Source organism: Vibrio sp. qd031, from assembly GCF_002100145.1.
Lineage (GTDB): Bacteria > Pseudomonadota > Gammaproteobacteria > Enterobacterales > Vibrionaceae > Vibrio.
Window position 1 is genome coordinate 1 of the sequence record NZ_JXQD01000005.1, and the last position, 57,671, is coordinate 57,671.

Below are 57,671 nucleotides of genomic sequence, written 5' to 3' on the forward strand. Positions count from 1 at the left end.
CTCCCCGCTCCCCGCTCCCCGCTCCCCGCTCCCCGCAGCGTAGCGTCCTCGCTTCTCGCTTCTCGCTTCTCGCCCCCCGCCCCTAATCTCCCTAGTGTTACGAGATCTCCATCACCAAAAAATGAAATCTGACACATATGGAGTTGCACAAAACACCACATCATTCACAAATTCTTTTCCCTATACCGATCCTTGTCCGCGAGCCTGCTAGCGTTATTAACACCCATTTAACAACAGCTCATTGACAAGGAGAGTTCATGATCAGTCGCTTCTTTTGCATCGACAAGCAGTCCGCCAATTTCCACAACAAAGTCGTGCTCTTTAGCCAAGGCATTAATATTCCGGGTGTTGCCAAAAAATACATATCGATGTCGAGGGCGCTTAAAGAGACGGTGACCAAAGCGCGAGTGCTCGATATGGGGACGGCGTCTGATCAAGATAGGATTATTTCTCGGCATGAGATTAAACAGCAGGTTGCCCAAATGATGACGGCAGTATTAAACGCGCACAAAGAAGGGCAGTTTGATGAGGGGGAAACCCGTGAGCTTTGTACTCTGCTCATGCAAATTGATGGGATCGCAAATGAAGAAATTGACATGGTGCTCGACCCCGAAAAGTACGATATTTCAGAAGAAGCAAAAGTAGTGGCTAATCGTACATTTCGCTATAAAGAGAAAAACGCACGTTGAAGTTGTCTCACCAACTAACCTCAGAAATCAATGTGATACACCATGGTGCAAAGCATGGAGTGACAGGCTCTTGCCATCAGCTCAACTTGCCCGGTGGCTCGCTATTAGTCGATTGTGGACGATTTCAGGGCCATGAAACACGTGCACTGGATATTGATTTCGATGTAACCAAAATTAATGCACTTATCGTCACACACGCGCACATTGATCATGTTGGGCGCATCCCTTGGTTACTTGCCGCAGGTTATCGGGGGCCTATTTACTTAACTCATGCCAGTCAGCACTTGCTGCCACTCATGCTTGATGATGCGTTGCATATTGAAGGGTTGCCAGCCAACGTTCGGCGTAAGTTACTTGCGAAATTAACCACACAAATGCGACCTTGTGATTATCAGCGGTGGGTACCTATCGAATGCGGAACAGGTGTTAAGGTTCGCTTTCAACCAGCAGGTCATATACTGGGCTCGGCATTCGTTGAAATAGACAGCAATGACAAGTCCCGCATTGTATTTTCTGGTGACTTGGGGCCCAATCAAACACCGTTGCTGCCTGATCCTCAATCACCAAATAAAGTGGACTTTCTATTTTTAGAATCGACCTACGGCAATCGTAAACATCAGAGCATCATTGACCGAAAGGCCCGGTTAGCCAGCATACTGCATGACGCGATCGAGAACCAAGGCACTGTGATTATTCCCGCGTTCAGTGTTGGGCGCACACAAGAGCTGCTGTACGATATTGAACAGTTGATCCATAGTCATGATTTATCGAGCTCGCTGCCAATCATCGTGGATTCGCCAATGGCGATGAAAGTGACGGATTCTTATCGATTGTTTAAACGTCTGTGGGGCGACGAAGCCAAACATAGAGTGGCGTCTGGTCGACATCCACTGGCCTTTGATCAGTGCATTACCATAGACAGTCATGATCAGCATTTGGCGATCGTAAATCGGCTTGCCAGCACCGAGCAATCGGCCATCGTGGTTGCTGCATCAGGAATGTGTACCGGTGGGCGTGTGGTCAATTATTTAAAAGCGCTCCTTCCACTGGCAAGTACAGAAGTACTGTTTTGTGGCTATCAAGCGAAAGGGACATTGGGTAGCGAACTCGTCGAAGTTCCTAGCACGGTACAAATTGATGATCAGACAGTTCCAGTCGAAGCGTCAATTTACACAATGTCTGGGTATTCCGCGCATGCCGATCAGGCTGATTTGGTTAACTTTGTTAGAAACATTAAGTCGTCGATTCAGCAAGTTCATCTAATCCATGGTGAGACAAAGGCAAAAAAGGACTTAAAAGCACAGTTAGTGACGCTGGCGAACGTCCAGCAAGTGATTGAGTAGCGCTGACCCCACAACGATTCAGTGAGAACAGTCTCAATTTACACATCAAATTACGCTAAGCTAGATAAAGCAGTTGCCAAGCGTTCAATTCTGGCAATGATAGCCACTATGTAATGCATATGTGCATAGGTTTATCCTCAGGACTCACTATGAAAAAAGCCATCTACCCAGGCACTTTTGATCCGATCACGCTTGGCCACTTAGACCTGATCAAGCGCGCAGCAGAGATGTTTGACCATATTGTCATTGGCGTAGCCGCCAGCCCCAGTAAAAATACCTTGTTTAGCCTCGAGGAGCGAGTTGCGCTGATCAGCCAAGTCTGCGCCGAACTAGATAATGTCAGCGTACATGGTTTTAGCGGGCTGCTGGTCGATTTTGCCAAACAGCAACAAGCCAACTTGCTCATTCGTGGGCTAAGAACCACTATGGATTTTGAATATGAGTTTGGGTTAACAACCATGTACAGAAGACTGATGCCAGAGCTAGAAAGCATCTTTTTAACCCCAGCCGAAGAGTACGCGTTTTTGTCATCGACATTGGTACGCGAGGTCGCGATCCATGGTGGAGAAGTGGCGCAGTTTGTGCCAACAGTGGTAAATCAAGCGCTAGCCACCAAACTCAGTTAACTCTTTCGCAAGCTTGGCCGCTACATTTCAGAGCGCGAGCTTGCTATACTTCAGCTAAATTTCATTTTGGATAAGCAGTTATGATCATTGTCACAGGCGGCGCGGGTATGATTGGCAGCAATATTGTCAAAGCGCTAAACGAGCAAGGCATTCGCGATATTTTGGTCGTGGATAACTTAAAAAACGGTAAAAAGTTTAAAAACTTAGTCGACCTAGAGATCGCCGACTATATGGATCGTGACGATTTTCTTACTCAAATCATGGCTGGTGACGACTTCGGGCCAATCGATGCAGTATTCCACGAAGGTGCGTGTTCAGCCACGACAGAGTGGGATGGCAAGTACATGATGCTCAACAACTACGAGTACTCAAAAGAGCTGCTGCATTACTGTTTAGAGCGTGAAATTCCATTTTTGTACGCATCATCTGCAGCGACTTACGGCGACACTGACGTATTCAAAGAAGAAAAACAATACGAAGGTGCACTGAACGTCTACGGTTATTCCAAACAACAGTTCGACAACTACGTGCGTCGCATTTGGCAAGACGCTGAAGAGCACGGAGAGACGTTAAGTCAGATCACCGGATTCCGCTACTTCAATGTATACGGCCCACGAGAAGATCATAAAGGCTCTATGGCGTCAGTGGCATTTCATCTAAATAACCAAATGTTAGCCGGCGAAAATCCAAAACTGTTTGAAGGCAGTGGACACTTCAGACGTGACTTTGTGTACGTTGGCGATGTCGCAGCTGTAAACCTATGGTTTTTGCAAGCGGGCAAGTCAGGTATCTTCAACCTAGGTACCGGTAACGCAGAGTCCTTCGAAGAAGTCGCCAAAGCTGTGGTAGCTCATCATGGTAAAGGAACAGTAGAAACCATTCCGTTTCCGGACCACTTGAAAGGTGCCTATCAAGAATATACCCAAGCTGACTTAACTAATTTACGAGCAGCAGGTTGCGATCACCAGTTTAAAACGGTTGCCGCAGGTGTTGCAGAGTACCTATCTATTCAAAATGGGTAGTGCTTAGCCCCCTCAATACATAAAACACATGTGCTGCTGGGTAAGCCTAGTAGCACAGAGTGCTCAGTAGTCTCAAAAAAGAGCAAGTGAAAAAGGCGACAATGACACAGCGAAATGATTTCGATCCTAAAGCGTACAACCCCACTTTTCAGTGGCGTTTCTTAGCACCTAAGTACTGGGGAGTATGGCTTGCGCTGGTTATTGGGCTTCCCATAGCTTTGCTACCGCACAAATGGCATTTAAAAATCGCCACATTCATTGCAAATCGCTTTTATCAAAAGAAGACAGGCCCAGCCCATCGCGCCCGTGTTAACTTGCACCTCTGTTTTCCCGAGAAGCCCTTTGCACAACGTGAAGAGATCATCAGACAAACCTTCATAACTGCCATTACCTTTTTATTGTCTTTTCCTGCTGTTAGCCTTCGCAAAAGAGAATGGCTAGAAAAACGCTCGACAATTTCAGGACTCGAAAACATCACCCGCCACACCGATAACGGTGAAAATGTGATATTGCTGGTTCCGCATACATTCGCAATTGATATTCCAGCGATTTTGTTCGCTTCAAAAGGAATGCCAGTATCAGCAATGGCAAAGAAGCAAAAAAATGAAGTTGCTGACTGGCTAATGCATAAACAGCGCGTGCAATATGGTGGTCGTGTTTATGAAAGAAGCGGCGGGATTAAGCCCTTTATTAAGTCGGTAAAGGATGGGTACTTGGGGTATTACTTGCCGGACCAAGACCACGGGCCTGAGCACAGTATCTTTGTTCCTTTTTGCGCTGCGACCAAGGCAACTTTGCCGGGTTTAGGCAAGCTATCTAAGGTTAGTCGAGCTAAGATTGTGCCGATTTTTTCAAACTATAATGCGCAGACGAATCAGTTTGAGATCGATATACACCCAGCCTTTGAGCCGTACCCATTAGAGACAATAGAAAAAGACGCAATCTTAATGAATACCTTTATTGAGCAGCGCTTGCTGGAGCGTCCCGAGCAATATATGTGGATCCTTACTCTGTTAAGAACCCAGCCTGACGGCGAAAACTATTATCGAATTCTTAACCCACTCTACGACACTGAATGGAAGCTCAATGACCGCTAGTCCTAAAATTCTTGTTATTGGCCCCTCTTGGGTCGGTGATATGGTGATGTCTCAGGCGCTTTACATTAGCCTAAAACAACAACACCCCAGCGCCACTATTGATGTCCTCGCACCTGCGTGGTGTAAACCAATTTTGGACAGAATGCCTCAGGTAAATCATGCGATAGAAATGCCCATTGGTCATGGGGAGTTCAATTTCTCAGGGCGTGTTGAATTAGCACGGTCATTGCGTAACAAGGCATACACTCAAGCCATTGTTTGCCCTAACTCAGCTAAATCGGCTCTTATACCGTGGATGGCAAAAATCCCCAAACGAACTGGTTGGAAGGGGGAGTTTCGCTACGGGTTACTTAACGACATTCGAACTAATAAGAAGTCATTTCCGTTGATGGTTGAGCGTTACGTGGCGCTTGCTCACACTAAATCCTCCATGAGCAATGCGACGGTGTTAGGGGGCCTAGAAAACCTGCCTAAACCGTCTTTGTTTGTTGACCCTTCTATACAAGGCGAGACGCTAGACAAGTTTGGCTTAGATAAGCATACGCCTGCCGTGGGCTTGTGTCCGGGTGCTGAATTTGGTCCGGCAAAGCAATGGCCTGTAGAGCATTATGCAACAGTTGCGAAAGAGCTACTGAAGAGCGGCTATCAGGTTTGGTTATTTGGCTCTGCCAAAGACAGGCAAACTACTCAGGCAATTGCTGCGCAAGCAGACCAGCATAGTAAAGCTAAGATCGCGAATTTGGCCGGTGAAACCAGTTTGATTGAAGCGGTTGATTTGCTCGCGGCATGTCAAACTGTTGTGAGTAATGACTCTGGTCTTATGCACGTCGCTGGGGCTGTTGGTTGCCACGTAATAGGCGTTTACGGATCTACGTCATTTCAATACACACCTCCTCTAGCGAATCGAGTAGATACCGTGAGCACCAATATTGAATGTCGTCCGTGCTTTAAAAGAGAGTGTCCATTAGGCCATTTAAAATGCCTGAAAGAGTTATCACCATCTAGAGTTCTAGATTGTATTGATAGCCCTAAATTTTAGAGTATAAATTGAGTAAGTTGTATGTCATCAAAAGCCAGTAAGTTCTTTCTTTCTCATAATTATGGGTTGTTTATGTATTGTTGTTGCATAGCATATTGTGCAACAGCAATGCCTATGCTGGGGATTGCTAGTGATTTCAAAACGCTTATTTTACTCGGCGGTTTACCCGTAATTTTTATTAAATTCAGAAGAAATGAAATCGACAAAAAAATTGTCTATTTATTAGTGTTTTCAATAGTTATTCAAGTCATTAGTTGGATTAACTCTCTTTTTGTTATTCCAGATGAAGCAAAAAGTTATCCCGACATTAAATTGCTAACGACATTATTTCTATTTGCTGTAATGGCATTATGGATAAGTGGTGATAAAAAAAGGCAGCATTTATTGTATCTAACACTAATCGTTAGCTTTATAGCGACTGCTTTCTATGACAATGCGGTAAATGGTAGCTTTGCTACGGCGTTAAATGGTCGACGTATAGACTATGGAATGCATAATGCTCAATACACAACAATGGTTTCTGCAGTAGTAATCATGTTGTCGACGTATCTTTTTTATAGTATCAGCAAAGTAAATCGGAAGTTATGGCATAACGCTTTATTCTTATTTGTGATCGGATTTTCTGTATTTTCAATGATCGCAAGTCAAAGTCGACAAATTTGGTTAGCTATGGTCGTCCTCGGGGTGATATGCCCAATAGTTTATTCAATCAAATATAAAGTAAGAAAAAGAAAAGTCGTCTCAGTTTATGCTTTAATGGTGGTGGTAGTTTTGTCTCTTATTTCTAGTCAAAATATTAGGGATAGAGTAATGAAAGAATCTGACATCATACTAAAAATTGCAACGTTGCAGTGGGATGACATTCCTATGACTAGCGTTGGAATAAGGTTTAACTCATGGATAGAATCTATAGAATATATAGAAAGAAGCCCTTTAGTTGGAGCATCAAAAGAGTCGATTAAACTTGTTACACAACAATCAGAAAAGTTCCAGGCTTCTTCAAAAGCAAGAAATATAGGCCATCTTCATAATTATTACTTGGAGACTTTAGTGGCATTTGGCGTTGTTGGGTTGATTTTTATTGTAATATATTATAGGCATATTTATATTAGGGTTAAAAATAAAAACTCAGATGCAGAATTTTTATTGTTTTTAGTGTTCCTTATTTTCTGGTTGATCATTAATAATTTTGAATCATTTAACTCTAAGTTCTATGGTCTATATATTCAGAACATAGTTTTTGCAGGTCTATTTCGTATTTATCAGGAAGATAATACATCACAGCTGGGTGAGGAATATGTCGATTAAATCATTGATTAAAAAAAGGAAGATAGAACGTAGAAACCTTAGAAATATACAAGTTGATATGGATGGGCTCATCCGAAAGAATTTCTTCCTCCAAAATTCCATGCAGTCTACAAGTGCGCTGATATCAGAAAAAAATGATCGAGAAAACGAACTTATTGTTAGTTTAACTACCTATTCAAAACGTATTCACGAAGTGCATTTAGTTATCGAGTCAATTGGATTTCAAACCGTTTTAGCCGATAGAATTATTCTTTGGTTGGATGAGGAAGAGTTCACTGATGAGACAATTCCTCAAGTTCTAAAAAATCAAATAAAGCGTGGTTTGGAAGTGCGTTTTTGCAAAAACTACCGCTCGTATAAAAAGCTATTCCCTACATTAACAATCGCCCCAGCAGCAAATGTAGTTACCATTGACGATGATTTCTTGTATCCGCATGATTTTCTAGAGTCTTTATCCCGCGCGGCTAATCACCATCCAAATGCAATTATCGGAACTCGCGCGCATACTATGAAGGTCGATGGCGATCAATTGCTGCCTTATAAACAATGGGATTATGAAAGTAGCTTTAAAGCAAATGGCCACTTAACCTTCTTAACCACTGGAGCTGGTACTTATTTTCCTTCCGGTATCCTTAAAGGCGAAATTTGCGATCCCAGTTTGTTTATGGATCTCAGCCCATCGGCTGACGATGTATGGATCAATTTGATGTGCATGAAAGCTGGCATACCACGTTTAAAAATTAACGATGATCGAAACTTTAAACAGCGTTTTTTTGAGCTACAGCAAAATCAAGATATCGCGCTAAACGCGAGTAACGTGCATCAAGCGAATAATGATCGCCAAATCAAAAAAATAGTTGAGCATTTTAATCTAAATGTGACTGAGAAAAGTAACTAAAGGTAATACTAAAATTGATATTGTTCCTAATTTACAATGTAGTTTTATGGATAGTGATGCCTTTCTATTTGTTCAGACTATTAAAGAACAATAAAGATGCACCAGCTATTGGTGAGCGTTGGAAAGAGTATTTTGGATATACACCAGCACTCACTAGAGATGAGTCACCGCTTTGGGTGCATGCGGTCTCCGTAGGCGAGGTGATTGCCGTAGCACCATTAATTAAAGCGTTGCATCAATCTACAACTAAACCAATATTGGTTACAACCACAACAACAACGGGTGCGGAGCAAGTGAACAAGTTACTTGCAAACGAAGTCGAGCACCGCTTTATGCCACTAGATTCGCCCTGGGCGATTAAACGGTTTCTAAATACAGTAAAACCAGAAAAACTGCTCATAATGGAAACGGAGTTATGGCCTAACACTCTCCGGTTGGTTCATAAAGCAAATGTCCCCATATCCGTTGTTAATGCAAGGCTTTCCCAACGTTCTTACTCTAGATATCTGAAGGTTAGTTCGCTGTTCACGCTTATTTCAAAATACCTTACTCACGTAATTTGCCAAAATGAGTCTGACGCCAAGCGCTTTTCTCAACTTGGTGTGGACGACAAAAAAATCCACATCTCGGGCTCGATTAAGTTCGATATCCCCATTGATAGCTCGCGAAAAAAGAGTGGGGATGAGCTTAGAAACACGTTGGGTAGAGACAGGCAAGTGTGGGTAGCTGCCAGTACACATGCAGGGGAAGAACAACAAATCCTCGACGCTCATTCTAAAATCCTAGTCAATCACCCTAACTCTTTATTGCTGCTCGTGCCTCGTCACCCTCAACGATTTTCGGACGTTGAACGATTGTGCCGGGCATCTGGATTTGAAACCAGCAGACGCTCGCTCAACGAACAAGTGTCAGAAAAAACGACAGTTTACTTGTGCGATACGATGGGGGAGCTGCTCACATTAATCAGTGCGGCTGATCTCTGCTTTATGGGAGGGAGTTTAGTGGGTGACAAGGTCGGAGGACACAACGTCCTTGAACCAGTTTCGTTAGATGTAGCAACTATTATTGGTCCCAGTTACTTTAATTTTAAAGATATAGTAGAGTCCCTAGACGCTAGGCAAGGCATCCTTCTATGCCAAGAGAGCGAAAGCTTGTCGAATACAGTGAGTCTTTTGTTTGAGCAAGACAAACAGCGGCTCGAGCTAGCGCGAAATGCTTCTTTGGTGTTGTCAGAAGGGAGAGGCGCGATAAATAGAACTTTAGATATTGTCACTGCAGAATCAGCGACAAGTAACAACGGAATATGATTAATGAAAATTGCTTTGGTCCATCTTCGACATGCCTACAGTGGCGGTGTAGAGCTATATTTGAACAAGCTTGCGGCGTACATGGCTGAAAAAGGTGAAGATGTTACCATCATCTGTCGTTCTCACGATAAAAGGCCCCCTCATCCTAAGGTAAAGTTTGTAAAGCTAAAGGGCTTAAGCATTGGTAAGACACATAGACTTTGGCGTTTCGCTAAAGATGTAGAACAGCACGTCAAACACTCAGACTACGACTTAGTCTACGGCCTCGCTCATGCATGGACACATGATGTACTTCGTATTGGGGCAGGAACCAGCTTTCATCAATCCAAGGCGCTGGGACGTAAAATGCGTTTTAAGGATAAAGTGAATAATGCTATTGAGCGAAAAGCGATGACCCCAGGCGCTTATCAGCATGTGATCTGCAACTCCGAGAAAAGTGCAGGTGAGATTAAAGAGCTACATCATGTCCCTGATGACAAAATCACGGTTATCCACAATTTTGTTGATACTACTCACTTCGATAGTCAAAGAGTCAAAACTGAAGCTGAAGCATTAAAAAATGAGCTAATGCTAAACGATGACTTACCCATTTTTTTGTTTCTCGGCACGGGCTACGATCGCAAAGGACTCAAGCCTACTCTAGAAGCGTTCTCTAAGTTGGATTATGAGGCGCGTTTAATCGTTGTTGGTAGAGAATCCAGAGAGCAAGACTACATTAATTATGCAAAACAGCTTGGAATTGCAGACTCGTGCATGTTTTTGGGTGAGAGAAGACAACCTGAGCTATTTTTTAGTATCGCAGATTGTTACGTGCTCCCAACTAAGTATGAACCTTTTGGTTTCACAGTGATTGAGGCGCTGTCTTGCGGTATTCCCGTTATTACAACGCAACAATGTGGTGCCAAAGAGGTTTTAACAGCTGACGTTTCAACGATAGTCTCTAGTCATGAGGATATTAGTGGGTTAGTAGAGGCCATGACTTATTGGGCATCGAAGTTCAAGGACAGCACACTGAAATCGACGTGTCGCGAGGTGGCCCTAAGAAATGAAATATCGACGGTTCTCGAGAAAAACTACCAGAAGCTGTTGGACGTTTATGACGCTAAATTCAAGCATGTTTAAACCCTTCCCAAATAAGCGCCTACGACCTAACGGCCAATCTGTACAGAAAAATTAGGACATACCGTTGAATCCAAAAGTCTCAGTAATTCTTCCCGCATTCAACGCCGCAGCAACTCTCCATGCTGCGGTAGAGAGCATTCTACGACAAACCTACACTAATATAGAGTTAATATGCATAGACGATGGCTCTAAAGATTCAACTCTAGAGGTGCTAAACACGTTTAAGGATGACTCACGAGTTAACATCATCTCTAGGGAAAACCGTGGCCTTATTGCCAGCTTAAATGAAGGCATAGACGCCTCTACAGGTAAGTACATCGCAAGAATGGATGCGGATGATATCTCTTTAGAAGATAGAATCGAAAAGCAAGTGAACTTCCTTGAAGCTCACTCTTCGGTGGTTGCGTTAGGAGGGGCGATTCATGAGTTTGACGAAACAGGGTATATCAAAGTAAAAACGAACCCTACTCACAATGAAGAGCTGCAGTTCCACTCACTGCATAAAATCCCTATCTGGCATCCGACCGCTATGTTTAGAGCCGATATTGTTAAGACATTTGGCGTCCGATACGATGCTCAATACCCACATGCAGAGGACGCAAAGTTTTGGTTTGAACTCTCCAAACTTGGTGAGTTAGCAAACTTAGAAGATGTACTGCTTAACTATCGTCGATCTGACGAGCAAGCATCAAAAAAGCATAACAAAGCGCAAAGGGCATCGGCTAACAAAGCGAGATTGGAACTGTATTATGAGCTTTCTCGGCAGTATGGCTTAAGCTTTGATAGCACCTCTCAATCAACAAGAGTGCATTGGCCTGAGGATAATAAACTTAGTCACCTATTTGTCCGGTTTGTGGTAAGTAAGCACTGCGATAGACCGCTAAAGGTAAAAGTAAAAACTGTAATCAATTCACCATTTTCTTTGCGAGACCGAATGCAACTGTTGTGGAAAATAGCCAGATTATAACTTGATTACCCAAAATGAGTTTTTAACGAGTCACCTTGTGCCATTAAAGGAGCGTTAAATTGGAGATAGCACAGTGCTGCTGCATAGTTGGCGCTACAGGTTAGTACACTTAAGTTAGTCGGTTGTGTCGAAAGTATTTTTCTGCGACTAATAACTCGATCGTTTTTTCAGTATCCTTATCGCCAAACTGCTCTAACCACTGATGTGCATTGCGTATGATCTTGAGTACGTCGTCTTCGTGATCTAAGTAGTAGTTGACTTGCTCAATGAGGTTTGAGTAGTCGTCCTTTACTTCAATGTAATGTATGCCAGCCTCTAGTCGCCCTTCCATAAACCATGTTTCAAATTTGGGTTTGGCCATAATGACCACCGAGTTTGATGACATTGCCCATTTTAGGTTGGTTGCTACATCGTTACCTTCAATAGCCAAGATAAACTTGTACTGCAGTTGCTCCAAAATGGTCATTTTGTCTTTCACCCAGGGAGCATCAATAATAGGTTTAGTCTGTCCAATGTTGCATTGAGGGTGGTTGTAAAACTGCTTAATGACGACGGCTCGGTGCGCCTTTGAGCCTGCACCTCGCCAAACCACCATATCTTTCTTTGCTGAGTAGGGGATAGGGTCACTAATGAAATTAAAGTGGCGCACCTTATTAAGTTTAAGTAGCACAGAGTTTTGGTTTTCGGTATCGACACTTATCGGCCTACTTTTGACAAAACTAGGGACTGATGGAACATGAGTAACGTCCCCGTTTATAAACTCAACTTGATTGTGTTTAGGAAAGTACTTTAGCGTGCTGTATAGGTCAAAAAAGTACGTCCAGCCACCGGTTTTTTTATAGTCTGAGATTGCAGTAGGGTTTGAAAGTGAGTAATCAGCATTTAGCTTGTTGTAATAGTTTACCCGTTCTAGCACGTGTTGAGAGCTGGCCAATGGGCTCTCAAGTCGACGCTTAGTCGTCAATCTAAAGAGAAAGGATGGTACAAGGTAAGCCAGCGCATTGCCTAAGTAATATTTTATCTTGTTGTTTCGCACAGTTTCGTTCCCTATGTCTTAGCTGCTATGTGAGACTTGAGGTGACGGTGTCAAACATATCAATAACTTGGCTCGACTGGATTCGTTCCATCGCGGATTTGTCCTTAACACGAGTGCGCCATTGGACGGTAGACTGGCCTCTTTCGGCATCAAGCGCTTCTTTATAAACAGATACCACGTGTTTTCGGAAATGATAAGGACCCGTTCGCTCTGGATTATGATGTGCATACAGTCCGATTACGGGAGTTTTTACCGCATTAGCCATGTGAACAGGCCCTGTATCGGGAGCGATAACGAGATCGGCTTGTTTAATTAATGACAACATTTCCATCAGCGAACTTTCACCCACTAGATTTCTTATAGGGGTGTCAATTTGTTCCATAATGTTATTCGCTAGGTCTACTTCTACTTGAGAAGGGCTACCGGCCAAAATAATTTCCCAACCATTATTGTAGGCATGCTTAATAACGTCAGCATATCCATTACTGGTCCAGTTTTTGTAAGATTTACTTGCCCCAGGCACAATCACTAGGTTTTTATTGCCTTCTGCTATGTGCTGGGTTGCCCAATTATTGTCAGCGGTAGTGATCGGAATTGTCCATGTTGGTTCTTGAACCGTAACGCCTAATGTTTGCGCGAACGCAAGTAAGCCATCGAGAACATGAGGCAAATCTTGGGGTGAAGGCACTTTGACATTGGTAAATAGTGTCTGAAAATCTTGGCTTCTGTCTTTATCGAACCCAAGAGTATATCTGGCTTTAATGCCTAAGGTTGCCACGCTAGCTCGCAAGGCATATTGACAATGTAGCAAGGCATCAAAACGTTGTTTAGAGAGTGTTTTCCATAGCTTAAAGTAGGCTCTGAAACCCTCTTTTTTGTCAAATTCAATAACATCAATACCGGGAAGAGGTCTGATTAACTCAGCTTCGAGCTTACCGGTAATCCAAGTGATCCTAGTCGTAGGCCATTGTTTCTGAATCATTTGAACGACGGCGATAGTATTACAAACATCGCCTATGGCAGAGAGTCGCAAAATACAAAGCGATGATGGTGCTGAAGAGAATAAAGCCATGGGAGAATCCAACCAAATCGAACTTTCGATTATGCAATTAAAGCGTATAAATGTAAAATCAAAGCGTTAACAGCATCACATTGTAATGGCGCTGCTTAAACACCATTACCTTCCCCCAAACTTATAGGCTTACGAGTGGCTTGTAGAGGATTTTGCTTTGCTTAAATCAACACCCAATGAGAGTACACGCATTTGGCACGACGAAGAGCAACTTGCAGGGTGCAATGTGCGCTGTTTCGATGCAACCTACTGGAAGCAATTGGGACGGATTACCGGATCTGCCAATGGAAGAGGTACGACATGGTTTGTCGATCTTGGAAATGGGCAAGGACAAGCCGCTTTACGCCAGTATCGCCGGGGGGGGCTACTGGGGAAAGTCATTAAGCAGTCTTATCTGTTCACTGGGTGGGAGAAGACGCGCAGCTATTGCGAGCTACAGCTGCTGTTTACCTTAAAAGAAGCTGGGGTAAACGTCCCCACACCAATTGCCGCGATTGCAACGCGCCATGGGTTTACCTACCAGGCCGCGCTGTTGAGTGAGCGGGTTGAGCAAGGTCGCGATCTATCTCATTTACTCTGTGAGCGAGAACTTAGCTCGGATGTTTATTTTTCGATTGGGCAGCAAATTCGTAAGATGCACAATGCCCAGGTCAATCATACTGACTTAAACATTCACAATATCTTGATCGATCACCAAATGAAGGTTTGGATAATAGATTTTGATAAATGCTATGTTGAGCAAGGAGATGGCTGGAAAAACGCGAATCTGCAGCGATTACAACGCTCTTTTCATAAGGAACAAGAGAAGATAGGGATCCGCTGGAGCAGCTCTGATTGGGAGTCACTTTTACAAGGTTGGTCACAATAGCGACCAACCATTTAGCCATTAACTAGACTAAGTCACTGCTCTCCAATCACTCGCGTAAGTGCCCGACTGGCATCGAGACTGTCGAGATGTTCATTAATCGAATAGTCACTTAATACCCCAAAAACTTCAGGATTGGTTTTATTGTACAATCCTATGCATCTGGCCCCCGCAGCATCCGCTAAATGCAGTGGGCCGGTATCACAACAGATAAATCCATCCATGTGTTTAAGCACGCTCGCAAGTAAGCGCATATCTTTTTGAAATACGGTGTGAATACCCGGTTGAAGAGGTGAGGTAATATCAGGGCTCAACACTTCCACCCAGTTTATAGATTGGTTAGAAGCCATTTCAAATTGCTTGATAATATCACGCCACTTTTCGTCTGAAAGCTGCTTAGATCCTCGAGCACCGCGAAAATACGCCAGAGTTATCTGCTCATCACGCTCAAACTCACGCTTTTTGTCATTGCCAAACTCAAGTTCCTCTGCCGTAAAAGCTAAGTGGTGAGAAATAGGCTCCACTAACGTGTTGCCCAGCCGCGCCAGCAGATACAAATGAGTTAGAGCGGCATGCTTTCTATCGTCACTTTTATCAAAAGTGTGTGTGTAGCATATATTGCGATTGTCATTAGGGGATGACACCTTATTCTTGCCGTTAAGCATGGCGCATATCATGGAGTCTTCGACAGAGTTAGTGGGTACGATCACTAAGTCATAGGTCGTTCTCTTCAATATACGGATCTCTTTAATATATGATAAGAGGTGTTTGAATGAGAAATTGGTATAGCGAATATGGTCTACATTTAACCCTTCGAAGACATGACCTTGCCACGATTGTTTAAGCACTAACGTTATATTGGCGTTTGGGTAAAGTGCTCGAGTCTGCGAGATAAATGGGATCAAAAAATACATATTCCCTATTCGACCGTTATTTCTCACAATCGCGATGTTTTTTACTTGGTCGTGGGGCAGTACGGTCTGTTGATTATGCTTTTTATTGTTCAAAAGCCAATACAGTAGCACTTCAAGGCGCTTCATTTTCGCACGACGATATTTGTCAAAGCTGCGCAGGGAGGTTTTTAGATTTTTTGTAAAACTCACGGAGATAACCTTTGTAGATGCAAAATAGTCAAAAGGAATACCAAGCAACCATGTGCCCATAGGTATTCGTTCTGTTAACAAAATAAATTTATTCAGACACTATGCCATTTGAGCAGCGAATCAGCCCTTTGTCTTTGGTTTGGTTTAGAAGCGTGGCGTTGTAGGCTGACATTGCTCGAGAGCTCTCTTCATGAAATAAATGAAAGGCCACCCCGCCATGTCTTAGTCGTTTACGCAAAATGCCGGCATTTTTCATACGTTGGGCAAATTCGTTGTCTTCTTTCCCCCAACCTTCGAAGTCTTGGTTAAATCCGTTTACATCGAGAACATCTTGCCGCCAAAATGCCATATTGCACCCTTTGGTCCCCCCAATAGAGGTTTTTCTCCCTACCGCTAATAGTTGCAACCAATATAGGCTTATAGAATAAGTTCGGTTCTTCAAATCTTTGATGGCGGGTGAAAATAGTGTTGGCGTCTTTCTGCTGGCCAACAAATCTTGGCTTCCTGTTGCGGTCAACATTGTTCGCCAGCCTTGAACAAAGTACCCTTTTTCAGCAAACCTTAAGTGGTCACGAATAAAGTGTTTGTGCAGCACCATGTCACCGTCAATCATGATGATGTAATCACCGGTTGCTTGAGCAATAGCGTTATTGCGGCTTTTTGATAATCGAAAGCCAAGATCGTCTTGCCAGCAATGGATCACAGACCCAGGGTGCTTTTCTTGCCAAGCTTGTACAACGTCTATTGTCTCTTGACCAGAACCGTCATCAGCAATAATTATCTGATCCGGCATAATACTTTGCTTAGTGGTACTTTCCATTACCAAGTCAAGCGCTTCGGGCCAATTATAGGTTGTAATGATTAAGGTCGTGTTCATGCGTATATCATTGTAGAGCCATTAATGCGCACTATATTACTTGAATCAAGCGGTAACACTAGAGTCTATCGAAGATTGTCGTTATCGCATTCTAAGATCAGGCTACAATGTGTTCAGCTACGCATCAAATTGATGGTGGGTAGACGTTTTAATTGTCATTGAGCTTAGCTTTGGCACTTATCACACCAAAATGTATTTCTTTGTGCAACCATCTTTGAGCTGATGGTGTTGGTGCAATTTGAGCAAGGCTTCCCTTCCTGTCCATAAACATGCAGAGTTTGCGCAAAATACCCAGGCTTGCCATCTGGTTGTTCAAAGTCGTTTAACGTGGTCCCACCTTGGCTGATAGCTTTCTCAAGTACCGACTTGATCTCATTGATCAATAATTGCCATTCCTTTTTTTTAACGGCATTTGCCTTACGAAATGGAGAGATCTTAGCATTGAACAACGCTTCATTGGCGTAGATGTTTCCCACACCAACGACCACCTTATTGTCCATAATAAACTGCTTGATGGTGACTTTTCTTTTTTGCGCCACAGGCCATACATACTCTAAGCAGAAATTGGCTGTCAGGGGCTCTGGACCTAAGTGCGAGAGCAGCTCAATGTTTTCTCCTTTAGCAAACCATAACCAGCATCCAAATCGGCGCGGATCGTTGTAGCGAAGTGTGACACCATTGCTCAGTACCATATCGACATGGTCATGTTTGGCCGGGGAGGTTGGAGTCTTCAATACACGCAATGACCCCGACATGCCTAAGTGCACAACAATAGTGCCAACATCCAATTGGATTAATAAGTATTTTGCCCGGCGTTCTACGCTATTAATCTGGTGACCAATGGCATCAGCTATCTGCTCTGGCACTGGCCATCGCAAGCGCGGCTGCCTGATCGTAAGGCTTGTAATAGTTTGCCCAACTAAATGTGGTGCTGTCCCCAAGCGGGAAACTTCAACTTCTGGTAACTCTGGCATGCTATGCGTCCGGTATGTTACAGGTAAAAATGGGCTATAGGCCTAAATAGTGACCGTCCACAGAGACTGCCAACCATTTGTTTTCCCAACTTTGTAGCAACCAAAACTGCTCAAACTCATAGGTTGTTATTCGCTGCGGCTCGTCAATATCGACGTACCACACCTCCACCGTTGATGGAGAGTGTAAGTTAGGTGAGAGCTGTTGGTATTGCTCGGCGGTGATCTCTGTGCCCACTAATGAGCGCCAACGTTGAGCAAGCTCGGTCGAGTCTAATGCAGAAAACGATTCGGTACTCCAATTGCCATTATCGTAGCGGATAGACATAGCGGGCAGTTCGATTTTATAAGGTGCGGCCGCAGGGTTAAGGACATACGGAAAGTCACTATAAGGGTCGGAAATGAACAGTGTTTTAATGATCGTTGGCAAATTGAGCGCAGTAATAAACAGAATGCACGCAATAATGATGACGTTGTTCCACTGACGACGTGTGAGCCTAGGCAGCATAAATTCCCTTTATTCAAGCAAACTGCTTTTAAGTAGTCATACTAATTACTATAAACTGCAGGCAATAAAAAACCCAGCCTAAGCTGGGTCTTCATGTCATCGAAGTTGGAATCAATTACTTGATCTTAGCTTCTTTGTACATAACGTGCTTACGAACAACTGGATCAAATTTCTTGATCTCAAATTTGCCCGGCATGTTACGCTTGTTTTTATCTGTAGTATAGAAGTGACCTGTACCAGCAGAAGAAACAAGTTTAATCTTTTCGCGAATGCCTTTAGCCATTGCTCAATTCCTCTTAAACGTTTTCGCCACGTGCACGGATATCAACAAGAACAGCATCGATGCCTTTCTTATCAATAATACGCATGCCTTTAGCAGTTAGACGTAGTTTAACAAAACGTTTTTCGCTCTCTACCCAGAAACGATGAGTTTGTAGGTTCGGCAGAAAACGACGCTTAGTAGCGTTACGCGCGTGTGAACGGTTGTTACCCGTTACCGGACGTTTACCAGTTACTTGGCATACTCGGGACATGAATGTCTTCTCCAAATCGTTTCAGCTCGATATCAACCTTGGAGGTTAAGCTTAATCATCACAAGTGATGGCTAGTCAAAACTACTGTGGATAATCCACACAAGGCTATCAAAGGTCGCGCATTATACTAACTTGCACGCAGTAGCTCAAGACCTAATCAGATCCTTTTTTCAGAATCGCAGATCTTTTTGTGCGTCGAACTGAGTTGTGCATAAAATTGTGGCGGAATAATACGGGAAATATGTAAGCGGTGCAATCATAGTCTGAGTAAGATTTCAGGCTTTTTTAGATAAAGGTTTTGTAAGGAGCTGTTAAGCCTTTACATTGACTCTGAAAACTCTCACTAGTACTGCTATAATTCGGCGGCATTTCCACTACTAGTTAACCCGATGAAACGTCACCTCGCATATCTACTGATCATTCTGTCCCTTATTTCACAGCAAGCTTTTGGCTCTTTATGGATCAATCCCGATGACGCGCAATTGCGTTCCGATATCCAAATGCTTGCAGCCGCCAAAGTAATTCGAGTTCCGGTTACGACTTACCCGTTAATGTGGCAAGGCGTGAAAGGCGATCTCGACAAATATGGTCACTTAGCAAACACACCATTATTAGAAGGCGCATTAGCTCGAGTTAACGCTGCTCATATAACGTCTCAAAGCGCACAAGGGACCGTGGAGATAGGTGGTGCTACTGACGCAAAGCGATTCAACCATTTTGGCTCTCCCGTTCGAGAGCAAGGTGAGCTCACTGTTGGGTATCAAGACTCATCGACTCGATGGGCGTACAATTTGGAAGCCACCTATTCAGTGAATGCTCATCACGATGAGACATTTCGTCTAGACAACTCTTATCTTGCCGGTGTCCTAGGAAATTGGGTGTTTAGTGCTGGCTATCAAGCACAGTGGTTTGGCCCTGGATTCGATTCAGCGTTAATAATGAGTACCAATGCACGTCCCTTACCAGGTCTCCACATTACTCGTCACAACCCAGAGGCATTTTCGGTCCCCATTCTAGAGTGGCTAGGCCCATGGACGTTAACGACAGGGCTCTCATGGATGGACGACGAGCGATACATGGAAGATGCACTGTTGTGGACGTTTAGGGGAACCTTTCGTCCCCATCCAAACTTGGAGTTAGGGGTAAGCCGAGGGGCTCAAATGTGCGGGACTCATCCAGACGGAAACGAGAAAAGCTGTGATTTGGAGACATTCTGGCGAGTCCTTGTAGGTGACACCAATGTTTGGTCTGGTGAAAACCCAGCGAACCAAATCGCATCGATGGATGCCAAATGGACCAGTACTGTCAACTCGCTTCCCTATTCCCTCTATATCGAAGTGGCTGGTGAAGATAACTTTAACTTAAATTTCCCTCCGTTCGACAAGCGCAGCTACTTGTATGGTGCTGATATTACCACGCCGTTAAAACACGGTAGCTTAACCACTATTTTTGAAATTACAGATACACAGTCGCATTGTAATTACACCAACTCTTACAACTGTACCTACGAACATGAACCATACCGTAGTGGGTATCGATATAATCGACGATCATTGGGTAGTACCTACGACAATGATACTCAAACCGTTACTCTAGGTTTTCTTGGGATCAACCAAGCGTCTGGTCATCAATGGAAGGCAAACGCGCGTTATTTAATGCTTAATCAAGACGATAGCAATAAAGCTCCCCCAGGTGGCAGTACTGTGGCAGACAAAGGGGAAAATGCGATAAACCTAGATGCAAGTTATCTTTTCCCGATTCAAATAGGTCAACTTGAGTTAGGCGCGGAAGTGATTTTTTCTGAGTATCTAGACGGGAGTGAAAGTGACTACAATCTTACTGCTTGGGGACAGTGGACATACAACTTCTAAAGCGAAAGTAGACCAACGGACTCGCCTAGAAGGCGTAAAATGTCAAAGTACTGATTTCCTCGAAAGCATACCGCCATTCCGTTACAATACCGCAATCTTAAGGTTCTGTTTGCGGTTTGGGAGCCTGACCCAAGGGTGGTAGCGTCCAAGATCGCCATTATTGACAATTGCTTTAGTAAATATATCAACACAAATATGAAGGACTAAAAAAATGATTTTATATAATGGTGCTCTCGCTTACTTGTGCTCGGTTACTATCAAACGAAAGACATCACGATGAATGTTAGCCTTCAATGTAAATTAGCCAAAATGCAACTAACTAAAAGTACGAAAATTGAATATTTCTAAATATTTCTCTAATACGCTATGGCTGCTACTAAGCAAAGTTTATCGAGTGGGGCTTGGGGTTGGCATTACGGTTTGGATGGCTCGATATCTGGGCCCAGAGCAATTTGGCGTGTTCAATTACGCACTATCATTTGTCATCCTATTCACGGTTTTAATTAATCTTGGATTGGAAAATATTGTCGTAAAGACGATTATAAACAGTCCTAGCAATGAAGGCGAAACTTTAGCATCCAGTTTATTGCTAAGAGCTATGGGTGGTTGCGTTTTTTTTATCAGTACAATAACACTGATAAACTATATAAGACCTAACGACTCAATAGTACATCACCTAGTTATAATTCTATCCATCGGCTATCTATTTAAAATATTCGAAGCCATTAGATACTGGTTTGAAGCTCATGTTAAAGCAAAATTCAGCTCTATAATTGAAGTGCTCGCCTTAACAACAAGTGTCGTTATAAAAGCTATATTGATATTAAATGACGCACCACTGATCTACTTTGCTTGGGCAGTCGTTGGAGAAATGGTTGTAATGGCCCTTGGGCTATCTGTTCTGTTTATGATTAAGTACGGAAAACCACTAAAAACGCTAAAGCCTAAACGAAAGAGAGTCCAATCGTTATTTTACGAAGCTTGGCCACTGACCCTTGCTAGCGCCCTGTATATGATCGCGGCAAAGATAGACCAAATCATGTTGGGGAACATGATAGATAGCGAAGCTGTAGGTGTCTATGCTGCGGCTGTAAAACTAAGCGAAGGCTGGTTTTTCATACCAGCTGTAATTGCGACGTCTTTGTACCCAACAATGCTGAGTGCCAAAAAAAATAGCCGAGTATTATATATTGAAAGAACCCAGCACTTGCTTAATTTGATGGCAATAATAGGAATTTCTGCTGCTATTTTTGTGATTTTAATCGCTAACCCACTTGTGAATTTTGTGTTTGGAACAGAATACCAGCAATCTGCCTCTGTTCTTATAGTGCATATATTAGGTGGTATTTTTGTTGCAATCAGTGGCATAAGTTATCGTTATTTGATTTCGGAAGGATTGCAAAAATACTCTTTGTACAGAGGATTAACTGGTGTTGTCGTTAACATAATAATGAATTTTTTCATGATTCCTCAATATGGCGTGATGGGGGCGGCAATTTCTACTGTAGTTTCGCAGTTTATGGCCTTGTACTTGTTTAACATTTCGAGGACTGAGACCAAAGAGCTCTTTTATATGCAATCAAAAGCTCTCTCGTTAACGGGGAGTGTTGCTACACTACGTCACTATAAGACAAAGATTCAAGGCTAGGTTTATTGAAACTGGCTTCAAGTTACAGTGAATTAGCTAACTAAAAAAACAACGATTACCAATATTTAGTTAAGGTTAGAGACAATGCAATCGGATCGGTGCAAAACGAAATTGACAGAAATGGTTATTGATAACGGTTACTGCGTTGGGTGCGGGGCATGTGCTGCTGTAAAATCTAGTCCATATAAAATGAAAATCAATGAAATTGGACAGTATGAAGCCATTATAGAGCCGACTAAAAGCATTGATAACCAAGTTGTAAATGCATGTGAGTTAGTTTGCCCGTTCGGTCCTAAATCTGAAAATGAAGATGCCATTGCTGAGAGGCTGTATGGAGAGCATTGTGAGCATGATTCAAATGTTGGATATTACAAAGCAAGCTATGCTGGATATGTCAATGAAGGTCAATTTCGGCAACAAGGCAGTTCTGGAGGGTTTGGTACATGGTTGCTATACGAACTGTTTAGAACCAATAGTATTGATGCTGTCATTCATGTTAAATCGATTAGTACCGATAAAGTAGCAAAGTTTGCCTATGCAATATCAACATCTAGCGCGGATATCCAAGGTGGGTCTAAATCGAGGTATTACCCAGTAGAGCTGTCTGAGGTAATGAGAATTGTTCGAGATAATCCTTCTCGTTATGCCATAATTGGGCTGCCTTGCTTTATAAAAAGTGTCAGATTGCTCATGGCATCAGACGAATCAATAGCGGCTAGTATAAAGTATTGTATTGGACTTGTATGTGGAGGCCTCAAAAGCTCTCATTACGCAGATAGTTTAGCTTGGCAAGCTGGAGTTGAGCCTAAAAATCTAGATAAAATTGATTTTAGAATAAAAAGTGAACTCGCTGCAAACAAGTATTCAACGTCTATTTCAGGACCCAACGGCGAGATTTTAATTCCAACAAGTGACTTATTTGGAACCGACTGGGGAATGGGGGCTTTCAAATATAAATCATGTGACTACTGTGATGATGTGTTTGCAGAAACTGCAGATGTTGTTCTAGGTGACGCTTGGTTACCGCAATATATACAAGACGGTAATGGTACAAATGTGTTGGTTGTACGTAACGAAACAATTTACAACATGATAGAACAGGCAATTAAAGAAAACAGAATCAAACTTGATGGGTTATCATTACAAAATGTTATCGCCTCGCAGGATGCAGGTATTCGCCACAGAAAAAAAGCGCTCGGATATCGCTTAGAGCTAGAGAAAGCAAAAAATAATTGGGTTCCTCCTAAGCGAGATGGTGTCAAAAATACAGCGCTATCAAGCCATGAGAAGCTGCGGCAGAAACTAAGACTACAGTTGAGAGAAACTTCTCACTCCTCTTTTCAAGAGGCTCTAGTTAAAAATGACTTGAATATTTATATTCAGGCGATGACTCCAATATATGAACGTTATAAAGGCATTAAAGGCAGTTACATAGAAAGAGCTTTAAAGTTTAATAAGAGAGTACGAAATTTTATTAAAAGAAAACTTGTCACTATAACCAATATAAAATAGAACACAATTAAGGTAAGAAGGTACGCTTCGTGAGAAATATAGTTGTATTGCAAATCCCAAACGCGAAAAATAATGGCTCCGCAATGATGGCCATTAATAGCATTAACTATTTTAATAATAAAATAGATGGGGATGTTAATTTCCTATGTGATTTTTCGACAAGCGATGACAGGGATAGAATTGTCGAAGAACTGAATGAAAGTATCAATGTTAGTAATTTGGATATACCCCAGTTCGATCGTGGAAATAGTTTGGTCTCTTCGTTGTTTAATAGATTGAAGTGGATAAAAGAAGTAATATCAGTGATGCGTAAACATGATCCACTAGCCATTTTGGTTTTAGGTGGTGATGATTTCAGTGAGTACTATTCTGGTTCGAAGATAATTATCAGACTGTTTTTTATGTACAGGCTGTCTCTACATTTTCCTGTATATCTGATAGGCCATACCATTGGGCCATTTACATCGTGGAGAAAGAAAGCATTTGGAATCTTAATGGCTAAGTGTCGAATTGTTACACGAGACAAACCATCACTCGAGCATCTAAAAAATGACATAAAGCATAACCATGCTTCTCTAGGCCATGATCTCGCTTGGTTCAATTTACCGATGCAAAATGATGAATTGAAAAAAAACATGCAAAACAAGTATCTGTTGGTTGAAGATGACTATGTCGTATTCACTCCTACAGCTCTTATTAAACATTACGCTGACTCTGAGAACGATTACCTCGTAGCGGTCAAAGAACTGATTGAGATACTAGTGCGTCAGGGAAAAAATGTTGTACTGATGCCGCATGTTTTCAATACAGAAAAGCGAGATGAACGCTGGGTAATTAGTGAGCTTGAGAAAATGCTTTCTGACACTCCATGTGTCACTTACATCAAAGATATGCTGCTTCCATCAGAGTGCCGTGCAATTGTTTCGGGGTGTACGTTTTCAATTGCATGTCGAATGCATGCCGCGGTATCTACGCTTCAAACAGGCAAGCCAACTATAGCGCTCTCGTACAGTATTAAATATGCCGGTGTCATCGGTGGTGATATGAAGTTACCAGAGTTGGTGATTGAATCTCGCAACAGTGAACTTTGGAAGTCTGGTATTGTAAATCAAATAGTAGAGAAAGTTGATTTTGTTGAAAATAATTATGACCAACTTTGTGCAAGGATCGAAGAGCGAGTAGAGGACATAAAGCGCGATCAAAAAAGAATTATGGACTCTATTTACAAGCAAATCGAGCTAAATAAAGGGGCTCCATTTGATAAATAGAAGGGTCGGTTTTTATCTAGTGTCATTCTCTGGGGGTGGCGCTGAAAGAGAAATGATTTACTTAGCTAATGAATTCTCTCGTCTTGGGTATACCGTCGACCTGATTGTCCACCGAAATGCTGGTCCCTTAAAGTCTTTGGTATCCAGAACCGTTAATATGATAGTGATAGATAAGACTTATCTACACGACGCGCTCTTCCTGGCAAAATATATGAGAAGAGAAAAGCCTTTGTTCATGTTGAGTACATTACATGTGCCAAACTGGACACTGTCTATAGCTAAGTTTTTGTCGTTCACAAAAACTCGTATTTCTTGGCGTATAGTCATAAGTCTTTCTGAATCGAAAAAAGATGGAAAGGGTATAATTTACAAGCTCCTCGACTGGTGTTACCCACTGCTGTCTACAAATGTCAATAATGTTACTTGCGTTTCTCAAGGAGTCGCTGAAGATGTGATCTCCAATTTTGGGGTAAACCAAAAGAAAGTAAATGTTATGTATAACCCAGCTTATACCACTGAAATACATGAGTTAGCAGAAGAAACCTTTACCCACCCTTGGTTTAGTCACAACTACAAAACGATCACTTCTTTAGGGCGTCTCTCTACACAAAAGGATTTCAAAACGTTAATAGACGCTTTCCAAAAAGTGAACCAACAGGTTGCTGATACAAGGCTGCTGATCCTCGGAGAAGGCGCATTAAGGAACGAGTTACAGTCACAAATTGATGAGCTGAATCTTTCGGATGTTGTAGAACTCCACGGATTTGAACTTAATCCATACAAATATCTGGCAAAATCTGACTTATTTGTACTGTCTTCCATTTACGAGGGGTTTGGCAACGTTATTGTCGAAGCCTTAGCGTTAAATGTTCCGGTCGTTAGTACTGACTGTCCGTCGGGCCCATCAGAAATTTTGGATAATGGCACTTGGGGAGAGCTTGTACCAATCAATGACCCGGTTGCATTATCTGAGGCTATTTTGCGGTCCTTGGCCCAGAAACAACATAATGATACGTTAACTCGCGCGCAGGAGTTTAGCGTCCAGAAAGTTGCCAGTCACTATATTGCGTTAATGCAGCCGCAATAGAAGGGATATTTCATGTTTAAATATTACAACCACTTGGGTTCAAGAGCGTACTATCGAAATGAGTCTGATTCGAGTACTGTCCATTCATCGTTCTGTGATTGTGTGAGTGCGGATAAAAGCCAGTTACGAGAAATTGATGAAACGTCCATTCTTAGCATTCTAATGAAAAACTATATTATTGGCGACGGGACTCTAGTTAAAGGAATTCAAAGAACTCCTTGGATGTCGCGGCCAACCGAGAATGGTAGCTGGATAGATGCCAATTTACCTACACATGGTAGGGCTGTTGTCGGTGCCACAGAAGCGTCTGAGGCTCTGCACTACCACTTACGTGCAGAAGTGTTAGAGTTTATATCAAATAAAAGGAACGTTGGGATCCTTTTAAGTGGCGGCATGGACAGTAGAATCGTGGCCGGTATTTTGCGAGAGTTACAATTATCTGGTGAGTATTCTGGCCAAGTGGTTGCGTTAACATGGGGGATCCCAGAAAGCCGAGATGTTGTCTATGCCCAAAGAATAGCAAATGAGTTTGGTTGGGATTTTAGATATTTTGAACTAAACGCAAGTGTACTTTTACGCAATATTGAACTCACAGCAGAAAGAGGTGCAGAATATTCCCCGGTACATTTACACGCAATGGAGTCAGTTTCAAAAGTAAAAGGTGTGGATGGAATCCTTGGTGGAAGTTATGGCGACAGTATTGGTCGCGGTGAGTACTCTGGACGAAGAACCGATAAGTTACCGCATATACTCGAAAAGCACTTAAACCATTTTGCCTTTATGTCTCTACCGATACAAAAAGCTGCCATGGCTAATATTAGGCTGCAACTTTCACAGTCACGAAATAGATTCCCTGGTCGAAACGAAATGGCATATCGTGAGATTGAAATGCAAATGCATTATATGCGTCGGCAACTCAATGCGTGCATGGAAGTTATCGATAATAATATCCCGCTCTATCAAATGTTTAGCTCACCTCAAGCTTTTGGTTACATGTGGTCACTTACATCACAAAGTCGTAGTGATGATGTGTATGAAGCACTGCTAAAGTCCTTGCCAGCTTCATTGCAGCAGATACCTTGGGCGCGAACAGGTAGAAAGTACAACACTAATTCAGATCAAGTTGAAGACACACATACAGCTCTCAACAATAGGTACGGCATGTGGCTACGAACCGAGTTAAGACCATACATTATTGAACTCATTTCTGATGGCTACCTTCAAGGCCTTGGTGTGTTCAACCAAGCATCATTAGAAGCTTGGAAGCAGCATTGGCCCAACAGTGACAGTCCAAAAGCAGACAGGCTAGACGAAAAAATGGCTTGGCTGGCCTCTTTGGCTCTGTTCGTCAAAAAATACAACATTCAACCCATTCAAAGTAAATCAAAATCGAACCCTTTAGGGGATGCCGCTCATCTTACAAAAGCGCTATTACACACAAAGATTTATCATGCTGCACTTAAATGGAAAGGTAAGTGATGTTGTGCTTTAAAGCTGTACTACCATTTCTTCGTACGCTCAGTAGGAAGGTGGGTGATGGTTAATCAGCGCGTCATCGCGTCGATAATGGGGGGCTGGTTAATTGTTTTATTACTCACCTATCGCTCGTTCGAAACCGAGTTTGTTTTTTACTGCAGTTGGATTGCTGGTGCGTTCATCACCGTTATGTACTTAGGAATAACGGCTTTAAAGATGACAATAGATAAGGTAACCGTTCAAGTAGGGACCTTTGTCATCTTGTGGTTCGCAATCGGACTCATGATCTCCCCTTCCGCTTATGACTTACATGAACATTTAAAAGTACTGGTTATCTCAACGTTCTATATGTGTACGTCTGTAGCTATCGCAGAGTATCTAATCAAAAGTAGAATCAATCTAAAAAAGTATACCTTTGTTGTGCTAGTTACATGGACTGTCATCAACTTAGTACTATTTGGATCATTCTTCTTCGAAATGTATATACCCGAAAAACATGATTTCTCTGGTGTTTTTCATGATAGGAACGTTTTTTCTATTACGACATTAATTGTGGTGGCCTTTGCGGTTAGCCACGCAGATAGATCATCGAGCAGCGTATGCCAATACGTTTTATATGTTTGTGTAGCTGTTTGCTTTGTAATGATTGTTATATCTAAGTCTATTACTGGCAATCTTGGGATGTTTGTGTTGGCGTTTTTTTATTGTCAGCGTTACTCAGCATGGACCCGAGCCTTTGCATTAGGAGCTCTATTTTCAATTTTAGTTATAACGCTTCTCACTGAAAATCCTATTAGTGCAAGAGCTTCTAGGTTCGCTATGGCCGCAATGGGTGATATAGAGTCACTCAATACAAATGAAAGCGCTTTTCTAAGGCTTTACTTGATTAAAAGCGGTTTAGATTTGATCATGCAAAACCCTTGGTTTGGTGTAGGTCTAAACAACGCAAAAGAATTTGTTGTTTGGCCAGATAGAGACTATGGCAGCTTTTTACACAATACTTATTTGGACATTTTTACGAGCGGTGGTTTACCCTTATTACTCGTTTATTATTGCCCCATTGTTTACAGCTTTGCAAGTTTAGTCCGCAACCGAAAACAGGTGAAAAGGCACTTAGGTAAAAACGATTATCACTTATGGAAGTTAGCGTTTAGTTGTATAAGCCTAAAACTGTTCTGTGACCTGACATGGACCACATACTTCGAATATTTCATGGTATTCAGTATTATATTCAGTATATATATCACCTTTAATCTTAAAAGGTCTTTAAGATTAAAAGCTTACGAAAAATCAACACCGAGCTTTTAGTGCTTACTCTCAAATTGGACTATTAATATGATAAAAATCAAAATCTTATATGTTGTAAGCACATTAGCTCGTAGCGGCCCAACCAATCAGTTACTGAACATTATCCGAAACCTCGATAAGGAGAGGTTTGACGCGACAGTCATTACTTTGTCACCGGAACCCCAAGACAGCCTCAAGGCTAAGTACGATGAGTTGGGCGTTGATGTAAAGACATTGGGATTATCGAGAATACAGGGGCTACTTCAATCTAAAAAAAGACTAAAGCAGTTTATCAATAGTCTAGAGCCTTCAATCATTCACACGCAGGGCCTGAGAGCGGACACGTTGTTATCGAAGTTGGGCTCACCTGTGCCATGGGTCATGACCTCTAGAAATTACCCATTCGATGACTATCCAATGAAATTTGGTGCACTAAAAGGTCAATTAATGGCTTTGACACACATTTCAGCAATGAAAAAATGCCACCATGTTGTCGCATGCTCTAAAACAATTGCTAATCAACTTGGACAACATAACGTTGAAGCAACACCCATTCAAAATGGTGTGCATATCGAGAATCACTCGCACACTAACAGTGAGGCTATTTTGCAGACCTATGAATCGCCCATATTCATTAGCGTCGGTAGCCTTATTGCACGTAAGAATATGAGCTTGCTCGTTGATGCTTTTAACCAATATTTTCAACATCATAAAGGCAGCTTAGTCATCCTCGGAGATGGCCCAGAAAGAGCGACTCTAGAGTCTTTGGCTGATTCGGAGAGGATCCATATTCTTGGTTCTGTTGCCAATGTTAGAGATTACTTGCACGCTGCAGATTATTTTGTGTCGGCCTCTTTGTCTGAAGGCTTACCAAATACCGTCTTAGAGGGTCTTTCTGCTGGGCTTCCTGCGCTGCTTTCTGACATACCCTCTCATTTAGAAATCGAAAATGAATCCGCTCAATGTTCGACCATTTTTGCTTTAGACAGCAATACGGATGAACTTTTGGGGAAATTAACCGCTATTAATGAGATATTTGCCGCTGATGCTTCCAGTGAGGCTGAACAACTAGCACATTCGGTGTTTTCTGCGCAGTCAATGTCAAAAAAATATCAGTGTTTATATCAAAGCTTAGTAAATAGTTGAGAAATTCTATGAGTGATTCATACAACCCTTTAGAAAGAGCAATTGCCCGTATACTCGCGAGAACGCCAGCAATTAAACGTGTCATAAAGAATGGCTACTCAAGGCTTGTTTACCTTCGTTCGAAAAAGAACTATAAATCCAAATCTGACTATACAATCACGTGTATGAATGAAGAGGATCGCTGCGAAAGCTTTTTTGGCTATTTTGACAAATCTCCTGTCAATAAAGATGGGTATTCACTGGTCCATAAAACTCGAGCCAGAACCGATCGTCTTCCTAACGCCAATGAAAGTATAGTTTTAGCGGTCATTGCTGCTAATGGACAGACTCATTTTGAAGTCAAAACAAACACCTATAATTGGCAACAGGGCTCACGAGCACACTGGCTCGATAATGAGCACTTTATCTTTAATGATTATGATGAAAGTAACACTCGTTACATTAGCCGCGTCTATTCTATAGCGTCAAAGCAAGAGATCCGCCGATTTGATCATCCCGTGCAAGACTCTTTTCAAGAGAGTTACTTCTTATCTCTTAACTATCGTCGATTAATGGCCATGCGACCAGATTATGGCTATCGAAACTTACCCGCTCTCACACCAGAAGAAATGCAAGAAACGAGCAACGATGGGATCTGGAAAGTACAAATTGAGAGTGGGCAAAGCAAATTGTTACTTTCGATCGATGATGTAAAAGCAATTGATAGTGATCCAAGCTTTGACAGTGCAACACATAAAATCAATCACATCAGTATCTCGCCTACGGGCAAACAGTTTATATTCCTCCATCGATACTTCACTGGTCAGCGAAGAGTCGATCGATTGATGTTATCCACAGCAGACGGTCAAAGCGTGAAGACTTTAGCTTCTTTTGGCATGGTAAGTCATTGTTTTTGGGCTGATGAATCCACCATCTTAGGGTATCTCCGTGGACCTGGCGGCAAAGATGCGTATTGGCTAATAGACGTCGAAACAGGGTCGATAACTCATTATGCAAACGGCGCTCTCGATGGGTATGGGGATGGCCATCCTCATGTCGTCGGGGATTGGTTTATTACCGATACTTACCCCGATAAAGCGCGCATGCAAAAATTACTACTTTGTAACTGGAAGACAAGTGAAATCAAGCCGATTGGTGAGTTTTTTCATGGCTTCAATTACAATGGCGAGACGCGATGCGATCTCCATCCAAGAATGTCTCCAGATGGGAAGTGTGTATATTTCGACTCGGTTTACACAGGTAAACGACAGCTGTTTAAGGTTAGTTTGTAGTCGTAGCGTAGGGAGCGTTTTGGGTTTACTTTGTTTGCGTGCCCCGCACATGCACTTGTGTGTTCACAAAATCCGTTGCGGAAAATAGACATTCAACCCGCTGTATTAATGCAGGTCATCGCATATCGCGTATTTAGATCCGCATTGCACAAAAAAATATAATTAGATTAAATTGGATTCAATAATGAAATATTTGGTTACCGGTGCGGCCGGGTTCATCGGTAGTGCTGTCGCTGAGAAGCTGGTGTCTTTGGGACACGACGTCGTAGGCATAGACAACCTCAACGATTATTACGACGTGAGCTTAAAACAGGCAAGATTGCAGCGTATTGCGTCAGATAATTTCAACTTTGTTCAAATCGATATTGCGGATAATGCAGCTTTAGATGCTATTTTTAGTGCTCAAAGCATTGACCGCGTTATCCATCTTGCGGCTCAAGCGGGGGTTCGCTATTCGATCGAAAATCCACACGCCTACTCTAGTACTAACTTAGTAGGGCACTTAAACATTCTAGAAGCATGCAGAAACCACAAGATTGCACACTTGGTTTATGCGTCCTCGAGTTCTGTTTACGGTCTAAATGAAAAGGTGCCATTTTCGACCTCCGATTCAGTTGATCACCCAGTTTCACTGTATGCTGCAACCAAAAAAGCGAATGAGTTAATGTCCCACAGCTATTCACATTTGTATGATCTGCCCACTACAGGGTTAAGGTTTTTCACTGTGTACGGATCTTGGGGACGCCCCGATATGGCACCTTTTATTTTCGCCAAAAATATATTCGCCGGAAAAACTATCGACATTAATAATAACGGCGACATGTGGCGTGATTTCACCCATGTAGACGATATTGTAGAAGGCGTGGTAAGGATTGCTGATGTCATCCCTCACAGAAACAATGCATGGAAGGTAGAAACAGGCACACCAGCGTCAAGCTCTGCGCCCTATGCCGTTTACAACATCGGTAATGGCTCACCTGTTAACCTAATGGATTTTATTGAAGCCCTTGAGGGTGAGATTGGAATAAAAGCGAAAAAGAAGTTTAGGGAGATGCAGCCCGGCGATGTGTATCGAACCTATGCAGATACTTCTGACTTATTTAAGGCGACCGGTTACCGCCCAAAAGTTACGTTAGCTGAAGGCGTCGCTGAATTCATTCGTTGGTATCGAAAACACTACGCTGTTTAGAATCCTCAGCGCACTGTAACTCGAGTTAACCTTGATGAGCTTACCCTTTCCCCATAAGATAATGTGGCTAAAGGGTAAGCTCACTACTATTATGTGCAGGTATTACAGATAGACTTACGGGGGGAGCATTAGTACTTAACTTTGCGGATTATGTTGTTTTTCATCCATTTTTCGGTACTATTCGACAAGTTTTTCTGGCCCGCATGTTCGTTAGGTAAAGGTTGTCTTTCAACGTGTAACGCAGCAAGTCAACACTTTTGTAATCTACTGAGCTAAACATAAATGAAGAAAAAAATCGCAGTAATCATGTCGGTTTATCATCAAGACTCACCGATTGATTTTGACCAAGCGTTACAAAGTATTTTTGAGCAAACTTATCGTCACTTCGACATTTTTTTGCAAGTAGATGGCAAGATCCCAGAGGCGCTTAAATCCGTTATTTCGAAGTATGAATCACTCCAAAATGTTCACGTGTGTTATTCCGAGCAAAACTTCGGACTGGCCTTTCAGCTTAATCAAGCTATTGAGCGTGTCTTCAAACAAGATAAGTTTGGTTACATTGCAAGAATGGACGCCGATGATATTTGTGTTGCCGAGAGATTCGAACAACAAGTTGCATTTTTGTCCCAGCACCCAGATATAGCAGTGCTTGGAACTAGCGTTATTGAGTTCGATGAAGATGGTCATGAGTTTTACAAAAAGATGTCAGCGTCTCATAACGAGCTAAAAAGCAATATCATTAAGAGGTGTCCGCTTAATCACCCAACGGTTATGTTCAATCTCAATAAAATTGAGCCACAAGACCTTCAATACAATAACCGATTGCTCAACACGCAAGATTACTATCTGTGGGTCGATCTGCTCTGCAAAGGCTACTTGTTCTCAAATTTAGAAAAACCATTGCTACGATTTCGAGTGAATTCACTATTCCATAAACGCAGAGGACTAAAAAAACTCAAAAATGATTTCCGCTCTAGGATCTATGCGCTTAATAAACTTCACATCCACTCATTGACAAACTACTTCTACATAGCTGCATTAGTTGTGCTTAGGGTCAGTCCAACTTTCATTAAAAAATTGGCTTACTCACGACTTAGGTGACCTGTTGTGTTTCCCTATCCCGATAAATTTTGATTACTAATCACCCTGCGATAGCTATCGGCTTCGCCATTCTCGTAGCTTTGCCGTTAGTACCCACACTCGCATTAGCAAATACAAATATAGAGCAAAGCATAATATAAACGCATAAAACATGATGTACTCTGGGACATCATAAATTTCTCCCACAATCCCAACGCCGGAAAAAGCAGCCGCGATCAAACAAATAATGGCAAGCGTTTGTCCAGAGCTTAAACCAATGCGCTGGAAAATATGATGTAGGTGCTCTCGATCGGGTTTAAACGGAGAGTTCCCACGTTTAACGCGACGGATCATAATGGCCGTCATATCCATAAGTGGTACGGCAATAAGCCAAAGTGCGGTCACTGGGCGCATTAAAGCTTGCTGCTCTTGACTGGACAGTAGCAGCAACCAGATCACTGTAAATCCGATCATCATACTCCCAGCATCACCCATAAATACCTTTTTCCGCTGACCGAATACCCCCATATTCAACATGATGTAGGGTGCGATAACCACCACTAATACTAGGCAGAAGTAGGCCAAATTATTTTGTCCATAATAGACCATTAACAGCCCCAACCCGCTAAATGTAACGGTAGACAAACCACCAAGAAGACCGTCGATACCATCAACCATATTAAAGGCATTAATGGCACCAACTACCGCAAAAATAGTGATCACATAGCCAAACCACCCTAATAGCCAGACACCGGTACCAAAAATGTTGCCAGCGGTATGAAGCTCTATTTGGCCTAGTACCATCATGGCAACCGACAATGCGGCTTGAACCAAAAAGCGGATTTTGAAGCTAATGTCGTATTTGTCGTCCAGTGCACCGACAGCGACCAATATCACAATAGAAACAGCGTAGAGCTCGGTGTGCAGTAAAATGTCTTGATTGTTCATCAGAAAATAAATGACCGACAAGCATATTGAGATGCCTCCAACCAACGGGATTGCGCCTTGGTGGTGTTTACGATCATTTGGCTTATCAACCAAATTAATTTTTTTTGCGACCTTTCTAAGAAAAAAAAGCGAAGTAAGAGAAAAGAAGAAGATAAAAACAAGCTCAATGGGGTTGTATAAAGAAGGCAATACTGAATCTCTACAGAAAGTTTCGATGATTATAGAATGAGTCAGAACATCTTTAAAGATTAGCCTATGGCAAAGATCAAACTTTTGCTACAGCACGGTGCAGCCTTAAGTACATTTTAAATCCTACCAACAATGACTAAAGAGTGCCTGTAGTCTTTAAGTTATAGAAAGTGCGAGCAGAGATGAATGACTCAACGAATTTTCGACATTTAGCCGGCAGCCTATTTGACTTTATCCGCACATAATCAGCCCGCTAGTTTTTCGTCATTGGTGAGCGGCTAGCAGCGATGGCAATTTGATTACAAAGAGTAATATTTAATTGCTGTCACGGGTGCTAATGGCTAAACATTGTTCAATCCTGAGGGGTTACAACGGTTTAATTATATTTACCAAATAATATAGGCGATTGTTATTATTTAATAAATGTTGTAGTTAACCCTCTTTGTTACGTCCTATTTTAGACATTGACTATATGCGTGCGGATGCGCCATTTTGTGGTGGAGTATATAGAAAACGTACGGCGTTTCGTCTATAATTGCGCCCCATACAATTTACATCTGCAGCATTTAGGGGCTTTACCTAATGGCGGTAGCGTGCCCAATTGTGAGGTATCATCACTTGCAAAGGGGCCTTCAGTAAAGACGCACTAAGACTCAATTATTATGATTATTATTAAGCACTTCAAACCAATGAGTTTGGGGGCAATCGCTGTGCTACTTCTATCTGCCTGTAGTAGTCAGCCACGTCAGGTACAGGCAACCATTCCACTCGTTCCACCTAAGGCCATTGTTGGCAGCCCTATTGCCCAGCAGTATTGGGGTGCACTAGCTTTGCCCTCTACCAAGGTGATAGAACGTCAAGAGCAGGACATTCAAGTCAGTGAGATGTTTACCTCAGCCCTTGGATTGACCTGTCGCAAGCTTACGGTATTTTCCGACACTCAGCCTCCATCAGAGCGCGTTGCCTGCTCTCAACCCATTGTTGACGAGCAAGGCCAAGAGTATGAACAATGGATTTTGACCAAACCGATTGTTCATAGCGCGACCGCAGTAGAGATTAATTGATGTTAAAACGACTTCCTGGTTGGCTAACCACTGCAGTGCTTATGGCATCTGCAACCTTTCAAAGTGCGCAGGCCAATGACCTTGCCTCTCTTGTCGCAGCTCAGCAAGCTGGCGCGACAAGCTCTTCCGCAGGTGTGAGTTCTACGATAGGTGCTCCACCTCCAACCGTTGCCGGTTTAGACGGCACCCAAGCCGGTGTCGCACCTACAGAAGCCCTATCAGCAGGCACATACAACGCAGAAAACCGTGCCGGAGTATTGTTACCAGGCGAAACCGATGTAAGGCAATTGCTCCCTAGCTCTGGTGAAGCCTACCCACCGCCTTACGGCGCGAACTTATTTGCTGGTGGTTACGAAACAGAGCGTACCGATGGACTCAACGACAACTACCTAATCGCCCCTGGCGATAAAATCAATATTTGGATTTGGGGCGCAGTTAACTTCTCCAACGTTGCTACAGTAGACAACCAAGGCAATATATTCATTCCTGAAGTTGGCCCAATTAAAGTGGGCGACGTGATGGCAAGCGATGTTAACCGCTTGGTGACCTCAAAAATCAAAACCATCTACACCAATAACGTCAATGTGTACGTTAACCTCCTTACGGCAACGCCAGTAAGCGTTTACTTGTCGGGTCCTGTAATTAGACCTGGCCAGTATGCAGGCATGGCGTCCGACAGCGTGCTTTACTACCTAAAACGTGCCGGCGGCATTGATCCGGAGCGCGGCAGCTATCGCGAGATCCACATTCAGCGTGACGGCAAAGTGATCCAAAGCGTCGACCTGTACGAGTTTGTGCAAACAGGCAAAATGCCGAAAGTCAGCTTTAAAGATGGCGATGTGATTTTGGTCAAACCACAAAAGTCGGCAGTGGTAGTTGCAGGTGGTGTAAGAAACCCATTCCGATTCGAATTGCTCGAGCCAATATCTACAGGTGAGCAGTTGGCCCAGTATTCACGTCCTTTAGCCAAAATTAGCCATGTGGGTGTGATCGGCAATCGCCCAGAAGGGCCGTTTTCGCTTTACATGGATTATAAAGATTTTTTAACCTTTGAGCTGTACGACGGCGATAAAGTCTTCTTTAACGACGATATTCACGCACAAATCATCGACATTAAGTTAGCAGGAAGTTATCTCGGTCCGTCTTATTTTGCCGTTAAAAAAGGCACACGTTTGCACGACCTTTTAAGTTACATTCCTGTGCAGCCCGAGCTAAGTGAAGCAGGCTCAATTCATATTTACCGTGAAAGTGTCGCGATAAAACAAAAAGAGATGCTAGAAGAGTCATTAAACCGTCTTGAGCGCAGCGTCTTTACCTCACCAACCAGCTCAACCGGTGAATCGCAGATCCGTGCACAAGAAGCGCAAATGGTGCTCCAATTTACTGAGCGCGCCAGACAAATTGAGCCACTAGGTAAAGTGATCGTCTCCGACAATGGCGCAGTGGCCAATATATTGCTAGAGCAAGGCGATGTAATCGTCATCCCCGCCAAAACTGACTTAGTTCAAGTGTCTGGGGAAGTGTTGATGCCGCAAGCCGTAGTCTACAACCCCAACGCTACCGTGGACGATTACGTAGCCTGGGCCGGTGGGTTTACCGATCGCGCAGAAGATGCACGTATTGCGGTAGTGAGAGCAAATGGCTTGGTAGAATTTGAGCCACGAGAGCCAATTCGCAAAGGGGACCAAGTGTTGGTGCTGCCTAAGATTGACGCGAAGACGATGCAATCGGTGAAAGATATTACTCAGATTGTGTATCAGATTGCTGTGGCTGCTGATGTGATTTTGCGCTAGCTGCCCAAGTATGTTGGTATCTAACGAAGTAATCGAACAATTGCCTGTTTCATTCATCACATCGCTTAGGTTGCAGCAACGATGACAGCAGTAAATAAGCGCTCAACGCTTCAGGTATGGAAAGATGTCATATTCGCTATTTTTCTGAGAGAGATAAAAAGCAAATCCAACGACAAGTTTGGCGTAGCATGGCAAGTCGTTAACCCTGTAGCCTTTATCATGATGTTGTCATTTCTACGCGGACGTTTGGATGGCGGTGAGACGCACACGATCCCTACATTTTTCTTTATGTTATATGGCATTTTGCTCGTGCAATCATTCTTAGGGATCCTAAGCGCCAGTGCTGGTGCTATCAAAAAGAACAAACCTTTGTATGCGTTTAGGCAAGTTCAACCGATAAGCTCTATTATTGCTATCTCTGGCTTAGAGCTTTTGGTCAAGTTTGTGGTTGTATTAGTATTGTTGCTTATCTGCTACCTATTGCGGTTAGAAATAGTAATTGCGGATCCTCTAACTATATTGGGGATTTTTACAAAAGTATGGTTAATCAGTACCAGTATTGGCGTTTTGTTTGGCCTTGCTACTTGTTACGTACCAGAAATACAAAAAATACAGTCACTTGCGACTCGGCCAATATTTTTTATCTCTGGCATCTTTTTTAGTTTGCAAGACATACCCAGAGAATATTGGTCATACTTAAATTGGAACCCATTACTGCATGCTGTAGAGCTTTGCCGCTATGCTGCATACCCTAGTTATGGCAACGAAGGAGTAAGTCTTTTTTACTTAGATGCATGCACGCTAGTACTCACATTTTTTGCACTTGCGTGTTATCACATTAGCTGGAAACAAGCGATAAGCCGTTAATATGATAGTACTTAAAGACTTAACAAAGTTTTACCCATCAGATCTTGGCAACCAATATGTGTTTAACAAGGTCAACTTTCGTTTTCCTGAAGGGCACAACATAGCATTGATGGGCTCCAATGGTGCAGGTAAATCAACGCTGTTTCGTATTTTGGCGGGCAGCGAATACCCAAATAAAGGGCGAGTAGTCACCGATAAAGCCCTCTCGTGGCCTGTTGCCTTGGCGACGGGCATTCATCCTCAAATGACAGGTCGAGAAAATACTCGTTTTATTGGGCGTGTAAATGGCGTGGCGGACTTAAATGGATTTGAAGAAAAAGTAAAACAGTTTGCCGAGTTGGGTATTAAGTATGATTTACCAGTAAGAACCTACTCTAGCGGAATGCGTTCGAGACTCGCGTTTGGGTGCTGTATAGCCATTGACTTTGATGTCTATCTAATAGACGAAGCAACCTCAGTAGGCGACCAAAAGTTTCGAAAAAAAGCAAAACAAGCTTTGCTAGAAAAAAGCCAGTCCGCAAATGTGATCATGGTGAGTCACGAAACTGACGAGCTGAAACAGTTCTGCGACAGCGCAGTGATTATTCACAAAGGTGATCTTACTTTTTATCCCGATTTAGATCACGCACTAGACATATATAAGAATTTATAACTAGATGACAGTAGAACAACAATTTCAAGAGCTTAAAAACTCATTGAGCACCGATGATTTCAATAGCATTAGCGCTCTAGAAGACCAAGCAAAAAAATATGAGGATAAGAACCCAGAATTAGCTAAGCGCATATTAAGGCGAGTTGTAAACCTCAAAGCAGCTGAAAAAACCAAACAAAACAACGAAGTGAAAGCGCGAGCAAGCTCAGTTAAACCACAGGCGGTGAAAGTAGAGAAGTTCAAAAGATTAAAACAATGGCTGTCACCCTCTGCAGTTTTTGTGCTAATTCCGACGCTAATCTTCGCTTGCTATCAGCTATTCATTGCAACTGAGCGCTACGAAAGCCAAGCGCAACTAATAGTGCAGCAACCCGATGCCATGGCGACTATGGACGCTTCGATGGCACTTCTCAGCGGTTTGGGTGTGCAAACTAGTGGTAGCGATACTGAGCTAGTGAAGGCGTACATATATTCAAACGATATGCTTAGCTATCTGGATAGCGAGTTGTCACTGCGCGAGCATTATAGTTGGCTTGAAGCTGACAAGTTTAGCCGGTTAGATCAAGCTGCCAGCCGTGAAGAGTTACTGGAGTTTTACAAAAAGGCTGTAAAAGTAGAGATAAGCGATAAGTCTGGGGTCATCACCGTTTACAGCCAAGCTTTTGACTCTAATTTTGCACAAAACCTCACTCAAAAAATCGTAGAGCGAGCAGAGTGGTACATCAACTCTATAGGGCATCAACTAGCGGAAGCACAGCTAGTGTTTATTAATGGCGAGCACCAACTTATAGAAGACAAGCTCAGCAAAGCACAAGCCAATTTATTGCTATTTCAACAGCAATACAACCTACTTGATCCTACAGCTGAAGGTTTAGCCATGCAGCAGATTACCTATGGGTTGGAAGGTCAAATAGCAGCTAAAGAAGCAGAGCTAAAAACAGTATCATCGGTAATGAGTAAAGTGTCACCTCAGGTATTGCGCATACAAACCGAGCTACTAGGACTTAAAGAGCAGTTGGCAGTTGAGCGAGGTAAGCTAGCAAAAGACGGTGAAGAGGTCTTCTCTGTTAGTGAAATTATGGCGCAGTTTACCGATTTGAAAATTAAAATGGAGCTGGCGCTCCAAGCTTATACCGCTTCACAAGTGTCGTTAGATAAATCGCGAATAGAAGCATACCGACAAATGAAATTTCTTGTTGTCGTAGAGAGCGCCACATTACCCGAAGACAATAAATACCCCGACGTCATTTACAATATTACATTATTTTTTATTTTGGCAAGTATGCTGTTTGCCATAGGAAGAATCATTGTACTTACAATCAGAGAACTGAAATAAAAAGGCTAGCTATGGTACTGGATACAACAAAACTTAACCCCTCTAATCGCAAAGGCATTGTATTGGCAGGTGGCTCTGGCACTCGTCTATATCCACTAACTAAAGTGGTTAGTAAGCAGTTGATGCCAGTTTACGACAAACCTATGATTTTTTATCCCATATCAAACCTTATGATGGCAGGAATCAAAGAGATATTGATCATTTCAACGCCACAAGAGTTACCTAGATTTCAAGAGTTATTGGGAGACGGTCGTCGATGGGGGATTAAGTTTGAATATGTTGTACAACCAAGTCCAGATGGATTAGCGCAAGCCTTTATTCTTGCTGAAGAGTTCTTGAATGGCTCTCCAGCAGCACTGGTGCTAGGAGATAACATGTTTTACGGCCATGACCTTGCGGTATCTTTGCGTAATGCCAATAAGCAGCCTACAGGCGCAACGGTGTTTGGTTACCATGTATCTAACCCTACCTCTTATGGCGTTGTAGAGTTTGATGAAAAAGGCAAAGCTATTTCGATTGAAGAGAAGCCAACTACGCCCAAGTCTAACTATGCGGTACCAGGCATTTACTTTTTTGACAGCAATGTTGTCGAGTACGCTAAAAATGTGAAACCTAGCGCCCGTGGCGAACTGGAAATTACCGATGTGATAGACCAATACCTCAAGCAAAAGAAATTAAGAGTAGAGGTGCTAGGGCGTGGGACTGCATGGCTGGATACAGGGACTGTTGATGACTTACTAGACGCTGCATTGTTTATACGTGCCATTGAAAAACGCCAAGGCCTTAAAGTGAGCAGTCCATCAGAGGTTGCGTACCGAATGGGTTACATCGATGCAGACCAGGTTAGAGAAATTGCACAGCCTTTGGTTAAGTCTGGCTACGGCAAGTACTTGCTTGAGATTTTAGATACTCGAGTATTTAGCACCCACTAGAAATTATCAAATAATCGGCTTGTGCTTTATTCCGTTACACGAGCCGACTTTATGTTATGTAGAAGATTAAATTGTCTTAGGAACTTCAATGAAATTTACACCTACAGCTATTCCAGACGTTGTTGTTATTGAACCTACCGTATTTGGTGATGAGCGTGGCTTCTTCATGGAAACTTTTCGCACATCCTTATTTAACCAACATTGCGGACAACGCGAGTTTGTACAAGAAAACCACAGCAAATCTAGCCACGGCATTTTAAGAGGCTTACATTACCAAACAGAGAATACTCAAGGAAAATTAGTTCGCGTAGTCTCGGGTGAAGTATTTGATGTTGCAGTCGACATGCGCAAAGACTCACCGACATTTGGGCAGTGGGTCGGAGAGATCCTTTCAGAAGAAAATAAAAAACAGCTTTGGGTACCAGAAGGCTTTGCACACGGCTTTTACGTTATGAGTGAAGAAGCGGAGTTTGTATACAAATGTACGGACTACTACAACCCTCAAGCAGATGTAAGCGTTAAGTGGGATGATCCAACCATTGGCATTGAGTGGCCTTTAGTTAATGAGCAAGCCCCTAATTTGTCTGAAAAGGATCTTAACGGTCAAAGCTTTGAAGACGCACCAAAATTTTAGTCTCATGGAAGAAAACGACCAATGCCTGAGTTATAGCTAATTGTGAAAATTTACGTCTCCATAGTAGCCCACCGCCACCAAAGTCTTCTAATTAACTTAGGGACAATGCGGATATTAGCTCAGCACCCTAATTTTGAAGTCGTGTGCCGCGACAACGTACCCACAGAGCCGCTTCGCCGAGCCAGTGAAAAATATGGTGTCCACTACTGTGCTAATGAAAAAGAGCGTGGTTTTGCAACTAACAACAACCTAAATTTTAAGTATTGCCGAGATAAACTGGGAATGAAGGAGGATGACTATTTTATTCTGCTAAATCCAGATATTTATATGCTCAATGCTCAAGTTGAAGAGTTGGTTAGGGTGCTTGCGAGTAAAGAGCACAAAGTCTATGTCCCTAATTTACAATTAGATAAAGAGGGGTTCATGCAAGATGATAACATTCGGATGTACCCCAAGTTTACCAACTTTCTACAGACCTTTTTACTCAATAAGCGAGTGACCATGGTGGACAGAAACGAAGGGCTTGAAGACACCTCGAACTTATGGGCCAGTGGCGCGTTTATGGTGATAAAGGCAGGGCTATACCAAAAAATCAAAGGGCTAGATGAGCAATTTTATCTTTACTGTGAAGACATTGACTTCTGTGCCAGGCTAAAACAGCACGGTGTCAACTTTCACTACTTGCCTAATATTAAGCCTGTTCATTTGCGACGCCGACAAAGTAAAAAAATACTGAGTAAACATTTCTATTGGCATGTTGGTAGCGTTATAAGGCATAGCTTTATCCCTAAAAAAATACAAGCTAGACGTTCTTTACTTAATGACAGTGCGAAAGTAAAGAGAGTGACCGGCCGGACTCAGCACAAAGCCCGTGCAACACATTGATATTGTAATGGCTACCTATAATGGTGAGTTATTTTTAGAACAGCAGATTCAAACTATACAGTGCAACCACGGTTACAAAGACTGTGTACAGCGTTTAATTGTAGTGGATGATGGCTCAACCGATCAAACGCTAAGCATTTTGCGTAGGTTGGCTACAGTAGACGACAAAATAGAAGTTCATCACAATGGCTCAGGTATAAACGGCCCGATGCATAATTTTGCTTATGGACTGTCTTTGAGCAGCGCTGAATGGGTGGCGCTATGCGATCAAGACGATGTTTGGTTTTCGCACAAGCTTGAGACGCTACTCAAAGTAGCAGAGCTAGAAAGTGATTCATCATTAGCGGTACCCATTGCGATTTTCTCAGATAAACAAATTGTAGATGACGAACTAAATGTAATTTGTGAAAGTTATTACAAACTAAAACAAATACCAAAACAGTGGCATATCAATGTTACAAATTTGGCGATGCAAAATGTGGCGTCAGGATGCACTATGTTGGTCAATAGAAGCTTGCTGAATATCGCGCTGCCAATCCCAATTAATGCCTATATGCACGATTGGTGGTTGGCCTTGCTTGCCAAGCAGTTTGGCAAGCTAGTGCTCGTAGATGAAGCGCTGATTCAATATCGGCAGCATTCAGCGAATACAATAGGTGCAACACGAGTCAGACTCTTAAGTCATTTTCTAAGTTTTAAGCACTATTACCAGCAGTTTGAAAAAAGCTTTTTAGCCACAAGCGCACAAGCTAAAGAGCTAGTGAAGCTAGCAAAGAATACCAAGACAAGCTGCCACCAAAATATAAAATGGTTAGCAAAGTACCCCACGTTGTCACTTAAAGTTAGAGTTGCACTAGTACATAAAGGAATAATTACCCGTAGCTCAGTTAAAGCAAAGTTAGCGCTTTATATTATGGCGCTCAAAGGGTTTAAAAGGACGAAATAACCACATATTAAGCGAGTTAGAAGGCTCTAGCTTACGTAGCATCCACTAAATACTTAAAGATCAGAGAAACAAGTTAATGAAAGTACTAATTACAGGGAAAGGCGGGCAACTAGCGTGGGAGCTGGAGCAAACCCTCCCAAGCCATATTAAAGCAACAAGCCTTGGGGTAGACGAGTTAGACATTACAAACGCCGATCAAGTCAATCAGGTTTTGGTGGCAAAATCCCCCGACATAGTGATTAATGCCGCTGCTTATACCGCAGTTGATAAAGCCGAAACGGACAAAGAAACTGCTTATGCAGTGAATGAGAAAGGCAGTGAGTACCTAGCAAAAGCATGCGAAAGCATAGGTGCTAAGATGATCCATGTCTCGACAGATTTTGTGTTCGACGGCACTAAGACTACACCATACCAAACCGATGATACGCCTAATCCCATTAATGCGTATGGCGATTCAAAATTGCAAGGTGACATCAAGGTTAGCGAGATTCTAGGCGAGCACGTCACTATTATCCGAACCGCTTGGGTGTACTCGGTTCATGGTAATAACTTCGTCAAAACCATGCTGCGCCTAATGGCAGAAAAAGAGCAGCTTGGTATTGTGTACGACCAAGTAGGCACCCCTACCTGGGCCAAAGGCCTAGCCCAAATGATCTGGAAGCTTATTGAACAACAGTCAGTACCAGTTAGCGTGAAAGGTGAAGCACCGATCGCACCCCGAAGCGAAGCGTCCCCGCCCTCAGCTTCCCAAATCCTACATTGGACCGACGCGGGTATCGCTTCTTGGTATGACTTCGCAGTGGCTATTCAAGAACTAGGATTGGAAAAAGGCTTGCTGGATACACGCATTTCTATTCGTCCAATACCGGCAAGCAATTACCCAACTCCAGCGCAAAGGCCTTCATTCAGCGTAATTGATAAATTCTCCGCTGAGCAATCCAGCAATTGTGAGACGGTGCATTGGAGAACTCAGCTTTCAAACATGCTCGATGAACTAAAATCGGCAAACTCTTAACTACTGCAACTTAATACTCAACAGATTTGCAAAGTTCTGCTGCTTGATTGTGGTATTTCCATAAGATTTTTAAGTAGTCAATTATTCAAACTCATTAAAGAAAACGTCATGACGATTCAAACAAACTCGAAGTCACCCCGCCGATTACTGGTAACTGGTGGCGCTGGCTTTATTGGTGCTAATTATGTCCACTATTGGTTAAAAACTTACCCTAACGATACAGTTGTGGTTTTAGATGCCCTAACTTATGCAGGAAACAAGGCTAATTTGGACGCAGTTCAAAATAACCCCAATTTTGTGTTTGCACACGGCGATATTTGTGACACTTCATTAGTCGAAGGGCTGCTTAAGTCTCATAATCTAGATACCATAGTCCACTTTGCTGCGGAGTCTCATGTTGATCGATCTATTACTGGTCCTGATGCATTTATTGAAACTAATATTTTGGGCACATACAGCCTTTTGAAAGCAGCGAAAAAAGTATGGTTAGACGAACCAAAGCAGTGCGGTAATGCTCCTTTACCTCATCGCTTTCACCATGTTTCTACAGATGAAGTCTACGGAACACTTGAGCCAAATGATCCGGCCTTCACTGAAGAGACAGCGTATGCACCGAACTCTCCATACTCTGCTTCTAAAGCGGCGTCAGATCATTTGGTACGTGCTTACCATCATACTTACGGACTGGAAGTCACGACCTCTAACTGTTCAAACAATTATGGGCCTTATCATTTTCCAGAAAAGTTGATCCCGTTGATTATCACCAACATTTTGCATAATAAGTCGCTGCCAATATACGGCGATGGGCAGCAGATTCGTGATTGGCTTTTTGTTACCGACCACGCGCGTGGAATTGACTTAGTGTTAAATAAAGGCCGTTTGGGTGAAAATTACAACATTGGTGGTCACAATGAGTGGGCCAACATCGATATTGTAAAAGTGGTCTGTAAGTTGATGAATGAAGCATTTGCCAATGACTCAACGCTCATATCTCGATTTTCGCAAGCGAAATCAGCGATCGAAGGGAGATCAGAAGAACTGATTACTTTTGTAACTGACCGAGCAGGTCATGATCGTCGTTACGCAATTGACGCTACGAAGACCAATAAGGAATTGGGGTATTGCCCCGCGGAAAGCTTTGAAACAGGGATTGCTAAAACAGTGGAATGGTACTTAGATAACGAATCGTGGTGGAAACCGCTACTACCGTAAAACCAAAACTAAAAATGAGATAAGGGACTACAATGATTCTCCCAGTAATAATGTCAGGAGGCAGCGGCTCTCGTTTGTGGCCGCTCTCAAGAAAAAAACACCCAAAGCAATTTTTGTCTTTGGTGAGTGACAATACTATGTTGCAAGACACCGTATTGAGATTAGAAGGTATTGAGGCGCTAGATCCAACGATAATTTGTAATGAAGGTCATCGATTTGTTGTAGCGGAGCAATTGGATGAACTAGGGAAGCTTGGTGGTGAGATTATTCTCGAACCACAAGGCCGCAACACAGCCCCAGCCATAGCTTTAGCGGCCTTTACTGCACTGGAGTCTGGACAAGATCCGTACCTATTAGTTCTCGCGGCGGATCATGTTATTCAAGATGTTCAAGCTTTTCAAAATAGTATTGCCAATGCATTAGAGTGTGCGCAACAAGGCAATATAGTGACCTTTGGAATTGTGCCAACCAAACCTGAAACAGGATATGGGTACATAAAAACGGGTGAGGCATTAAGTTATGGGAAGAGTTATCACGTAGAGCAATTTGTTGAAAAGCCAGACCTAATTACCGCACAGGCCTATTTTGAGTCTAATCAATATTATTGGAATAGCGGGATGTTTATGGTCAAAGCGAGTCTTTACCTAAGTGAGCTTGAACGCTTTAACCCAGCTATTTACCAGGCATGCCAAAAAGCGGTTTCTGGTGCAACAAAGGAAACGGATTTTACTCGCCTTGACAATGAAGCGTTTATGCAAAGTCCGGATAATTCAATAGATTATGCCATTATGGAGCAAACAGACCTTGCTGCTATGGTTCCACTTGATGCTGGGTGGAGCGATGTGGGATCATGGTCATCTATTTGGGATGTTGCCGAGAAAGATGAAGCTGGATGTAGCATTCGAGGTGATGTAAAAACCATTGATGTTCATAATAGTCTTATTGATGCTAGGGGAAAATTGGTGGCCGCTATCGGTGTTGACAACCTAGTCATTGTTGAAACCAGTGATGCCGTCGTCGTTGCAGATCAATCTCGTGTTCAAGACATTAAGAAAATTGTTGATGAACTAAGAGAAGAAAATCGTAGAGAGGCCATCGAACACAATAGAGTCTACCGCCCTTGGGGTCACATTGACTTGCTGCAGCGAGGCGGCCGTTACAAGTCCAAACAGGTGACTATTAAACCTCACCACAGTTTGTCATTGCAAAAACACTACCACAGATCAGAACATTGGGTGGTAGTTTCAGGAACAGCAGAGGTTATTTGCGATGGCGAAAAACGATTAGTAACAGAAAACCAGTCAACTTATATTCCAATTGGAGCGGCTCACCGAATTGGCAACCCAGGAAGCATTCCGGTAGTGATGATAGAAGTGCAAACGGGTGCGTACATTGGCCAGGATGATATAGAGCGACTTGAGGATCGCTATGGATTTGAACAGGATAAATTTAAATGAGTACTGAGTTAACATGTTTTAAAGCATATGACATACGTGGAAAACTTGGCGAGCAACTAAACGAAGATATTGCCTATCGGATTGGCCGCGCATTTGCACAGTACCTAGACGCAAAAAAAATTGTAGTAGGTGGTGATGCAAGAGAAACCAGCGAACCACTCAAACTCGCTTTAGCTAAGGGAATTCAAGATGCCGGTTGTGATGTTGTTGATATTGGCCTAGTGGGAACCGAAGAAATTTACTTTGCAACGTCAAATCTAAAAATGGATGGTGGAATTGTAGTTACTGCATCTCACAACCCTATTAATTACAATGGGATGAAGCTGGTACGCGAAAATTCAAAACCGATAAGCGGAGATACTGGACTGAATGAAATAAAAGAAATTGCTCAATCCAGTACCTTTGAAGACGTAGATACTGTTGGAAATTACAAGAAACTCTCCAATCTTGAGCACTATATTGATCACCTACTGGGTTACATCGAACTATTAAACATCAAGCCACTTAAATTGGTTGTTAACTCCGGCAATGGTGCTGCTGGGCATGTTATAGACGCGATCGAAGATAAATTCAGTCAAAGTGGTGTCCCAATAGAGTTTGTAAAGGTGCACCATGAGCCAGACTCAAGTTTTCCAAATGGTATACCAAACCCTCTACTGCCAGAAAATAGAACAGATACAGCAAACGCTGTAATTGAGCATCAAGCCGACATGGGGATCGCTTGGGATGGGGATTTTGACCGCTGCTTTCTGTTTGATGAGAATGGAGAGTTTATTGAGGGTTATTACATAGTAGGTTTGCTCGCTGAAGCATTCCTAAAACAAGATAACCAGCAAACCATCATTTATGACCCTCGAGTTTATTGGAATACGGAAGACATCATCACACAATGTGGTGGCGACCCGGTAATGAGCAAAACCGGACACGCATTTATCAAAGAGCGAATGCGACTAGAAGATGCCGTTTATGGCGGCGAAATGAGTGCACATCACTATTTCCGAGATTTCTTTTACTGCGACAGTGGCATGATCCCGTGGTTATTGGTTGCTGAGCTTCTTTGCACCAAACAACAGCAGTTATCGCAGCTTGTGGAAGAGCGCATTGCGCTATATCCGAGCTCGGGTGAAATCAACATGACGGTGAGTGACCCAGATAAAGTTATCACCACCATTGAAGCACTGTATGGCAGCTTACCAGGCAGTACCATTGACAAAACAGATGGTCTTGGCGTGAGCTTTAGCGACTGGCGCTTCAACTTACGCAAGTCGAACACCGAGCCATTAATCCGCCTTAACGTTGAATCTAGATTGAGTCAATCACTAATGAACGAGAAAACAGAACAACTTATAGAAAATATACAAAGTAGTGAACCTATCCAAGCTAACCTAAATGGTGCCATTGATGCCTTTGAGAACGGGATAGTGAGCGGGTGGGCGCTCGACCACAGCGATTTATCGCGCACTTTGGATATTCAAGTGGTGTGTGATGAGAAAGTGCTCGGTTTTGGGCGAGCGTCAATCCCGCGCCCGGATCTTAGTAACGAAGAGCTCGGAGAGGCCTGTTATGGATTCGAAATTGACGTAGACGATCAATGGCCAGTAGGTACAAAGCAACTTACGCTCAACATTGTAGACGACAAAACAGGGCAACAGATTAATGCAGAATCCAAACAAGTCCCCCTGTTATCACAACGTTTTTACGCAACAATAATAGGTGAAATGCACGGACATGTAGTGACTAAAATAGAGTCGCGTCAACCACTGGGTAAGAAGCAAATTAACCTATTTCATGAAGATGAGCTTGTTCACAGCTTGATGATTGACAGCAATGAAACTAAGGTAGAGATCCAGCAGCCTCTGCCTCATAAGTTTCAAGATGGAAAAGCGCGCCTGTACAAAATTGGCATGTCTGGCATTGCAAATATCATTGGCATGCAGACCATCACTTGTCATGCAATACAAACGCCGTGGCAATATGTGAAAGAAAGCTACAATAAACCAGGTTTCTTATCTAAGTCAGCTCAAGCTGACAGTCGCTACGAATCACTGCACTATCAACTGGAAGCAATTGCTAAAGACGCTTCGCAGATTGAAACGAAAAACTTACTTACGGCACATAGTGTTGTAGTGGAAGGCTTTGAGGGAAGAGGCAAGTTCCCTAAATTTGCATTACCAAAACATGACAAGCCAGAAGTATCTATTATCGTTCCTGCCTACAACAAGTTTGAGCTTACCTACCACTGTATAGCCTCAATAGCACTGGCCTTCAATAAAACCAGCTATGAAGTGATCTTGGCAGATGATTGCTCAACAGACGAGACCTCTGAAGCGGAATCGATCATTGATAACTTAGTGGTATCGCGTAACCCTGAGAACCTACGCTTTTTGCGCAGTTGCAATCGAGCAACTGAGATTGCCAAAGGCGATTACATTGTATTTTTGAACAATGACACCGAAGTTACGTCATTTTGGTTAGACGAGTTAATTACCAAAATGAAGCAAGACACGTCCATTGGCATGACGGGATCAAAGCTACTTAATCTAGACGGCACAATGCAAGAAGCGGGAGGCATTGTGTGGGAAAATGGTCAACCATGGAACGTTGGGCGAAACCTAAACCCACTTACCCCAGAATATAACTACGCTCGTGAAGTGGACTACTTAACAGGCGCGGCCATGTGTATTCGAAGCGACATTTGGAAAGAGGTAGGTCAGTTTAGTGAGGAGCTGGTCCCTTGCTACTACGAAGATACAGATTTAGCATTTAAAGTGCGAGATGCGGGTTACAAAACGGTTTACATTCCACACTCGGTTGTTGTGCACTTTGAAGGCCAAAGCCATGGTACAGATGTCACCAAAGGATTGAAGCGCTATCAAGTGGTGAACGAAAGCACCTTCCGTCAAAAGTGGTTTAAGCAATACCGTAACAACGGTACGGCAAGCTTTGAAAACCTGCGCTTTGAAAAAGACCGTAACATCGACCAACGGGTTTTAGTGATCGATTATGCGTCCCCTATGCCAAACAAAGATGCAGGAAGCTACGCAGCAATACAAGAGATGAAACTCATTCAATCTCTAGGCTTTAAAGTAACCTTTGTACCAGCAAACCTTGCTCACTTTGGTAAATACACCACAGAGCTGCAACGCATGGGAATCGAAGTGCTCTACGCCCCCTTCTATTACAGCGTAAACCACGTACTTGAAACTCGCCTAGACGAGTTTGACGCAGTCTATATTACTCGCTACAGCATCGCTAAAGATTACATTGACTACATTCAGTCTAACTCCAAAGCAAAAGTGGTGTTTAACAATGCGGACCTACACTTCCTAAGAGAAATGCGTGCAGCCCTGCAGGACGAAACCGACCAAGAAGCATTGAATAACGCCCTTAATACGCGAACTCAAGAGCTTGAAGTCTGCAGAAAAGCGGACGCAGTTTTGTGCTATAACAGTACCGAACACGCGGTAATCACTAGCCATATTCTAGAAGCAGAAAAGCTGCACATAACCCCTTGGGTACTTGAGCCAAAACCAAAAGGACCAAGCTTTAGCGAAAGACAGGGCATTGCTTTTTTAGGTGGGTTTAACCACACTCCAAATGGAGAGGCGGTTGAGTATTTGGTTAATGACATTATGCCACTTCTAGCAAAACATAGACCCGAAATCACTTTATACGTATATGGCAGCAACATGCCAAAACACATTAAGGCGATGGAGACAGATAATATTAAAATGGTCGGCTTTGCTGAATCCTTAGATGGCGTATATCATGATCACCGCGTATTTGTCGCTCCGCTGCTTTCTGGTGCGGGTATCAAAGGCAAAGTACTAGAATCTATGGCCTATAATTTACCTACTGTACTTACTGAGGTAGCAGCAGAGGGTACGGGTCTTTCACATGGCATAAGTACTTTGATCGCGCAAAAACCGCAAGCATGGATAGACGCTATAATTAAGCTCTACGATGATGAAATACTATGGAGCAAGTTTGCGGAAAACAGCCAAGTATTAGTTGATTCGAAGTATTCTACAGAGCATGGTAAAAAGGTAATGAAAGACATATTTTCAAGTATTTTTATTTATTCAACTAAATAGTGTTAAATTATGAAAAAATTATTTTTACATATAGGGCCTCACAAGACGGGATCTACATCGATACAGCGCTCTCTCATCGACAATAGATATGAACTAAATAATCATGGAATTGTATACCCAGAGATTGGTTTTCACTATATGGGACATCACAAGCTTGCTGAGGCCTTATTAAATGATAATTTTACTAAAGCAAAACTAATAATTGAAGATATAAACTCAATAGATAGCTCAGTAGTGATTTCTTCGGAGAATTTTGATTTGCTTAATACAAAACAAGTAGAGTTCCTGAAAGAAAACCTCAACTATGATCAAGTGAAGGTTATTTATGTATATAGGAACACCGCTGAGAAACTCGTCTCATCTTGGCAAGAGAGTATCAAGCACGGTGGTATGGATTTGTTTAGTGAGTTTATGTGCGAACACCTTTCTAGACCATTTATGAGTGAGGTTTTAAATGATAAATCAATACTCGATAGGTATTCAAGTTGTTTTGGTGAAAGTAATTTGAATGTACTTATTTTACAAAAAAACAGGAACCTAATTGATGACTTCTATAAGTGCTTAGGCATAGATATTAGTATTGAAAATTTGAAGGTGAATGTCTCTGCCAACTATCTGATAATAGAGTTACTAAGGCAATTAAATGTAGAAAAATTTAAAAGAGACGGGACTGTAGATGTTGAGTTAAGAGAGTCATTATTCAACTATATCTCAAATACGCCAGGTTTTATTGATCTAGTTGTTGATAATATTGAGTTTTCTTCCTATACGAAGTTCAGGTTGGATAATATTTTTATAGTTAATCATTTTCAAGAAGAATTGAAGAATAAATACATTAAATTCCATGATTATAGTGAGGAAGTTAAGTATGAATATGATCTTCCTTCAAGTAAGTTTAAGTTTAATTCTGTATTTATTGAAGAAATTTACGGTATTATTACTGAGAGTATGGAATGATGAATAAAGAACCTATTATTGACTTGGTCTGCTGTGGGGTAGATATGGATGAAGACTTTCAAATTGAACTCTATAAATATATTTTAAAAGAAACACGAACTGAAATATACCGAAAACATGACTAAGTAGATTTCATTGTCCTTGTGGTTAGTGCCATTGCTTCGTTAGTGATTAATTATTATTTGGATACCATGACTTTTGACTTGTTTTATTGAAAAGTAATGGAAAATGCCTCACTAATGAAGCGATTTATGACAAGGAAACTTACAGTTTCGTGGCACAAAAATATGCCAAGGACATTCAACTTATAGATAAGATTGGTCATTCAATATTGATGGCTGAAGAGACCCAAAGTAATACAGATGATCAGACCCGTACTCAGTAAATCAATCGACAACAAAAACATTCAAAGACTACGCCAATCTGGCTTGGTCGATTCTCAATGGTACTTAGACCGCTATTCGGACCTAACTGGAAGCAGTGTGGATGCTGTAGAACACTACTACTTTTACGGCTGGAAAGAAGGGCGCGATCCCAATGCTTTTTTTGATTCGGAGTGGTTCATTCAGCAATATGGCATTACAAAACAGTGTCAGCTTTTGTACTACATGAAATATTGGAATAGAAAGTCTTTAGTTCCGTCATTAAGATTTGATCCCAAACAGTACCAATTTGGTAATGCTGACGTACTCAAGGCCGGTTTTGAGCCGCTGTCGCACTACATGCTTTATGGTAGACGTGAAGGCCGGCAAGTAGTGGGGCAAAAGGTGCACCTTCCTGATGAGCTTAATGAAGTTCGTAGAACAGGATTATTTTTAGCTGATTGGTATGAGATAACTCATGAAGATCTGCGCGATTCTGGCGTTAACTCACTAGAGCATTTTGTATATTTTGGTGAGGGTGAGTCAAGAAACCCTAATCCATATTTCGACATTAAGTGGTATCGAAAACAATATGCTGAAGAGTTAGGTGACGAGTCACCGCTGCTTTTCTATGCCACTAAAGGCTGGAAGTTAGGGCATTCTCCTTCCCCGCGTTTTGATGGCCCATATTACGCAGAGCAACACCTAGCGGACTTAGACAAAGAGCAAGAGCCATTAGCTCATTACCTAACTAAGGGTAAGAAAGCAGGGCTAGCCATTAAAGGGTTAAATGACGCTGTTGTCTCTAGCGGAGGCAAGTTAAAGTTCGATGCCGATGCAAAGCTTACCCAAGACCCTAACTTAAGAGCGCTAATTGATAATATACAGGTCGATTTAGCACCCAGCAGCGATAGCTATTCTGGCAAACTCGACATTCATTGGGTGATGCCAGACTTTGCCCCAGGTGCTGGCGGGCACATGACCATTTTTAGAACCATACGTTTTCTAGAGATTTTTGGTCACAGCAATACCATTTGGGTGTATGCGCCAAGTCTACACCACTCCAGTGAAGAGGCCTATCAAGACATTATTCAACACTTCCAGCTGCTAAAGGCTCAGGTGAAGTTTGTCACTGATCCATCTTTTAGCAAAACGCACGGAGATGTGATTTTTGCAACAGACTGGGGCAGTGTGAGTTTTGTTAATGCAGTAAGCAATTTCAAGCGTCGTTTTTACTTTGTGCAAGATCACGAGCCTCAATTTTATGGTCAAGGTAGCTATGCCATTGCCGCGCAAAATACCTACGCTCACGATCTAGACTGCATCTGTGCAAGCCCTTGGTTAAAGCAGTTAATGGAAACCAAATATGGCCGTTGGGCTAGAGAGTTTTGGTTGTCAGTAGATTTCGATACCTACTCTTTGCCCAAACAGAGACCCGACAATGGTGATGTGGTAAAAATCGCGTTTTATGCTCGCCACTTCACTCCTCGCCGCGCGGTAGAGCTAGGGTTTTTGGCGTTAGAGGCGTTGGCGCAGCAGGGCCTCAATATTGAAGTTCATTGCTTTGGTGCCCCACTGCCTTTTAACCGTGCTCCATTTGACTGCATTGATCATGGAATATGCAGTACCGATGAACTGGCAAAAATTTATCAGCAATGTGATATTGGCGTAGTGTTCTCTGCAACAAACTATTCGTTGATCCCTCAAGAAATGATGGCGTGTGGACTGCCTGTCGCAGAGTTAGACGTAGAAAGCACCCGAGCTATTTTCCCTGAGGGTGTGGTTACCCTGCTCAACAGTGAGCCAAGGCTTATGGCCCAAGATTTAGCTAAGTTGGTACAAGATAAGTCGAAACGAGAAACACAAGCGAAGCTAGCCTATGAGTGGGTAAGTCAGTTTACCTGGCAAGACGCAGCAAAAGCGGTAGAGAGTGCGTTATTTGAGCGTTTATTAGAGCTTGGCTTTAAAAAGTTAGATTCCATGCCTGAGAAAGCCGTTAAGGCATCGGTCATCATTCCTACATGGAATGCAGGTGAGGTCTTCAAGCGTGTCATCAAGAGGTTGCAACAGCAGCAGGCGCCTTGGCCTTTTGAAGTTTTGGTTGTAGACAGTGGCTCAACCGATGGCACTGTCGAGTTTGTGCAATCTCAATCAGATATCAAACTTCACACCATACCCAACAGTGAGTTTCAACATGGTCGTACGCGTAATCTCGCGATAAGCCTCTCTAAAGGTGAGTATGTTGCGGTGCTAACGCAAGATGCGTTGCCTGTAGATGAATATTGGCTGTACAACATGGTGACAGCGCTAGAGCACTATCCAAATGCTGCGGGTGCCTTCGGTAAGCATTTTGCTTGGCCTGATGCGGATCCGTACACCAAGCGAGATCTCAAAGGGCATTTTGAAGGCTTTGAAGCCTACCCTTATTGTGTTTCCAAAGAAACAGACAAAGCGCGTTGGAAAAGCGGTGAGTTGGGCTGGAGACAGTTTTTACACTTCTACAGTGATAACAACTCTATTATGCGACGCAGTGTTTGGGAGAAAATTCCCTATCCTGAAATAAAGTTTGGTGAAGACCAGGCTTGGGCTAACGACATCATTCATGCAGGCTATCAAAAAGTGTATTGTAAGCAGGGGGCTGTGTTTCATTCTCATGACTTTGATGAAGGGAACGTAGAAAAGCGCGCATTTGAAGAGGCTGAGTTTTTTAGGGATGTATTTGGCTACACCATGGTTGAGTCATCACAAACGTCTCAGACTATATCCAATTTAAACGAAGGAGATCGTTTTTGGGGAACTGAAAATGACCTTACTGACGAAATGATAGAGCGCCGCATGGCCTCAAACAGCGCTAAAATCTCAGGCTTTGCAAAGGCAAATATTAAATGAAACAAATAATAATTTTATGTGCAACTCAGCGTTGCGGTTCAACAATGATTGTTGATGACTTTAGAAGTAGTAAAGTTCTTGGTCTACCAGAAGAGTATTTTATTCCCTGGACTAAACATCAGTTGGATGATCCCATTAGGAATTTCAAAGGAATTCTTAATCGTGCCTCTACTGATAACGGAGTTGCCACTATAAAGGTAATGGCCGACCAGCTTGAGCATATAGAAAGTAACCTAGCGGCAATCGGATTTTGTTCAGAAGAAGAGCAAGTTGAGGGCTATTTACCACACTGTAAAAAACTGTTTCAAGGGGCTAAATTCGTTCGAGTGGATCGCCTAGATAGTGTGTCTCAAGCGGTATCACGTTACATGGCTGTTCAAACAGGGAAGAACCATCTGGTTGATGCGAGTGCTGACTATGTGCCAGGTAACTCCACTGATTCGAATAGAAATTATAATGATGCGGTGCGACTAGACTCATCGAAACTTGATGAATTTGTCATTTCTATAGCAAAAGAAAAGAGCATTTGGGATCGCGCCTTACGAGCGTGGGACGAAACTCCTCTAGAGTACTTAGTGTATGAAGAGTGCATGCTTAATCGCGACTACGTTAGTGCAATATGCAATAAGCTAGGCATAGAACTAAATCAGTTAGGAGAGAGACAGCTTAAAAAAATAGGCAATGCAAATAATGATGTAATGGTTAATGACTACGCTAAAGAGTCATACACAAGCAAAATGAAAAGCATAGAAGCCTATACCAATCAAATCCGAGATGTTGGCTTTTCCCTAATAGGAACTCATAATCTAGCCGCGTTAACTCTGCTTAAGGTAGTTAAGAAAATCAGACCAAATTCACCGGCGGTTGCTCAAAAAATACGAGAACTTTCTACGAATGAGCAGAAGTAAAATGTCTATCGTTGAAGACTATTGTCAATTTCTAGATAAAGGCTTTCCCGAAAAAATAGTCATTGCCTTTTCCTCCTCAACGCCTAGGGGCAAATTTCAGTACTACAAAGTACTAAACGATTTAAAATGCAATGTTATTTTAGTCAATTGTCCAGACACCTCCTACTATCACTTTGGATTGCCATCTTTAACATTGGAGTCAACCATTGAGCATATAGATGGTTTGCTTCATCAGCATCGAGCCGAATCAACGAAGGTTATTTGCTTCGGTTGTTCAATGGGAGGGTACGCAGCATTACTGTATGGCTCCTTATTGAAAGGTGTGGACGAAATTTTTGCATTTTCGCCTACATGCCCTCCATTCGGAGAGAGAAAAAACCTTCTCGAAGAGATAGACAAGCATACTGTACGCTATGGCGAGATACGTGATAAGCTTTTTCGATCTGAGGCTTCTAAACTGCTTATCTATGGTGGGCTGGAGCGCTCTGACTATTTGTCAGCAAATGAATTTTCAAGTTTACCAAATAGCGAGGTTATGCATCGAAAAAACACGTGCCACTCCGTTGTGGAACCGCTATTGAAAACACACTCTATTGGAGCTTTATTTACACGATCTACGTTTCAATCTGACTCTTTTTCAAGTGTGAATCTTGGCGATCATCGGGATGAGATCGAAGCACTAATTTCCGGAAACGGTGTAGGAAATCGTGTGCGCGTTATGCTTGGGCACTACTCGCAGTTGACATGGCAACAGAAGTCAATACTAAAGTTGCTGATATGTAAAACAGATATTGATATTAGTGTACCTAAGTCATTCATTGAAGACTTAATATCTGATCAAGAAAACTTCAATTACTATACCTTGGTCATTATTCTTCACTATCTAAAATCTAACACGTTGAGCAAACATCAGTTGGAAGAGATTACTCGGTTAGGGTTGGATTTGTCTGATGATGAATCTCATACTAATGTTCCTCTTCGAAACAAGATGCTTAAAGCTATTGTGGGAATCGTGAAATATGGAGACGATGTCTTTATAAAGAGTTTTATGAAGCAAGAATCAAATCGAAATGAGCAATTAGATACATTACTTGTTCACGATATTGTTCTGGCTCAAAACTCTAGCTTCGCTGCAGCACGTAGTGTAGGTGTAAAAAATATAAACGATGTGCCTATACTAAGGCGACTTGCAGCTAAATATGAGCAGCTGGGTGATATTGAATCTGCCTATTGCATGATATATTTGGCAAAGAGAATTAATCCAAAAGGAAAATACTTGATTGGTAAGTCTGAGCATCTAAGAAGCGCTATTC

Annotated in this window: 48 protein-coding genes and 2 pseudogenes (1 of these 50 running past the window's edge); 41 read left to right on the forward strand and 9 right to left on the reverse strand. The window is 42.5% G+C overall.

Going from position 1 to position 57,671, the window contains the following annotated elements:
* The first annotated feature begins 257 nt into the window (after window positions 1-257).
* The 11 genes from ST37_RS03970 to ST37_RS04020 all read left to right on the forward strand — a co-directional run bounded on the left by ST37_RS03970 (window position 258) and on the right by ST37_RS04020 (window position 11,418).
* A complete protein-coding gene (locus tag ST37_RS03970) occupies window positions 258-689 on the forward strand; it encodes a hypothetical protein (RefSeq protein WP_084883990.1) in 432 nt (143 codons plus the stop codon).
* Window positions 686-2,032 (forward strand): MBL fold metallo-hydrolase, encoded by a 1,347-nt coding sequence (locus ST37_RS03975; protein WP_242426213.1) that lies wholly within the window; start codon window positions 686-688, stop codon window positions 2,030-2,032. The genes ST37_RS03970 and ST37_RS03975 overlap by 4 nt, the downstream gene beginning before the upstream one ends.
* 149 nt (window positions 2,033-2,181) lie before the next feature.
* Entirely contained in the window at window positions 2,182-2,658 is a 477-nt protein-coding gene (coaD, locus tag ST37_RS03980; protein ID WP_084883991.1) for a pantetheine-phosphate adenylyltransferase, read from the forward strand.
* Between the two features lie 80 nt (window positions 2,659-2,738).
* Window positions 2,739-3,680: an ADP-glyceromanno-heptose 6-epimerase gene (gene rfaD / locus ST37_RS03985; RefSeq protein ID WP_084883993.1), complete on the forward strand. Its 942-nt coding sequence runs from the start codon at window positions 2,739-2,741 to the stop codon at window positions 3,678-3,680.
* Between the two features lie 101 nt (window positions 3,681-3,781).
* The gene (gene lpxM / locus ST37_RS03990) at window positions 3,782-4,777 is read left to right on the forward strand and encodes a lauroyl-Kdo(2)-lipid IV(A) myristoyltransferase (protein WP_084883995.1); all 996 of its coding nucleotides are present in this window, start codon (window positions 3,782-3,784) and stop codon (window positions 4,775-4,777) included.
* On the forward strand, window positions 4,767-5,816 hold the full coding sequence (gene waaF / locus ST37_RS03995) for a lipopolysaccharide heptosyltransferase II (RefSeq protein WP_084883997.1): 1,050 nt from the start codon (window positions 4,767-4,769) through the stop codon (window positions 5,814-5,816). The genes lpxM and waaF overlap by 11 nt, the downstream gene beginning before the upstream one ends.
* A 21-nt stretch (window positions 5,817-5,837) precedes the next feature.
* A complete protein-coding gene (locus ST37_RS04000; protein WP_084883998.1) occupies window positions 5,838-7,124 on the forward strand; it encodes an O-antigen ligase family protein in 1,287 nt (428 codons plus the stop codon).
* A complete protein-coding gene (locus ST37_RS04005; protein ID WP_143698117.1) occupies window positions 7,114-8,022 on the forward strand; it encodes a glycosyltransferase family 2 protein in 909 nt (302 codons plus the stop codon). Before ST37_RS04000 ends, ST37_RS04005 begins: the two co-directional genes overlap by 11 nt.
* A 20-nt stretch (window positions 8,023-8,042) precedes the next feature.
* Complete coding sequence (gene waaA, locus ST37_RS04010) at window positions 8,043-9,329, forward strand: lipid IV(A) 3-deoxy-D-manno-octulosonic acid transferase (protein WP_347336209.1); 1,287 nt, start codon at window positions 8,043-8,045, stop codon at window positions 9,327-9,329.
* Between the two features lie 3 nt (window positions 9,330-9,332).
* The gene (locus ST37_RS04015) at window positions 9,333-10,451 is read left to right on the forward strand and encodes a glycosyltransferase family 4 protein (RefSeq protein ID WP_084884003.1); all 1,119 of its coding nucleotides are present in this window, start codon (window positions 9,333-9,335) and stop codon (window positions 10,449-10,451) included.
* 64 nt (window positions 10,452-10,515) lie between these two features.
* A complete protein-coding gene (locus ST37_RS04020) occupies window positions 10,516-11,418 on the forward strand; it encodes a glycosyltransferase family 2 protein (RefSeq protein WP_172400926.1) in 903 nt (300 codons plus the stop codon).
* 109 nt (window positions 11,419-11,527) lie between these two features.
* Here ST37_RS04020 and ST37_RS04025 read toward each other — a convergent pair whose 3' ends face one another.
* Window positions 11,528-12,454, reverse strand: coding sequence for a glycosyl transferase family 90 (locus tag ST37_RS04025; RefSeq protein ID WP_084884006.1), 927 nt, complete (start codon window positions 12,452-12,454; stop codon window positions 11,528-11,530).
* A 25-nt stretch (window positions 12,455-12,479) separates the two neighbouring features.
* Window positions 12,480-13,526 (reverse strand): glycosyltransferase family 9 protein, encoded by a 1,047-nt coding sequence (locus tag ST37_RS04030; RefSeq protein WP_084884007.1) that lies wholly within the window; start codon window positions 13,524-13,526, stop codon window positions 12,480-12,482.
* Window positions 13,527-13,683: 157 nt separating this feature from the next.
* Between ST37_RS04030 and ST37_RS04035 the strand changes: the two genes are divergently transcribed.
* Complete coding sequence (locus ST37_RS04035; protein ID WP_084884008.1) at window positions 13,684-14,394, forward strand: 3-deoxy-D-manno-octulosonic acid kinase; 711 nt, start codon at window positions 13,684-13,686, stop codon at window positions 14,392-14,394.
* A gap of 32 nt (window positions 14,395-14,426) precedes the next feature.
* Here ST37_RS04035 and ST37_RS04040 read toward each other — a convergent pair whose 3' ends face one another.
* From ST37_RS04040 to rpmB, 6 genes are all read right to left on the reverse strand, one after another.
* Window positions 14,427-15,494: a glycosyltransferase family 9 protein gene (locus ST37_RS04040; protein WP_242426214.1), complete on the reverse strand. Its 1,068-nt coding sequence runs from the start codon at window positions 15,492-15,494 to the stop codon at window positions 14,427-14,429.
* Between the two features lie 88 nt (window positions 15,495-15,582).
* Window positions 15,583-16,371: a glycosyltransferase family 2 protein gene (locus ST37_RS04045; RefSeq protein ID WP_084884009.1), complete on the reverse strand. Its 789-nt coding sequence runs from the start codon at window positions 16,369-16,371 to the stop codon at window positions 15,583-15,585.
* A 164-nt stretch (window positions 16,372-16,535) separates the two neighbouring features.
* The gene (gene mutM / locus ST37_RS04050; RefSeq protein WP_084884011.1) at window positions 16,536-17,345 is read right to left on the reverse strand and encodes a bifunctional DNA-formamidopyrimidine glycosylase/DNA-(apurinic or apyrimidinic site) lyase; all 810 of its coding nucleotides are present in this window, start codon (window positions 17,343-17,345) and stop codon (window positions 16,536-16,538) included.
* Between the two features lie 34 nt (window positions 17,346-17,379).
* Window positions 17,380-17,850, reverse strand: coding sequence for a hypothetical protein (locus ST37_RS04055; protein ID WP_084884012.1), 471 nt, complete (start codon window positions 17,848-17,850; stop codon window positions 17,380-17,382).
* Between the two features lie 115 nt (window positions 17,851-17,965).
* A complete protein-coding gene (gene rpmG / locus ST37_RS04060) occupies window positions 17,966-18,133 on the reverse strand; it encodes a 50S ribosomal protein L33 (protein ID WP_084884015.1) in 168 nt (55 codons plus the stop codon).
* 13 nt (window positions 18,134-18,146) lie between these two features.
* Entirely contained in the window at window positions 18,147-18,383 is a 237-nt protein-coding gene (gene rpmB / locus ST37_RS04065) for a 50S ribosomal protein L28 (RefSeq protein WP_004728407.1), read from the reverse strand.
* Window positions 18,384-18,772: 389 nt separating this feature from the next.
* Here rpmB and ST37_RS04070 point away from each other — a divergent pair, with 389 nt between their 5' ends.
* The 11 genes from ST37_RS04070 (at window position 18,773) to ST37_RS04120 (ending at window position 33,239) form a co-directional block, all read left to right on the forward strand.
* A complete protein-coding gene (locus ST37_RS04070) occupies window positions 18,773-20,254 on the forward strand; it encodes a capsule assembly Wzi family protein (protein WP_084884017.1) in 1,482 nt (493 codons plus the stop codon).
* A 334-nt stretch (window positions 20,255-20,588) separates the two neighbouring features.
* On the forward strand, window positions 20,589-21,902 hold the full coding sequence (locus tag ST37_RS04075) for a flippase (protein WP_084884018.1): 1,314 nt from the start codon (window positions 20,589-20,591) through the stop codon (window positions 21,900-21,902).
* An 84-nt stretch (window positions 21,903-21,986) separates the two neighbouring features.
* The gene (locus ST37_RS04080) at window positions 21,987-23,414 is read left to right on the forward strand and encodes a Coenzyme F420 hydrogenase/dehydrogenase, beta subunit C-terminal domain (RefSeq protein ID WP_084884020.1); all 1,428 of its coding nucleotides are present in this window, start codon (window positions 21,987-21,989) and stop codon (window positions 23,412-23,414) included.
* Window positions 23,415-23,443: 29 nt separating this feature from the next.
* Entirely contained in the window at window positions 23,444-24,682 is a 1,239-nt protein-coding gene (locus ST37_RS04085; RefSeq protein ID WP_084884022.1) for a polysaccharide pyruvyl transferase family protein, read from the forward strand.
* 19 nt (window positions 24,683-24,701) lie between these two features.
* On the forward strand, window positions 24,702-25,769 hold the full coding sequence (locus ST37_RS04090; protein ID WP_277922127.1) for a glycosyltransferase: 1,068 nt from the start codon (window positions 24,702-24,704) through the stop codon (window positions 25,767-25,769).
* Window positions 25,770-25,781: 12 nt separating this feature from the next.
* Entirely contained in the window at window positions 25,782-27,248 is a 1,467-nt protein-coding gene (locus tag ST37_RS04095) for an asparagine synthase-related protein (RefSeq protein WP_084884025.1), read from the forward strand.
* A gap of 57 nt (window positions 27,249-27,305) precedes the next feature.
* The gene (locus tag ST37_RS04100; RefSeq protein WP_084884026.1) at window positions 27,306-28,553 is read left to right on the forward strand and encodes an O-antigen ligase family protein; all 1,248 of its coding nucleotides are present in this window, start codon (window positions 27,306-27,308) and stop codon (window positions 28,551-28,553) included.
* Window positions 28,554-28,580: 27 nt separating this feature from the next.
* Window positions 28,581-29,678: a glycosyltransferase gene (locus tag ST37_RS04105; protein ID WP_242426216.1), complete on the forward strand. Its 1,098-nt coding sequence runs from the start codon at window positions 28,581-28,583 to the stop codon at window positions 29,676-29,678.
* An 8-nt stretch (window positions 29,679-29,686) separates the two neighbouring features.
* Window positions 29,687-30,949 carry a glycosyl transferase gene (locus ST37_RS04110; protein WP_084884028.1) on the forward strand — a complete coding sequence of 421 codons (1,263 nt, stop codon included), beginning with the start codon at window positions 29,687-29,689 and terminating at the stop codon, window positions 30,947-30,949.
* A 184-nt stretch (window positions 30,950-31,133) separates the two neighbouring features.
* Window positions 31,134-32,138 (forward strand): NAD-dependent epimerase, encoded by a 1,005-nt coding sequence (locus tag ST37_RS04115; protein ID WP_084884030.1) that lies wholly within the window; start codon window positions 31,134-31,136, stop codon window positions 32,136-32,138.
* Window positions 32,139-32,420: 282 nt separating this feature from the next.
* Window positions 32,421-33,239 carry a glycosyltransferase gene (locus ST37_RS04120; protein ID WP_084884032.1) on the forward strand — a complete coding sequence of 273 codons (819 nt, stop codon included), beginning with the start codon at window positions 32,421-32,423 and terminating at the stop codon, window positions 33,237-33,239.
* A gap of 54 nt (window positions 33,240-33,293) precedes the next feature.
* Here ST37_RS04120 and wecA read toward each other — a convergent pair whose 3' ends face one another.
* A complete protein-coding gene (gene wecA / locus ST37_RS04125; protein ID WP_084884033.1) occupies window positions 33,294-34,355 on the reverse strand; it encodes a UDP-N-acetylglucosamine--undecaprenyl-phosphate N-acetylglucosaminephosphotransferase in 1,062 nt (353 codons plus the stop codon).
* A 662-nt stretch (window positions 34,356-35,017) separates the two neighbouring features.
* On the opposite strand from wecA, the gene ST37_RS04130 reads away from it, so the two are divergent.
* The 18 genes and pseudogenes from ST37_RS04130 to ST37_RS04210 form a co-directional block, all read left to right on the forward strand.
* The gene (locus ST37_RS04130; RefSeq protein ID WP_084884035.1) at window positions 35,018-35,419 is read left to right on the forward strand and encodes a hypothetical protein; all 402 of its coding nucleotides are present in this window, start codon (window positions 35,018-35,020) and stop codon (window positions 35,417-35,419) included.
* A complete protein-coding gene (locus tag ST37_RS04135; RefSeq protein WP_242426217.1) occupies window positions 35,419-37,212 on the forward strand; it encodes a polysaccharide biosynthesis/export family protein in 1,794 nt (597 codons plus the stop codon). The genes ST37_RS04130 and ST37_RS04135 overlap by 1 nt, the downstream gene beginning before the upstream one ends.
* Before the next feature lie 81 nt (window positions 37,213-37,293).
* Entirely contained in the window at window positions 37,294-38,079 is a 786-nt protein-coding gene (locus tag ST37_RS04140; RefSeq protein ID WP_084884036.1) for an ABC transporter permease, read from the forward strand.
* Between the two features lies 1 nt (window position 38,080).
* Window positions 38,081-38,731, forward strand: coding sequence for an ABC transporter ATP-binding protein (locus ST37_RS04145; protein WP_084884038.1), 651 nt, complete (start codon window positions 38,081-38,083; stop codon window positions 38,729-38,731).
* Window positions 38,732-38,735: 4 nt separating this feature from the next.
* On the forward strand, window positions 38,736-40,067 hold the full coding sequence (locus ST37_RS04150) for a lipopolysaccharide biosynthesis protein (RefSeq protein ID WP_084884040.1): 1,332 nt from the start codon (window positions 38,736-38,738) through the stop codon (window positions 40,065-40,067).
* Between the two features lie 11 nt (window positions 40,068-40,078).
* Window positions 40,079-40,999, forward strand: coding sequence for a glucose-1-phosphate thymidylyltransferase RfbA (gene rfbA / locus ST37_RS04155; protein ID WP_084884041.1), 921 nt, complete (start codon window positions 40,079-40,081; stop codon window positions 40,997-40,999).
* Window positions 41,000-41,087: 88 nt separating this feature from the next.
* Window positions 41,088-41,633 carry a dTDP-4-dehydrorhamnose 3,5-epimerase gene (gene rfbC, locus ST37_RS04160; RefSeq protein ID WP_084884043.1) on the forward strand — a complete coding sequence of 182 codons (546 nt, stop codon included), beginning with the start codon at window positions 41,088-41,090 and terminating at the stop codon, window positions 41,631-41,633.
* A 105-nt stretch (window positions 41,634-41,738) separates the two neighbouring features.
* Window positions 41,739-42,518, forward strand: coding sequence for a glycosyltransferase (locus ST37_RS04165; protein ID WP_143698119.1), 780 nt, complete (start codon window positions 41,739-41,741; stop codon window positions 42,516-42,518).
* A 7-nt stretch (window positions 42,519-42,525) separates the two neighbouring features.
* Complete coding sequence (locus tag ST37_RS04170) at window positions 42,526-43,464, forward strand: glycosyltransferase family 2 protein (protein WP_143698120.1); 939 nt, start codon at window positions 42,526-42,528, stop codon at window positions 43,462-43,464.
* Between the two features lie 76 nt (window positions 43,465-43,540).
* Entirely contained in the window at window positions 43,541-44,479 is a 939-nt protein-coding gene (rfbD, locus tag ST37_RS04175) for a dTDP-4-dehydrorhamnose reductase (protein ID WP_084884047.1), read from the forward strand.
* A gap of 108 nt (window positions 44,480-44,587) precedes the next feature.
* Window positions 44,588-45,691, forward strand: a complete 1,104-nt coding sequence (gene rfbB / locus ST37_RS04180) for a dTDP-glucose 4,6-dehydratase (protein ID WP_084884049.1) — start codon at window positions 44,588-44,590, stop codon at window positions 45,689-45,691.
* Window positions 45,692-45,723: 32 nt separating this feature from the next.
* Window positions 45,724-47,148 carry a mannose-1-phosphate guanylyltransferase/mannose-6-phosphate isomerase gene (locus ST37_RS04185; protein WP_084884050.1) on the forward strand — a complete coding sequence of 475 codons (1,425 nt, stop codon included), beginning with the start codon at window positions 45,724-45,726 and terminating at the stop codon, window positions 47,146-47,148.
* A pseudogene (locus ST37_RS20200) lies at window positions 47,145-48,500 on the forward strand (phosphomannomutase CpsG); the annotation flags it as partial. The gene ST37_RS04185 and the pseudogene ST37_RS20200, both read left to right, overlap by 4 nt.
* Before the next feature lie 846 nt (window positions 48,501-49,346).
* Window positions 49,347-51,242: pseudogene (locus ST37_RS20205) on the forward strand (glycosyltransferase); the annotation flags it as partial.
* Between the two features lie 9 nt (window positions 51,243-51,251).
* Window positions 51,252-52,199 (forward strand): hypothetical protein, encoded by a 948-nt coding sequence (locus tag ST37_RS04195; RefSeq protein ID WP_084884052.1) that lies wholly within the window; start codon window positions 51,252-51,254, stop codon window positions 52,197-52,199.
* Between the two features lie 362 nt (window positions 52,200-52,561).
* Window positions 52,562-55,450 (forward strand): glycosyltransferase, encoded by a 2,889-nt coding sequence (locus ST37_RS04200; protein ID WP_084884053.1) that lies wholly within the window; start codon window positions 52,562-52,564, stop codon window positions 55,448-55,450.
* Window positions 55,447-56,358 carry a Stf0 family sulfotransferase gene (locus ST37_RS04205; protein ID WP_084884055.1) on the forward strand — a complete coding sequence of 304 codons (912 nt, stop codon included), beginning with the start codon at window positions 55,447-55,449 and terminating at the stop codon, window positions 56,356-56,358. Before ST37_RS04200 ends, ST37_RS04205 begins: the two co-directional genes overlap by 4 nt.
* Window position 56,359: 1 nt before the next feature.
* Window positions 56,360-57,671 carry the 5' portion of a hypothetical protein gene (locus tag ST37_RS04210; RefSeq protein WP_084884057.1) on the forward strand. Its footprint extends 17 nt past the window's final position, so the window shows 1,312 of its 1,329 coding nt (coding positions 1-1,312); the start codon lies at window positions 56,360-56,362; the stop codon falls past the right edge of the window.

Excerpts from the sequence above, each read along its gene's own strand:
- lpxM (WP_084883995.1), top strand. The coding sequence starts at position 3,782 with ATGACACAGCGAAATGATTTCGATCCTAAAGCGTACAACCCCACTTTT.
- ST37_RS04120 (WP_084884032.1), top strand. The coding sequence starts at position 32,421 with ATGAAGAAAAAAATCGCAGTAATCATGTCGGTTTATCATCAAGACTCA.
- waaF (WP_084883997.1), top strand. The coding sequence starts at position 4,767 with ATGACCGCTAGTCCTAAAATTCTTGTTATTGGCCCCTCTTGGGTCGGT.
- rpmB (WP_004728407.1), bottom strand. The coding sequence starts at position 18,383 with ATGTCCCGAGTATGCCAAGTAACTGGTAAACGTCCGGTAACGGGTAAC.
- ST37_RS04105 (WP_242426216.1), top strand. The coding sequence starts at position 28,581 with ATGATAAAAATCAAAATCTTATATGTTGTAAGCACATTAGCTCGTAGC.
- ST37_RS04055 (WP_084884012.1), bottom strand. The coding sequence starts at position 17,850 with ATGCTGCCTAGGCTCACACGTCGTCAGTGGAACAACGTCATCATTATT.
- ST37_RS04130 (WP_084884035.1), top strand. The coding sequence starts at position 35,018 with ATGATTATTATTAAGCACTTCAAACCAATGAGTTTGGGGGCAATCGCT.
- ST37_RS04080 (WP_084884020.1), top strand. The coding sequence starts at position 21,987 with ATGCAATCGGATCGGTGCAAAACGAAATTGACAGAAATGGTTATTGAT.
- ST37_RS03970 (WP_084883990.1), top strand. The coding sequence starts at position 258 with ATGATCAGTCGCTTCTTTTGCATCGACAAGCAGTCCGCCAATTTCCAC.
- ST37_RS04165 (WP_143698119.1), top strand. The coding sequence starts at position 41,739 with ATGCGGATATTAGCTCAGCACCCTAATTTTGAAGTCGTGTGCCGCGAC.
- ST37_RS04150 (WP_084884040.1), top strand. The coding sequence starts at position 38,736 with ATGACAGTAGAACAACAATTTCAAGAGCTTAAAAACTCATTGAGCACC.
- ST37_RS04205 (WP_084884055.1), top strand. The coding sequence starts at position 55,447 with ATGAAACAAATAATAATTTTATGTGCAACTCAGCGTTGCGGTTCAACA.
- ST37_RS04095 (WP_084884025.1), top strand. The coding sequence starts at position 25,782 with ATGTTTAAATATTACAACCACTTGGGTTCAAGAGCGTACTATCGAAAT.
- rfaD (WP_084883993.1), top strand. The coding sequence starts at position 2,739 with ATGATCATTGTCACAGGCGGCGCGGGTATGATTGGCAGCAATATTGTC.
- coaD (WP_084883991.1), top strand. The coding sequence starts at position 2,182 with ATGAAAAAAGCCATCTACCCAGGCACTTTTGATCCGATCACGCTTGGC.
- ST37_RS04185 (WP_084884050.1), top strand. The coding sequence starts at position 45,724 with ATGATTCTCCCAGTAATAATGTCAGGAGGCAGCGGCTCTCGTTTGTGG.
- rpmG (WP_084884015.1), bottom strand. The coding sequence starts at position 18,133 with ATGGCTAAAGGCATTCGCGAAAAGATTAAACTTGTTTCTTCTGCTGGT.
- ST37_RS04170 (WP_143698120.1), top strand. The coding sequence starts at position 42,526 with ATGGCTACCTATAATGGTGAGTTATTTTTAGAACAGCAGATTCAAACT.
- rfbC (WP_084884043.1), top strand. The coding sequence starts at position 41,088 with ATGAAATTTACACCTACAGCTATTCCAGACGTTGTTGTTATTGAACCT.
- ST37_RS04135 (WP_242426217.1), top strand. The coding sequence starts at position 35,419 with ATGTTAAAACGACTTCCTGGTTGGCTAACCACTGCAGTGCTTATGGCA.
- ST37_RS04070 (WP_084884017.1), top strand. The coding sequence starts at position 18,773 with ATGAAACGTCACCTCGCATATCTACTGATCATTCTGTCCCTTATTTCA.
- ST37_RS04015 (WP_084884003.1), top strand. The coding sequence starts at position 9,333 with ATGAAAATTGCTTTGGTCCATCTTCGACATGCCTACAGTGGCGGTGTA.
- rfbD (WP_084884047.1), top strand. The coding sequence starts at position 43,541 with ATGAAAGTACTAATTACAGGGAAAGGCGGGCAACTAGCGTGGGAGCTG.
- ST37_RS04140 (WP_084884036.1), top strand. The coding sequence starts at position 37,294 with ATGACAGCAGTAAATAAGCGCTCAACGCTTCAGGTATGGAAAGATGTC.
- rfbB (WP_084884049.1), top strand. The coding sequence starts at position 44,588 with ATGACGATTCAAACAAACTCGAAGTCACCCCGCCGATTACTGGTAACT.
- ST37_RS04115 (WP_084884030.1), top strand. The coding sequence starts at position 31,134 with ATGAAATATTTGGTTACCGGTGCGGCCGGGTTCATCGGTAGTGCTGTC.
- ST37_RS04030 (WP_084884007.1), bottom strand. The coding sequence starts at position 13,526 with ATGGCTTTATTCTCTTCAGCACCATCATCGCTTTGTATTTTGCGACTC.
- ST37_RS04195 (WP_084884052.1), top strand. The coding sequence starts at position 51,252 with ATGAAAAAATTATTTTTACATATAGGGCCTCACAAGACGGGATCTACA.
- ST37_RS04145 (WP_084884038.1), top strand. The coding sequence starts at position 38,081 with ATGATAGTACTTAAAGACTTAACAAAGTTTTACCCATCAGATCTTGGC.
- ST37_RS04000 (WP_084883998.1), top strand. The coding sequence starts at position 5,838 with ATGTCATCAAAAGCCAGTAAGTTCTTTCTTTCTCATAATTATGGGTTG.
- ST37_RS04110 (WP_084884028.1), top strand. The coding sequence starts at position 29,687 with ATGAGTGATTCATACAACCCTTTAGAAAGAGCAATTGCCCGTATACTC.
- mutM (WP_084884011.1), bottom strand. The coding sequence starts at position 17,345 with ATGCCAGAGTTACCAGAAGTTGAAGTTTCCCGCTTGGGGACAGCACCA.
- ST37_RS04200 (WP_084884053.1), top strand. The coding sequence starts at position 52,562 with ATGATCAGACCCGTACTCAGTAAATCAATCGACAACAAAAACATTCAA.
- rfbA (WP_084884041.1), top strand. The coding sequence starts at position 40,079 with ATGGTACTGGATACAACAAAACTTAACCCCTCTAATCGCAAAGGCATT.
- ST37_RS04045 (WP_084884009.1), bottom strand. The coding sequence starts at position 16,371 with ATGAACACGACCTTAATCATTACAACCTATAATTGGCCCGAAGCGCTT.
- ST37_RS04005 (WP_143698117.1), top strand. The coding sequence starts at position 7,114 with ATGTCGATTAAATCATTGATTAAAAAAAGGAAGATAGAACGTAGAAAC.
- ST37_RS04100 (WP_084884026.1), top strand. The coding sequence starts at position 27,306 with ATGGTTAATCAGCGCGTCATCGCGTCGATAATGGGGGGCTGGTTAATT.